At 70.6% G+C, this 56963-nt stretch carries 52 protein-coding genes (1 of these 52 only partly in view); 36 read left to right on the top strand and 16 right to left on the bottom strand.

All coding sequences use genetic code 11. The annotated features are described in order from the left end of the window. The 3 genes from ACFY0F_RS18605 to ACFY0F_RS18595 form a co-directional block, all read left to right on the top strand. On the top strand, window positions 1–71 hold the final stretch of the coding sequence (locus ACFY0F_RS18605) for an HAD family hydrolase (protein WP_388794828.1). Its footprint begins 631 nt before the window's first position; only the last 71 of its 702 coding nucleotides appear in the window; the start codon falls outside the window, past its left edge; its stop codon occupies window positions 69–71. 431 nt (window positions 72–502) lie between these two features. After that, window positions 503–2107 carry an ABC transporter substrate-binding protein gene (locus ACFY0F_RS18600; protein ID WP_388794825.1) on the top strand — a complete coding sequence of 535 codons (1605 nt, stop codon included), beginning with the start codon at window positions 503–505 and terminating at the stop codon, window positions 2105–2107. A 68-nt stretch (window positions 2108–2175) separates the two neighbouring features. Beyond that, window positions 2176–3759, top strand: coding sequence for an ABC transporter substrate-binding protein (locus ACFY0F_RS18595; protein WP_388794822.1), 1584 nt, complete (start codon window positions 2176–2178; stop codon window positions 3757–3759). Window positions 3760–3831: 72 nt separating this feature from the next. Here the strand turns inward: ACFY0F_RS18595 and ACFY0F_RS18590 are convergent, their stop codons facing one another. Next, the gene (locus ACFY0F_RS18590) at window positions 3832–4503 is read right to left on the bottom strand and encodes a response regulator (protein WP_388794819.1); all 672 of its coding nucleotides are present in this window, start codon (window positions 4501–4503) and stop codon (window positions 3832–3834) included. Between the two features lie 15 nt (window positions 4504–4518). Next, window positions 4519–5499, bottom strand: a complete 981-nt coding sequence (locus tag ACFY0F_RS18585; RefSeq protein ID WP_388794816.1) for a RecB family exonuclease — start codon at window positions 5497–5499, stop codon at window positions 4519–4521. 185 nt (window positions 5500–5684) lie between these two features. Between ACFY0F_RS18585 and ACFY0F_RS18580 the strand changes: the two genes are divergently transcribed. From ACFY0F_RS18580 to ACFY0F_RS18570, 3 genes are all read left to right on the top strand, one after another. Then, window positions 5685–7178: a site-2 protease family protein gene (locus ACFY0F_RS18580; protein ID WP_388794813.1), complete on the top strand. Its 1494-nt coding sequence runs from the start codon at window positions 5685–5687 to the stop codon at window positions 7176–7178. 50 nt (window positions 7179–7228) lie between these two features. After that, window positions 7229–8131: a tRNA (adenine-N1)-methyltransferase gene (locus ACFY0F_RS18575; RefSeq protein WP_388794810.1), complete on the top strand. Its 903-nt coding sequence runs from the start codon at window positions 7229–7231 to the stop codon at window positions 8129–8131. Window positions 8132–8378: 247 nt separating this feature from the next. After that, window positions 8379–8966: a hypothetical protein gene (locus ACFY0F_RS18570; RefSeq protein WP_388794807.1), complete on the top strand. Its 588-nt coding sequence runs from the start codon at window positions 8379–8381 to the stop codon at window positions 8964–8966. Between the two features lie 65 nt (window positions 8967–9031). On the opposite strand, the gene ACFY0F_RS18565 is transcribed toward ACFY0F_RS18570, so the two are convergent. Next, the gene (locus ACFY0F_RS18565) at window positions 9032–9337 is read right to left on the bottom strand and encodes a ferredoxin (protein WP_388794804.1); all 306 of its coding nucleotides are present in this window, start codon (window positions 9335–9337) and stop codon (window positions 9032–9034) included. 243 nt (window positions 9338–9580) lie between these two features. On the opposite strand from ACFY0F_RS18565, the gene arc reads away from it, so the two are divergent. The 6 genes from arc to prcA all read left to right on the top strand — a co-directional run bounded on the left by arc (window position 9581) and on the right by prcA (window position 15764). Continuing rightward, window positions 9581–11347 (top strand): proteasome ATPase, encoded by a 1767-nt coding sequence (arc, locus tag ACFY0F_RS18560; RefSeq protein ID WP_388794801.1) that lies wholly within the window; start codon window positions 9581–9583, stop codon window positions 11345–11347. A 234-nt stretch (window positions 11348–11581) separates the two neighbouring features. Then, window positions 11582–13093, top strand: a complete 1512-nt coding sequence (dop, locus tag ACFY0F_RS18555; RefSeq protein WP_388794798.1) for a depupylase/deamidase Dop — start codon at window positions 11582–11584, stop codon at window positions 13091–13093. Between the two features lie 190 nt (window positions 13094–13283). After that, window positions 13284–13502: a ubiquitin-like protein Pup gene (locus tag ACFY0F_RS18550; RefSeq protein WP_380884004.1), complete on the top strand. Its 219-nt coding sequence runs from the start codon at window positions 13284–13286 to the stop codon at window positions 13500–13502. A 49-nt stretch (window positions 13503–13551) separates the two neighbouring features. Beyond that, window positions 13552–14157: an endonuclease VII domain-containing protein gene (locus tag ACFY0F_RS18545; protein ID WP_388794795.1), complete on the top strand. Its 606-nt coding sequence runs from the start codon at window positions 13552–13554 to the stop codon at window positions 14155–14157. Then, window positions 14109–14954 carry a proteasome subunit beta gene (gene prcB, locus ACFY0F_RS18540; RefSeq protein ID WP_388794792.1) on the top strand — a complete coding sequence of 282 codons (846 nt, stop codon included), beginning with the start codon at window positions 14109–14111 and terminating at the stop codon, window positions 14952–14954. The genes ACFY0F_RS18545 and prcB overlap by 49 nt, the downstream gene beginning before the upstream one ends. 63 nt (window positions 14955–15017) lie before the next feature. Further along, a complete protein-coding gene (prcA, locus tag ACFY0F_RS18535) occupies window positions 15018–15764 on the top strand; it encodes a proteasome subunit alpha (RefSeq protein WP_388794789.1) in 747 nt (248 codons plus the stop codon). Between the two features lie 70 nt (window positions 15765–15834). Here the strand turns inward: prcA and ACFY0F_RS18530 are convergent, their stop codons facing one another. After that, on the bottom strand, window positions 15835–16851 hold the full coding sequence (locus ACFY0F_RS18530; protein WP_388794786.1) for a LacI family DNA-binding transcriptional regulator: 1017 nt from the start codon (window positions 16849–16851) through the stop codon (window positions 15835–15837). 112 nt (window positions 16852–16963) lie between these two features. Between ACFY0F_RS18530 and ACFY0F_RS18525 the strand changes: the two genes are divergently transcribed. The 7 genes from ACFY0F_RS18525 (at window position 16964) to ACFY0F_RS18495 (ending at window position 23666) form a co-directional block, all read left to right on the top strand. Then, complete coding sequence (locus tag ACFY0F_RS18525) at window positions 16964–18223, top strand: MFS transporter (protein ID WP_388794783.1); 1260 nt, start codon at window positions 16964–16966, stop codon at window positions 18221–18223. Window positions 18224–18232: 9 nt separating this feature from the next. After that, on the top strand, window positions 18233–19594 hold the full coding sequence (gene pafA, locus ACFY0F_RS18520; RefSeq protein ID WP_225076134.1) for a Pup--protein ligase: 1362 nt from the start codon (window positions 18233–18235) through the stop codon (window positions 19592–19594). 122 nt (window positions 19595–19716) lie between these two features. Continuing rightward, window positions 19717–20721, top strand: coding sequence for an FKBP-type peptidyl-prolyl cis-trans isomerase (locus tag ACFY0F_RS18515; protein ID WP_388794780.1), 1005 nt, complete (start codon window positions 19717–19719; stop codon window positions 20719–20721). A 93-nt stretch (window positions 20722–20814) separates the two neighbouring features. Beyond that, window positions 20815–21195, top strand: coding sequence for an FKBP-type peptidyl-prolyl cis-trans isomerase (locus tag ACFY0F_RS18510; protein ID WP_388794777.1), 381 nt, complete (start codon window positions 20815–20817; stop codon window positions 21193–21195). A gap of 118 nt (window positions 21196–21313) precedes the next feature. Then, window positions 21314–22315, top strand: a complete 1002-nt coding sequence (locus ACFY0F_RS18505) for a helix-turn-helix transcriptional regulator (protein WP_388794774.1) — start codon at window positions 21314–21316, stop codon at window positions 22313–22315. Between the two features lie 14 nt (window positions 22316–22329). Next, window positions 22330–23376, top strand: coding sequence for a helix-turn-helix transcriptional regulator (locus ACFY0F_RS18500; protein WP_388794771.1), 1047 nt, complete (start codon window positions 22330–22332; stop codon window positions 23374–23376). Window positions 23377–23405: 29 nt separating this feature from the next. Then, window positions 23406–23666, top strand: coding sequence for a hypothetical protein (locus ACFY0F_RS18495; protein ID WP_388794768.1), 261 nt, complete (start codon window positions 23406–23408; stop codon window positions 23664–23666). Between the two features lie 68 nt (window positions 23667–23734). Here the strand turns inward: ACFY0F_RS18495 and ACFY0F_RS18490 are convergent, their stop codons facing one another. Continuing rightward, complete coding sequence (locus tag ACFY0F_RS18490; RefSeq protein WP_388794765.1) at window positions 23735–24067, bottom strand: hypothetical protein; 333 nt, start codon at window positions 24065–24067, stop codon at window positions 23735–23737. 237 nt (window positions 24068–24304) lie between these two features. On the opposite strand from ACFY0F_RS18490, the gene ACFY0F_RS18485 reads away from it, so the two are divergent. From ACFY0F_RS18485 to ACFY0F_RS18470, 4 genes are all read left to right on the top strand, one after another. Next, window positions 24305–24499 (top strand): hypothetical protein, encoded by a 195-nt coding sequence (locus tag ACFY0F_RS18485; protein ID WP_388794762.1) that lies wholly within the window; start codon window positions 24305–24307, stop codon window positions 24497–24499. Window positions 24500–24756: 257 nt separating this feature from the next. Further along, window positions 24757–25041, top strand: coding sequence for a Sec-independent protein translocase subunit TatA (gene tatA / locus ACFY0F_RS18480; protein WP_388794759.1), 285 nt, complete (start codon window positions 24757–24759; stop codon window positions 25039–25041). 48 nt (window positions 25042–25089) lie between these two features. Beyond that, window positions 25090–26031, top strand: a complete 942-nt coding sequence (gene tatC / locus ACFY0F_RS18475) for a twin-arginine translocase subunit TatC (RefSeq protein WP_388794756.1) — start codon at window positions 25090–25092, stop codon at window positions 26029–26031. Between the two features lie 97 nt (window positions 26032–26128). After that, a complete protein-coding gene (locus tag ACFY0F_RS18470) occupies window positions 26129–28981 on the top strand; it encodes a DEAD/DEAH box helicase (RefSeq protein WP_388794753.1) in 2853 nt (950 codons plus the stop codon). A gap of 67 nt (window positions 28982–29048) precedes the next feature. Here ACFY0F_RS18470 and atzF read toward each other — a convergent pair whose 3' ends face one another. From atzF to ACFY0F_RS18450, 4 genes are read right to left on the bottom strand one after another with little or no spacing between them, the layout of a single operon-like run. After that, a complete protein-coding gene (atzF, locus tag ACFY0F_RS18465) occupies window positions 29049–30734 on the bottom strand; it encodes an allophanate hydrolase (RefSeq protein ID WP_388794750.1) in 1686 nt (561 codons plus the stop codon). A gap of 14 nt (window positions 30735–30748) precedes the next feature. Continuing rightward, on the bottom strand, window positions 30749–34258 hold the full coding sequence (locus ACFY0F_RS18460; protein WP_388794747.1) for a 5-oxoprolinase/urea amidolyase family protein: 3510 nt from the start codon (window positions 34256–34258) through the stop codon (window positions 30749–30751). Then, the gene (locus ACFY0F_RS18455; RefSeq protein ID WP_388794744.1) at window positions 34255–34866 is read right to left on the bottom strand and encodes an urea amidolyase associated protein UAAP2; all 612 of its coding nucleotides are present in this window, start codon (window positions 34864–34866) and stop codon (window positions 34255–34257) included. Before ACFY0F_RS18455 ends, ACFY0F_RS18460 begins: the two co-directional genes overlap by 4 nt. Continuing rightward, window positions 34863–35687 (bottom strand): urea amidolyase associated protein UAAP1, encoded by an 825-nt coding sequence (locus ACFY0F_RS18450; protein ID WP_388794741.1) that lies wholly within the window; start codon window positions 35685–35687, stop codon window positions 34863–34865. The genes ACFY0F_RS18455 and ACFY0F_RS18450 overlap by 4 nt, the downstream gene beginning before the upstream one ends. Before the next feature lie 171 nt (window positions 35688–35858). On the opposite strand from ACFY0F_RS18450, the gene ACFY0F_RS18445 reads away from it, so the two are divergent. From ACFY0F_RS18445 to ACFY0F_RS18420, 6 genes are all read left to right on the top strand, one after another. Next, on the top strand, window positions 35859–36485 hold the full coding sequence (locus ACFY0F_RS18445; protein WP_388794738.1) for a TetR/AcrR family transcriptional regulator: 627 nt from the start codon (window positions 35859–35861) through the stop codon (window positions 36483–36485). A gap of 347 nt (window positions 36486–36832) precedes the next feature. Continuing rightward, window positions 36833–38455, top strand: coding sequence for a sensor histidine kinase (locus ACFY0F_RS18440; protein WP_388794736.1), 1623 nt, complete (start codon window positions 36833–36835; stop codon window positions 38453–38455). Next, window positions 38452–38859, top strand: a complete 408-nt coding sequence (locus tag ACFY0F_RS18435; protein WP_388794733.1) for a roadblock/LC7 domain-containing protein — start codon at window positions 38452–38454, stop codon at window positions 38857–38859. The genes ACFY0F_RS18440 and ACFY0F_RS18435 overlap by 4 nt, the downstream gene beginning before the upstream one ends. Beyond that, window positions 38856–39269, top strand: a complete 414-nt coding sequence (locus ACFY0F_RS18430; RefSeq protein ID WP_388794730.1) for a DUF742 domain-containing protein — start codon at window positions 38856–38858, stop codon at window positions 39267–39269. Before ACFY0F_RS18435 ends, ACFY0F_RS18430 begins: the two co-directional genes overlap by 4 nt. Further along, window positions 39250–39870, top strand: coding sequence for an ATP/GTP-binding protein (locus ACFY0F_RS18425; RefSeq protein ID WP_388794727.1), 621 nt, complete (start codon window positions 39250–39252; stop codon window positions 39868–39870). Before ACFY0F_RS18430 ends, ACFY0F_RS18425 begins: the two co-directional genes overlap by 20 nt. Before the next feature lie 42 nt (window positions 39871–39912). Then, on the top strand, window positions 39913–41400 hold the full coding sequence (locus ACFY0F_RS18420; RefSeq protein ID WP_388794724.1) for a cytochrome P450: 1488 nt from the start codon (window positions 39913–39915) through the stop codon (window positions 41398–41400). On the opposite strand, the gene ACFY0F_RS18415 is transcribed toward ACFY0F_RS18420, so the two are convergent. From ACFY0F_RS18415 to ACFY0F_RS18400, 4 genes are all read right to left on the bottom strand, one after another. Next, entirely contained in the window at window positions 41375–42382 is a 1008-nt protein-coding gene (locus ACFY0F_RS18415; protein ID WP_388794721.1) for a pseudouridine synthase, read from the bottom strand. The genes ACFY0F_RS18420 and ACFY0F_RS18415 overlap by 26 nt on opposite strands. Window positions 42383–42445: 63 nt before the next feature. After that, a complete protein-coding gene (locus ACFY0F_RS18410; protein ID WP_388794718.1) occupies window positions 42446–43972 on the bottom strand; it encodes an amino acid permease in 1527 nt (508 codons plus the stop codon). A 195-nt stretch (window positions 43973–44167) separates the two neighbouring features. Further along, window positions 44168–45010, bottom strand: coding sequence for a siderophore-interacting protein (locus ACFY0F_RS18405; protein ID WP_388794715.1), 843 nt, complete (start codon window positions 45008–45010; stop codon window positions 44168–44170). 74 nt (window positions 45011–45084) lie between these two features. Further along, window positions 45085–46023 (bottom strand): 5'-3' exonuclease H3TH domain-containing protein, encoded by a 939-nt coding sequence (locus ACFY0F_RS18400; RefSeq protein WP_388794712.1) that lies wholly within the window; start codon window positions 46021–46023, stop codon window positions 45085–45087. A 503-nt stretch (window positions 46024–46526) separates the two neighbouring features. Here ACFY0F_RS18400 and ACFY0F_RS18395 point away from each other — a divergent pair. The 4 genes from ACFY0F_RS18395 (at window position 46527) to ACFY0F_RS18380 (ending at window position 49901) form a co-directional block, all read left to right on the top strand. Continuing rightward, on the top strand, window positions 46527–47096 hold the full coding sequence (locus tag ACFY0F_RS18395) for a helix-turn-helix domain-containing protein (protein ID WP_388794709.1): 570 nt from the start codon (window positions 46527–46529) through the stop codon (window positions 47094–47096). Between the two features lie 45 nt (window positions 47097–47141). Then, window positions 47142–47867: a helical backbone metal receptor gene (locus tag ACFY0F_RS18390; RefSeq protein WP_388795260.1), complete on the top strand. Its 726-nt coding sequence runs from the start codon at window positions 47142–47144 to the stop codon at window positions 47865–47867. Window positions 47868–47887: 20 nt separating this feature from the next. Then, complete coding sequence (locus tag ACFY0F_RS18385) at window positions 47888–48838, top strand: LysR family transcriptional regulator (protein WP_388794706.1); 951 nt, start codon at window positions 47888–47890, stop codon at window positions 48836–48838. Window positions 48839–48911: 73 nt separating this feature from the next. Next, window positions 48912–49901: an aminoglycoside phosphotransferase family protein gene (locus ACFY0F_RS18380; protein WP_388794704.1), complete on the top strand. Its 990-nt coding sequence runs from the start codon at window positions 48912–48914 to the stop codon at window positions 49899–49901. Here the strand turns inward: ACFY0F_RS18380 and ACFY0F_RS18375 are convergent. Then, entirely contained in the window at window positions 49890–50594 is a 705-nt protein-coding gene (locus ACFY0F_RS18375) for a gamma-glutamyl-gamma-aminobutyrate hydrolase family protein (protein WP_388794701.1), read from the bottom strand. The two genes, ACFY0F_RS18380 and ACFY0F_RS18375, sit on opposite strands and share 12 nt — an antisense overlap. Window positions 50595–50646: 52 nt before the next feature. Beyond that, on the bottom strand, window positions 50647–51381 hold the full coding sequence (locus ACFY0F_RS18370) for a FadR/GntR family transcriptional regulator (protein WP_388794698.1): 735 nt from the start codon (window positions 51379–51381) through the stop codon (window positions 50647–50649). A gap of 127 nt (window positions 51382–51508) precedes the next feature. Here ACFY0F_RS18370 and ACFY0F_RS18365 point away from each other — a divergent pair, with 127 nt between their 5' ends. The 3 genes from ACFY0F_RS18365 to ACFY0F_RS18355 are packed head-to-tail and all read left to right on the top strand — an operon-like array spanning window position 51509 to window position 55054. After that, window positions 51509–52882 (top strand): glutamine synthetase family protein, encoded by a 1374-nt coding sequence (locus ACFY0F_RS18365; RefSeq protein ID WP_388794695.1) that lies wholly within the window; start codon window positions 51509–51511, stop codon window positions 52880–52882. An 8-nt stretch (window positions 52883–52890) separates the two neighbouring features. After that, window positions 52891–54261, top strand: coding sequence for an aldehyde dehydrogenase family protein (locus tag ACFY0F_RS18360; protein ID WP_388794692.1), 1371 nt, complete (start codon window positions 52891–52893; stop codon window positions 54259–54261). Between the two features lie 7 nt (window positions 54262–54268). Then, entirely contained in the window at window positions 54269–55054 is a 786-nt protein-coding gene (locus ACFY0F_RS18355) for a 3-oxoacyl-ACP reductase (RefSeq protein WP_388794689.1), read from the top strand. A 24-nt stretch (window positions 55055–55078) separates the two neighbouring features. Here ACFY0F_RS18355 and ACFY0F_RS18350 read toward each other — a convergent pair whose 3' ends face one another. After that, entirely contained in the window at window positions 55079–56281 is a 1203-nt protein-coding gene (locus tag ACFY0F_RS18350; RefSeq protein ID WP_388794685.1) for an amino acid deaminase/aldolase, read from the bottom strand. Between the last annotated feature and the right edge of the window lie 682 nt (window positions 56282–56963).

Below are 56963 nucleotides of genomic sequence, written 5' to 3'. Positions count from 1 at the left end.
GGACCGTCGTGACCTCACTGGAAGAGGTCGACCTGGCATTTCTGCGCGGTCTGATGACGGAAATGCGCTAGCCGTTCACCCAGCGTGCAAAGCCCATTGGGCGAAATCCCGGTTCAGTACGCCCGGGCAGGCCGGGCGGAATTCGTAGCGGACCGACCGGCCGAATTCCACCACCGAACAAGCGAGTTGGAAGTGTGACGTTCGACACCTCTTCGAGGGTCGACAGGCGAGTTCAGCTGTGCTGCTCATCTTTGTTCTGTGGGATTCTGTGCGACCTTGTGTCCCGATTCATGGAACGCTGCACTAATCCTGCCACTGTCGGGTTTTCGGTGTGTCCGCACCCGGTTTCACTGCGTGATGGGAACTCAACTCCGTCGGTTGCGAACCCTCGTGCGGGCGCGGACTAATCTCGACGCGAGAACATCGCACTTACCCCGTGACCCGCCGCGACACCCATGCATGCCGGGTACACGGACTCGAACAGCTCTGGAGAAACTCGAGCATGAACCGCAAGACTTTGGTGCTGCCGGCCGTAGCCGGCCTGCTCGCGCCGGTTCTCGCCGCGTGCGGCGGGGAGAACAGCGGGAGCAAGAGCGACGACGCGATCGTCGTCGGCACCACCGACCGGTTCACGGCCACGAAGAACGCCCCGGCCCCGCTCGACCCGGCCTACGCCTACGACGTCGGCACCTGGAACATCCTGCGCCAGACCGTGCAGACCCTCATGATCCAGCCCAAGGGTGAGGGAGACCCCGTACCCGAGGCCGCCGAGAGCTGCGGGTTCACCGACAGCGGCAACGAGCGCTACGCCTGCAAGCTCCGCGACGGGCTGAAGTTCGCCAACGGCGACGCCGTCACCGCCCAGGACGTGAAGTACTCGATCGAGCGCGCCCTGCATATCAAGGCCGACAGCGGTGTGTTCGCCCTGCTGTCGACCATCGACACCATCGAGACGCAGGGCGACCGCGAGGTGATCTTCCACCTCAAGACCGCCGACGCCACCTTCCCGTACAAGCTGTCCACCCCGGTCGCGGGCATCGTGAACCCCAAGGACTACGCGAAGGACAAGCTGCGCGACGGCTTCTCGATCGACGGCTCCGGCCCCTACACCTTCCAGGCCGACACCAAGAACGACGAGATCACCACCGCCACCTTCACCAAGAACCCCGATTACAAGGGCAGTCTGAAGGTCAGCAACGACCAGGTGCAGATGCGCTCCTTCGCCGACGCCGACGCCATGGGCGCCGCCATCGACAAGGGTGACATCGACGTCATGACCCGCACCATGTCGCCCGCCCAGATCAACAAGCTCGACGCCGGCTCAGACGAGAACGTCGACCTCGTCGACATGCCCGGTCTGGAAATCCGCTACCTGGCCTTCAACACCGACTCGCCCACCGTGAAGAACACCGCGGTCCGCCAGGCGATGGCCCAGCTCATCAACCGCGGCGAGCTCGTCTCCAAGGTGTACGGCTCGCAGGCCGAACCGCTGTACTCGCTGGTCCCGGCCAACGTGACGGGCCACTCCAACTCGTTCTTCAACACGTACGGCGAGCCGAGCGTCACCAAGGCCAAGTCGCTGCTGACCAGGGCCGGCATCAACACCCCGGTGAAGCTGACGATGCACTACACCACCGACCACTACGGTGCCGCGACCAAGCAGGAGTTCCAGATCCTGCAGAAGCAACTCAACGCCAGCGGCCTGTTCGACGTCAGCATCCAGGGCTCCCCCTGGTCCACCTTCCGCCAGGCCGAGCAGAAGGGGAAGTACGACGTCTACGGCATGGGCTGGTTCCCCGACTTCCCGGACGCCGACAACTTCCTCGCGCCGTTCCTCGACAAGAACAACTTCCTCGGCTCGCCGTACGACAACACCGAGATCCGCAACTCACTGATCCCGGCGTCCCGTCGCGAGGCCGACCGGCTCACCGCCGCCAAGAACCTGACGAAGATCCAGGACATCGTGGCCGACGAGGTCCCCATCCTGCCGCTGTGGCAGGGCAAGCAGTACGTCGGCGCACGCACCGACATCACGGGTACCTCCTACGCGCTCAACTCCACCTCCACGCTCCAGCTGTGGGAGCTCGGCCGCGGTGTGAGCGGCTGACGCTCCCTCCTCACACCCGGGGCCGGTGACCGCGGCCCCGGGTTTCGACGACGACAAAGGCACCTCCAGTGAACATGCGCACTCACTGGCCGGTCCTGCCCATCGTGGCGGGACTGGCCTCCGGCCTGTTGACCGGCTGCGGCTCGGGGACCGGCGATTCCGGTGGCACCGGCTCCTCCGTGGTGATGGGGATGTCCGACGACGTCCTCGCCACCGACCCCGCCTCCGGCTACGACCCCGGCTCCTGGCTGCTGTTCAACAACGTCTTCCAGTCGCTGCTGAGCTTCCCCAAGGGCGAGACGGAACCCGAGCCGGAGGCGGCCAAGGAGTGCTCCTTCACGGACACCCAGGCCAAGGTGTACAAGTGCACCCTCAAGGACGGCCTGCAGTTCAGCAACGGTGACGCCCTCACCTCCGAGGACGTCAAGTTCTCCTTCGACCGCATGCTGAAGATCAACGACGCGGCCGGTCCCGCGATCATGTTCCCGATGCTCGACAAGGTCGAGACCCCCGACGCCAAGACGGTGGTGTTCCGGCTGAACGCCCCGGACGCCACCTTCCCCAGCAAGATCGCCTCCGGCGCCGGCTCCATCGTCGACCACAGCCAGTACGACGGCGACCAACTGCGGGGGGACCACAAGGCCGTCGGCTCCGGTCCCTACCAACTGGACTCCTTCGACGACGAGCAGGCCGTCTTCTCCGTCAACCCGCACTACAAGGGCACCGCCAAGGTGAAGAACTCCGGCGTGACCCTCAAGTTCTTCCACGGCAAGCAGGCCGACCTGGAGAAGGCCCTCGTCAAGGGCGACGTCGACATCGCCTACCGCGGCCTGACCGCCGGCGCCGTCGCCGGCATCGAGAAGCAGGACGCGAAAAGCGGCATCGAGGTCATCGACGGCACCAGCGCCGAAGTCCAGCACCTCGTCTTCAACATGCACGACCCCGTCGCCGGAAAACTCGGCGTCCGCAAGGCCATCGCCTACCTGATCGACCGCGACGCCCTGATCCGCAACGTCTACCAGGACACCGCGACCCCGCTGTACTCGATCATCCCGGCCGGCATCAACGGCCACAACACGGCGTTCTTCGACACCTACGGCGCCCGCCCCTCCAGGACCAAGGCCGCCGCCGCCCTCCACAGCGACGGCGTCAACGGCAAGGTCAAGCTCACCCTCTGGTCCACCCCCTCCCGCTACGGCCCCGCCACCGACCAGGAACTCAAGGCGATCGCCGCCCAGCTCAACGCCAGCGGCCTGTTCGACGCCGACGTCAAGTCCGTCGCGTACACCCAGTACGAGAAGGACATCGCGGCAGGCAAGTACGGCGTGTACGTCAAGGGCTGGGTGCCCGACTACCCCGACGCCGACAACTTCACGTCCCCCTTCTTCGGCAAGGGCAACGTGCTGAGCAACAACTACAACAACAGCACGATCACCTCCTCCCTCATCCCCAGCACGGCCGCCCAGAGCGACCGCTCCGCCACCACCAAGGACTTCGCCCGCCTCCAGAAGATCGTCGCCGACGAACTGCCCGTCCTGCCCATCTGGCAGGCCAAGCAGTACGCGGTCGTCCGGGACGGCGTCTACGGCCTGGAATACTGCCTCGACGCCTCGACCGTCTTCCGGTTCTGGGAACTCAGCAAGGACGACTGACGGCCCGCCACACACCGAAGGGCGCCCCTTCTCCTCCGGGAAAGGGGCGCCCTTCGCAGTCACACGGCCGCGCTACTGCCCCCCGGGCCGCACCAGCCCGCTCTCGTACGCGTACACCGCCGCCTGCACCCGGTCCCGCAGCCCCAGCTTCGTCAGCACATGCCCCACATGCGTCTTCACCGTCGTCTCGCTCACGAACAGATCAGCGGCGATCTCCGCGTTCGACAGCCCCCGCGCCACCAGCTTCAGCACCTCCACCTCCCGGTCGGTCAGAGTGTGCAGCGTGTCCGGCACCGGCTCGTCCCCCGAAGGCAGATGCGTGGCGTACTTGTCCAGCAGCCGGCGCGTGATGCTCGGCGCGAGCATCGCCTCCCCGGCCGCCACCACCCGAATGGCCTGCACCAGCTCATCGGCCGGCGCGTCCTTGAGCAGAAAGCCGCTCGCCCCGGCGCGCAGCGCCTCCACCACGTACTCGTCCAGGTCGAACGTGGTCAGCACCAGCACCTTCGCCGGGCCGTCCCGACCGGGACCGGTGATCTGCCGGGTCGCCTCCACCCCGTCCATCCGCGGCATGCGAATGTCCATCAGCACCACATCCGGCTGCAGGGCACGCACCTGGTCGAGAGCCTGCAGGCCGTCTCCGGCCTCGCCCACGACCGCGATGTCCTGCTCCGCCTCCAGGATCATCCGGAACCCGGTACGCAGCAGAGGCTGGTCGTCGACCAGTAGGACGCGGATGGCCACGTAAGTCTCCTTCGGCTAGTCCGGCCCCATTCTGCCCTGCGGCACGACAGCGGACTCGGCCACCCTCACCGGCAGCGGATAGGGCGGGGGAGTGCCACCGAACTCCGGACAGTGCGCCTGGTGGTCGCACCAGCCGCACAGCTTCGTAGGACGCGGCCGCCACTCCCCGCTCTCCGTCGCCCGCCGGATCGCCTCCCACAACGCCAGCAGCTTGCGCTCGACCCGCTCCAGATCGGCCAGGACCGGGTCGTACGTCAACACGTCACCACTGCCCAGATACACCAGCTGCAGCCGACGCGGAACCACGTTCTTCAGCCGCCACACGACCAGCGCGTAGAACTTCATCTGGAACAGCGCGCCCTCGGCGTACTCCGGTCTCGGCGCCTTGCCGGTCTTGTAGTCGACGATCCGCACCTCGCCGGTCGGCGCCACGTCCACCCGGTCGATGATCCCCCGCAACCGCAGCCCCGACTCCAGCTCCGCCTCCACGAACAGCTCACGCTCGGCCGGCTCCAGCCGCGTCGGGTCCTCCAGCGTGAACCAACGCTCGACCAGCCGCTCGGCCTCACCCAGCCAGCGGGACAGCCGCTCACCCTCCGGATCGTCCGCGAACAGCTCCACCACCTCGGGCCGGCTCTCCCGCAGCCGGTCCCACTGGCCCGGAACCAGCGCCCTGGCGCGCGGCGCGGTCCGCTCGGCCGCCGGCGCGTCGAAGAGCCGCTCCAGCACCGCGTGCACCAGCGTGCCCCTGGTCGCCGCCTCGCTGGGCCGCTCCGGCAGCCGGTCGATCACCCGGAACCGGTACAGCAGCGGGCACTGCATGAAGTCACCGGCCCGAGAGGGCGACAGCGACGTCGGCGGCACGGCCACCCGCTCATCCCCGGTACCCGCCGCGGTCACCGTGCCCGCCGAAGCCTCCTCCGGCGCGCCCCCCGGCAGCGGATCCGCCTCCGCGTCCACGCCGCCCCCTGCCGTGCCCTCCATGCTGCTGTCCATGACCACAGACCATACGGCCCGGCACTGACAGTCACCCAGCCACCGGCCACGCCTGTGGACAACCGGCGGCCCAACACAGGGGGTGCCGGGGCGGAACGGAGGACGACGGCCGCATACCATCGACCCCGAGACCCTTCCGCCCGGCACCCGGCAGGCGCGGAGGACGCTTCGAACGAGGGGACACCGTGGACGTGAGCGGCGCGAGCGGGCAGCCGCGGTCCGGCGACGACGAGCCGACCCAGCACCCCGCGAGTCCAACGGCCCCGGCCACCGGACACTCCGGGCCCGAGCCCCACGACACCCCCACACCACCGCCCCCCGCCGACGAACCCCACGACACCCCCGGACCGGCACCCGCCGACACACACCCCGAGAACCGCCCCGGCAGCGACGAGGACAGCCCCGCCGACACCCCCGACACCCCGGCCGCCCCGCCGCACCCCGCCCCCCGGCCCACCGGCACCGCCCCCGCCGCCCCCGGACCGGCGAAGAACCGCCCGCCCCGCCGCCGCCGCGAATCCGGCGGCGGCATGCTCATGGGCCGCCCCTTCGGCGTACCCGTGTACGTCGCACCCAGCTGGTTCCTGGTCGCCGCACTGATCACCTGGGTGTTCGGCGGACAACTCGACCGTGTCCTGCCCGAACTCGGCGCCGCCCGCTACCTCGTCGCCCTCTTCTTCGCCGTCGCCTTCTACGCCTCCGTCCTCATCCACGAACTCGCCCACACCGTCGCCGCGCTCCGCTTCGAACTCCCCGTCCGCCGCATCCAGCTCCAGTTCTTCGGCGGCGTCTCCGAGATCGAGAAAGAAGCCGAAACCCCCGGACGGGAATTCGTCCTCGCGTTCGTCGGCCCCCTGCTCTCCCTGGTCCTCGCCGGCCTCTTCTACCTCGCCATGCTGCCCGTCGCACCCGGCACCGTCCCCGGCGTCCTCCTCGCCGGCCTGATGATCTCCAACCTCATCGTCGCCGCCTTCAACCTCCTGCCCGGCCTCCCCCTCGACGGCGGCCGCATGCTCCGCGCCGTCGTCTGGAAAATCAGCGGCAAACCCATGACCGGCACCATCGCCGCCGCCTGGGTCGGCCGCGCCCTCGCCGTCACCGTCCTCATCGGCCTCCCCCTCCTCACCCAGTCCGGCGCACTCGGCACCACCGCCGAGGACAACGTCGGCATGGACACCGTCACCGACGCCCTGCTCGCCGCCATCCTCGCCGCCATCATCTGGACCGGCGCCGGCAACAGCCTCCGCATGGCCCGCCTGCGCGAACACCTCCCCGAACTCCGCGCCCGCACCCTCACCCGCCGCGCCGTCCCCGTCGAGACCCACACCCCCCTCTCCGAAGCCCTGCGCCGCGCCAACGCCGCCGGCGCCCGCGCCCTCGTCGTCGTCGACGCCGACGGCAACCCCCTCTCCCTCGTCCGCGAAGCCGCCATCGTCGGCGTACCCGAACACCGCCGCCCCTGGGTCACCGTCAGCGGCCTCGCCCAGGACCTCACCGACGGCATGCGCGTCTCCGCGGAACTCGCCGGCGAAGACCTCCTCGACGCCCTGCGCGCCACCCCCGCCACCGAATACCTCGTCGTCGAGGACACCGGCGAGATCTACGGCGTCCTGTCCGCCGCCGACGTGGAACGCGCCTTCGTCAAAGCCATGGCCCGCCCCACCCCCTCGTCCCCCTGACCCCCACCCGGATGGTCGGCGACCCCCGCAAACGCCGGTAGGCTGGTCACATGTCCGAACCGACCGGTGCCGCCCGCAGGCGCGGGCCCTTCAAGGTCGGGGACCAGGTACAGCTGACCGACCCCAAGGGCCGCCACTACACGTTCACACTCGAGGCCGGGAAGAACTTCCACACCCACAAGGGCTCCTTCCCGCACGACGAACTGATCGGCGCACCCGAGGGCAGCGTTGTCCGCACCACCGGAAACGTCGCCTACCTCGCGCTGCGCCCCCTGCTCCCCGACTACGTCCTGTCCATGCCCCGCGGGGCAGCCGTCGTCTATCCCAAGGACGCCGGACAGATCCTCGCCTTCGCCGACATCTTCCCCGGCGCCCGCGTCGTCGAAGCCGGCGTCGGCTCCGGCTCGCTCAGCAGCTTCCTGCTGCGCGCCATCGGCGACCACGGCATGCTGCACAGCTACGAACGCCGCGAGGACTTCGCAGAGATCGCCAAGCAGAACGTCGAACGCTACTTCGGCGGCCCCCACCCCGCCTGGCAGCTCACCGTCGGCGACCTCCAGGACAACCTGTCCGACACCGACGTCGACCGCGTCATCCTCGACATGCTCGCCCCCTGGGAATGCCTCGAGGCCGTCTCCAAGGCACTCGTACCCGGCGGCATCCTCTGCTGCTACGTCGCCACCACCACCCAGCTCGCCCGGACCGTGGAATCCATCCGCGAGATCGGCTGCTTCAACGAGCCGACCGCCTGGGAGACCATGATCCGCAACTGGCACATCGAGGGCCTCGCCGTCCGCCCCGACCACCGCATGATCGGGCACACCGGCTTCCTCCTCACCGCCCGCCGCCTCGCCGACGGCGTCGAACCCCCCATGCGCCGCCGCCGCCCCGCCAAGGGCGCCTACGGCGAGGACTACGCCGGCCCCAACGCCGACGGAGGCGCCGGCCGCTGAGCCGACCGCAACGCCGCACGGCCGCCCCCGCGGGGGCACTTGCCGCACTCACCGCACCAACGCACGGGCGCCACCGCGAAGTTCCCCCGAACCACCCGGAACCAAGCCACCGCGCCCGTGCGTTGACGGAGCACCAGGACCCACGCCCACCCGGCCAAGGAACCCTGACCCCGCCGTTCCCCCCGACTGTGACCTGTGGCACCATGCTGGCCACCCACCGGCACAGCCCTCCCAGGAGACGCTCCTAGTGCAGCAATCCGCCGTCCCGGAACTCGCTCACGCCCAGCCCCGCCCCATCCACTGGCTCGCCACCGCCACCGCCACAGCCGTCGCCGCAGTAGTGGCCCTCTCCTCCGCCCTCCAGCCCGGAGCCGCCACCGCCGCCCAGCCGGCCACCGGCGCCACAGTGAAATCCGCCCCGGCCGCCGCCGCACCACCCACCACCACCGGCGTCGCCTTCCCCCTCCACTGCGGACGCGCAAAAGCAGTCGTCGCCGGAAAAGCGACCGGAGACCTCGACGGCGACGGCAAACCCGAAACGGTCGCCGTCGTCCACTGCGACACCGCCATGGGCACCCCGCCCGACGCCGTCTACGTCCTCACCCGCGCCACCGACACCGGCAGACCACGCGTCGTCGCCACCCTCGTCGACCCCAAGGACCGGCTCAACGTCACCGACTTCACCGTCCGCGCCGAAGCCGTCACCGCAACCCTGCTCGGTTACTCCTCGTCCGACGTACCCAGTTGCTGCCCCGACCTCAAGACCCCCGCCAAGTGGCAATGGAAGAACAACGCCTTCATCCGCTCCACCCCCGCCGACGCCCACAGCGTCTGAAACCACCCCACCCCGCCCCGCACATGTGAGAAATCAGACAATGTTCACAGTGCGTGCCCGGGGTATCACTCAGCGTCCGGACCGTAAATCTCCACCTTGTCCAAAACGCGACGCACATGAATGCACTCACCCGGGCACTCCCGCGCCGAGTCCACCACATCCGTCACAAGCGGCAACGGGACAGGCGCCGTAGCCCCCTTGGCCTGCAGCAACTCCTCGTCCGCGCCCTTCACGTAGGCCAGGCCGTCGATGTCCAGCTCGAACACCTCCGGCGCGTACTGGGCACAGATCCCGTCGCCCGTACACAAATCCTGGTCGATCCAGACCTCCAGCGCCTCACTGCCGCTTCGGGCCTCCTGCTGCACGGTCATCCCTCCTGCCGTTTGAACGCGAAGCCGGCGGGAATCCGGCCAGCTCTGACGGGTGTTGAACGCCCCGACCCTACCTCCGTCCGCTTCCCCGACACGTTCGGTGGGTATCCCCCTGATGCGAGGGAGAGCGCAAGGGTGAAGATCGGACACTCCTCGACAGTCTTTGTGATCTAGGGGTTTCAATCGGCACCCACCCAGGTAGGGTCTGGAAGCGTCCAGCTCCCCTTGGAGGAGGTGAGGACCGTGGCAGCCCACGACGACGACATGAACCGCGGCATCCGCCCGGGACGGGGGTCCGACGACCCGGCCGGGCAGATCGCCTATCTTGAGCAGGAGATCGCCGTCCTGCGACGCAAGCTCGCCGACTCTCCGCGACACACGAGAATTCTCGAAGAGCGGATCGTCGAGCTGCAGACCAACCTGGCCGGCGTGTCCGCCCAGAACGAGCGACTCGCCAACACACTCCGCGAGGCCCGCGACCAGATCGTGGCCCTCAAGGAAGAAGTCGACCGGCTCGCCCAGCCGCCGGCCGGCTTCGGTGTCTTCCTGCAGGCCAACGAGGACGGCACCGCCGACATCTTCACCGGAGGCCGCAAACTCCGCGTGAACGTCAGCCCGAGCGTCGAAGTCGACGACCTCAGGCGCGGCCAGGAAGTCATGCTCAACGAAGCGCTCAACGTGGTCGAAGCCATGGAGTTCGAGCGCGTCGGGGACATCGTCACCCTCAAGGAGATCCTCGAGGACGGCGAGCGCGCCCTGGTGCTCGGGCACACCGACGAGGAACGGGTGGTACGGCTCGCCGAGCCGCTGCTGGACGTCACCATCCGCCCCGGCGACGCCCTGCTGCTCGAACCCCGCTCCGGCTACGTGTACGAGATCGTTCCGAAGAGCGAGGTCGAAGAACTCGTCCTCGAAGAGGTCCCCGACATCGGCTACGAGCAGATCGGCGGACTCGGCGGACAGATCGAAGCCATCCGCGACGCCGTAGAGCTCCCGTATCTCTACCCGGACCTGTTCAAGGAGCACGAACTGCGCCCACCCAAGGGCGTCCTCCTCTACGGACCCCCCGGATGCGGCAAGACGCTCATCGCCAAGGCCGTCGCCAATTCGCTGGCCAAGAAGGTCGCCGAAGTCACCGGCCAAGCCGCAGGCAAGAGCTTCTTCCTCAACATCAAGGGCCCCGAGCTCCTGAACAAGTACGTCGGCGAAACCGAACGGCAGATCCGCCTCGTCTTCCAGCGCGCACGGGAAAAGGCCAGCGAAGGCACCCCCGTGATCGTCTTCTTCGACGAGATGGAATCCCTCTTCCGCACCCGGGGCTCCGGCGTCAGCTCGGACGTGGAGAACACCATCGTCCCCCAGCTGCTCGCCGAGATCGACGGCGTGGAAGGCCTGCAGAACGTGGTCGTCATCGGCGCCTCCAACCGCGAGGACATGATCGACCCCGCCATCCTGCGCCCCGGCCGACTCGACGTGAAGATCAAGATCGAGCGCCCGGACGCCGAAGCGGCCAAGGACATCTTCGGGAAGTACCTCACCGAACGCCTCCCGCTCCACGCCGACGACCTCGGCGAACACGGCGGCGACAAGGGCCTCACGGTCCAGAGCATGATCCAGACGGCGGTCGAGCACATGTACGCCGAATCCGAGGAGAACCGCTTCCTGGAAGTCACCTACGCCAACGGTGACAAGGAAGTCCTCTACTTCAAGGACTTCAACTCCGGCGCCATGATCGAAAACATTGTCGGACGCGCCAAGAAAATGGCGATCAAGGAATTTCTCGACAACAACCAGAAGGGACTCCGCGTCTCCCACCTCCTCCAGGCATGCGTGGACGAGTTCAAGGAGAACGAAGACCTCCCGAACACCACCAACCCGGACGACTGGGCCCGAATCTCCGGAAAGAAGGGCGAGCGGATCGTCTACATCCGCACCCTCATCACCGGAAAGCAGGGCGCGGACACCGGACGCTCCATCGACACGGTGGCGAACACCGGTCAGTACCTGTAAAAGCAGGGCGGCTGCGGGTGCCCACCACGGGTACCCGCAGCCGAGTGCTTTCCAGGCACGGCTGGAGCACGCAAATGACGCAAATGATCTCCCCACCAGCGCAAAGGCGTTCTAGGCTCTTTCCTACCGCCGAGTTTCGCGCGATGCGGGGACGGGCACCGCACACGCACCGGAGCGCCAGCGGTATCTGAGCGACGCCCACGACCGAGGGCACCGCCGGGCAAGGAGGGCCGCATGACCGTACGGCGAGTAATGGGCATCGAGACGGAGTACGGGATCTCCGTTCCCGGCCACCCCAACGCCAATGCCATGCTCACCTCATCCCAGATCGTCAACGCCTACGCAGCGGCGATGCACCGGGCCCGCCGGGCCCGCTGGGACTTCGAGGAGGAGAACCCGCTGCGCGACGCACGAGGCTTCGACCTCGCCCGCGAGGCCGCCGACTCCAGCCAGCTCACCGACGAGGACATCGGCCTCGCCAACGTCATCCTCACCAACGGCGCACGCCTCTACGTCGACCACGCACACCCCGAATACAGCGCCCCCGAGGTCACCAACCCCCGCGACGCCGTCCTCTGGGACAAAGCCGGCGAACGCATCATGGCCGAAGCCGCCGAACGCGCCGCCCAGCTCCCCGGAGCCCAGCCCATCCACCTCTACAAGAACAACACCGACAACAAGGGCGCCTCCTACGGCACGCACGAGAACTACCTGATGAAGCGGGAAACCGCCTTCTCCGACATCGTGCGCCACCTCACGCCCTTCTTCGTCTCCCGCCAGGTCTTCGCCGGCGCCGGCCGCGTCGGCATCGGCCAGGACGGCCACGAACACGGCTTCCAGCTCAGCCAGCGGGCCGACTACTTCGAGGTTGAGGTAGGGCTCGAAACCACCCTGAAACGCCCCATCATCAACACCCGGGACGAACCCCACGCGGACGCGGAGAAATACCGCCGCCTCCACGTGATCATCGGCGACGCCAACCTCTCAGAGATCTCCACCTACCTCAAACTGGGCACGACCTCCCTGGTCCTGTCCATGATCGAGGACGGCTTCATCGCCGTGGACCTGGCCGTGGACCAGCCCGTACGCACACTCCACCAGGTCTCCCACGACCCGTCGCTCAAGCGCCTCGTCACCCTCCGCAGCGGCCGCACACTCACCGCCGTCCAACTCCAGATGGAGTACTACGAGCTCTCCCGCAAATACGTCGAGGAACGCTACGGCGCCGACGCCGACGAACAGACCAAGGACATCCTGTCCCGCTGGGAGGACACCCTCAGTCGGCTCGAGAACGACCCCATGAGCCTGGCTGGAGAACTCGACTGGGTCGCCAAGCGGGAACTCATGGAGGGCTACCGCCGCCGCGACAACCTCGACTGGGACGCCGCCCGGCTCCACCTCGTCGACCTCCAGTACGCCGACGTACGCCCCGAGAAGGGCCTGTACAACCGTCTGGCGGCCCGCGGGCGCATGAAGCGCCTCCTGGACGAGGCCGAGGTCGAACGGGCCCGTACGAAGCCACCGGAGGACACCCGCGCCTACTTCCGCGGACGATGCCTGGAGCAGTACGCCGACGACGTCGCCGCGGCCTCCTGGGACTCGGTGATCTTCGACCTCCCGGGCCGGGACTCCCTCCAGCGCGTCCCAACCCTGGAACCACTTCGCGGAACGCGAAATCACGTCAAGGAACTCCTGGACCGCTGCCGCACGGCCGAGGACCTGGTCAGGGTCCTCTCCGGCGGCTGAGCGGGTATTCGAACCGCCTCGGGCGCACGGGGTGCAAACCCCCGGCGCCCGGGAATCATCGAGGTGGCCCCCGCACGTTGTACCAACTGCGGGGCCGATGTCGGACCCGGCTTGTAGGGTCTGATCATCACCGATCGGCAGGAATGCCGACCTGTCGACCATGTCGGGCGAACTGAGCGGGGTGAGGGTTATGGCAACCAAGGACACCGGCGGCGGCCAGCAGAAGGCGACGCGCTCCACGGAAGAGGTCGAGGAGCAGGCGCAGGAGGCGCAGGGCTCGGAGGACCTCAAGGAGCGGCACGAGAAGCTGAGCGACGACGTGGACTCGGTGCTGGACGAGATCGATGACGTACTCGAGGAAAATGCCGAGGATTTCGTTCGCAGCTTCGTGCAGAAAGGTGGCGAGTAAAGGCTCGCGGTCTGCTTTGCCTTCGAAATGAAGGTTGCGGGGGATCTCGGTGGCTGAGGAACCGAACGCCAGGCAGTGCAGGAGTTGCGAGCGGGACTTGCCTCTCGCTGCATTCGCGAGGAACAAGGATCGGCCCGACGGCCTCCAGGTGTGGTGCCGGGAGTGCGTGGCGCAGTACAGCGCTGCGCGCTACCGGCGCCGACGGGAGGCCGAGGGGAAGACAGTCCGCGAGAAGGTGGACGTTCCGGAGGGGCACAAGCTCTGCCGGGCATGCGGCGAGGTCAAGCCGCACAGGGAATGGCATCGCAAGCGCAGTGCACCGGACGGCCTGGCGTCCCGTTGCAAGGCGTGCCGTGCGGTGCTACTGCGGCAGGATCATCTGAAGCGCACGTACGGTCTCACCGAAGCTCAGCGTGACGAGTTGATCGCCGCTCAAGGCGGAGTCTGTTGTATCTGCCTGTCTGCCCCTGCAACGCATGTGGATCACTGCCACAACACGGGTAGGGTCCGTGGCGTACTGTGCTTCAACTGCAACTCCGGCCTCGGGCTGTTGAGGGATGACCCCGACGCCATGTACCGAGCTGCCGATTACCTGGAAGGAAACGCGTGGAAGCCAACACTCGTAGCACCGGGCGTCTACCAGCTGCCTTCCTGACGCCAGGGTCCTCCTCCTTCATGGACTTCCTCTCCGAGCACCAGCCGGAGATGCTCCCGGGCAACCGGCAGCTGCCCCCGACCCAAGGTGTCATCGAGGCCCCGCACGGGACGACCATCGTCGCCGTGACCTTCCCCGGCGGCGTGGTCCTCGCCGGTGACCGCCGGGCCACGATGGGCAATGTCATCGCCCAGCGGGACATCGAGAAGGTGTTCCCGGCGGACGAGTACTCCGCGGTCGGCATCGCCGGCACGGCCGGTCTCGCCGTGGAGATGGTCAAGCTGTTCCAGCTCGAGCTGGAGCACTTCGAGAAGGTCGAGGGCGCGCAGCTGTCCCTGGAGGGCAAGGCGAACCGCCTGTCGACCATGATCCGCTCCAACCTGGGCATGGCCATGCAGGGCCTGGCCGTGGTGCCGCTCTTCGCGGGCTACGACGTGGATCGCGAGAAGGGCCGCATCTTCTCCTACGACGTCACGGGCGGGCGTTCCGAGGAGCACAACTTCGCCGCCACCGGTTCCGGCTCGATCTTCGCGCGCGGTGCGATGAAGAAGCTGTTCCGCGACGATCTGTCCGAGGAGCAGGCCACGACGTTGGTGGTGCAGGCTCTGTACGACGCGGCCGACGACGACTCGGCGACCGGTGGTCCCGATGTCGCCCGCCGGATCTACCCCATCGTCACCGTGATCACCGAGGACGGTTTCCGTCGGCTGACCGACGAGGAGTCCTCCGAGATCGCTCGTTCGGTGCTCCAGCGTCGTCTGGAGGAGCCGGACGGGCCGAAGGCCGCCCTGCTCTGAGGGCGGGCCGGGTTCTTGGTGAAGGTGATCGCAGTGACTTCCACAGAAAGGGACGGATAACCGGTGTCGACGCCGTTCTATGTATCGCCTCAGCAGGCGATGGCCGACCGGGCGGAGTACGCCCGGAAGGGCATCGCCCGTGGTCGCAGCCTTGTGGTGCTTCAGTACGCCGACGGCATCGTGTTCGTCGGTGAGAATCCGTCCCGTGCGCTGCACAAGTTCAGTGAGATCTACGACCGGATCGGTTTCGCGGCCGCCGGTAAGTACAACGAGTACGAGAACCTGCGGATCGGCGGGGTGCGGTATGCCGATCTGCGGGGTTACACCTATGACCGGGACGATGTGACCGCCCGTGGTCTCGCGAACGTCTACGCGCAGACCCTGGGCACGATCTTCTCGAGTGCGGCGGAGAAGCCGTACGAGGTGGAGCTGGTGGTCGCCGAGGTGGGGGAGACCCCGGAGGGTGACCAGATCTACCGGCTGCCGCACGACGGTTCGATCGTGGACGAGCACGGTTCGGTGGCGGTGGGCGGCAACGCCGAGCAGATCAGCAGTTTCCTGGACCAGCGTCACCGGGACGGGATGTCGCTGGCGGAGGCGTTGAAGCTGGCGGTGCAGGCCCTGTCCCGTGACACCAACGGCAGTGAGCGGGAGATTCCCGCGGAGCGGCTGGAGGTGGCGGTGCTGGACCGTACGCGTCCGCAGCAGCGTAAGTTCAAGCGCATCGTGGGTCGTCAGCTGGCGCGTCTGCTGGAGGCGAACGGGGCGAGCACGGAGGCGGAGAGCGCGGAGGAGCCCGACGAGAAGTAGTCCGCCTCGTTCCTGACGTCCTTGCGTTCCTGGTGTGCCCCGGCCGTGCGACGGCCGGGGCACAGGCGTGTCAGGGGGTGCTGGGCGGGGCCGTGGAGCCTCTTACGACCAGGTGGACGGGGATGTCGCCGTGGTCGGGTTCGCGGCCCTCCAGTACGGCGAGGAGGGCTTGCATCCCGCGTTCGCCGAACTGTTCGGCGTCGAGGCGGACGGTGGTGAGTTCGGGGTCGAGGGCGGTGGCGAGGGCGAGGTCGTCGAGGCCGGTGACGGAGATGTCGTCCGGTACGCGCAGGCCGAGGCGGCGCAGGGCCTTGTAGGCGCCGGCGGCGAGTTTGTCGTCGTCGCAGACGAGGGCGGTGGGGTGGGGGCCCGGGCCGGCCAGTGCGGCTTCGGTGGCGGTGAGGGCGCCTTCGATGGAGATGGGGGCGTGGACGGTGCGGATCGAGGTGCCCGGGACGGTGCCGAGGCGTGCCGTCAGTTCATGTGCGCGTATCTCGAAGGTCCAGGAGGCGACGTCGGCGGCGAGGTGGAGGAAGTGCCGGTGGCCCAGGCCGAGCAGGTGTTCGGCCACTTGGCGTACGCCGTCGGCGATGTCGAGGTTGACGGTGGCGGAGCCGGGGCTGCCTTGGGGGTCGCTGTCGAGCATGACGAGGGGGAGTTGGTCGCCGCGGAGGGCGGTGAGTGCGTCGGCGGCCATGGAGGAGGCGATGATGCCGTCGAGGGCGGCCTGGGCGGAGGCGAAGGGGTCGCGGGCGGGGCCGATGCCTTCGGGGGAGGGGTAGAGGACGACGCCGAAGCCGTGCTGGGCGGCGATGCGGGCGGCGCCGGTGTAGACGCCGGCGAAGAATTCGGTGGTGAGGGCGGGGACGACGAGGAGGACGGTGCGGGTGTGGCCGAGGCGGAGGTTGCGGGCGGCGAGGTTGGGGCGGTAGCCGAGGTCGCGTGCGGCTTGTCGTACGCGTTCGGCGGTGGCGGCGGAGACGCGGCCGCGCCATTTGTCGCCGAGGACGAGTGAGACGGCCGCTTGGGAGACTCCGGCGGCTTGGGCGACGTCCCTGCTCGTCGGGCGCGTGCTGCTGCCTGCCACCGTGGGTTGCTCCTTTGTCGCCCGGGTGCGCGCCTGTTTCCGCCTGGACGCGTCACAGCGCACATGGTACGTATGGCAGGTCGGCGTTATACGTAAAACTTGGGAGGCAGCGGTGGCCGCGGGATACCTGGAGATCCTCAGGGCGAGGCATGCGGTCCGGCTGCTGACCGGCACTCTGGTGGGCCGTCTGCCGAACGCCACGGCCGCCATCGCGCTGGTGCTCTTCGTCCGTGCCGAGGGGGGCACGTACAGCCTCGCCGGGGCGCTGGCGGCGGTCTACGGTGTCGCGACCGCCGTGGGGCAGCCGGTGCTGGGGCGGCTGGTGGACCTGTACGGGCAGCCGCGCGTGCAGCTGCCCGCGGCTGTCGCCTCCGCCCTGGCGATGGTGGTGTTCGCGTTCACGGGTATCGATCCGTTGCCGCTCGCCTGTGCGGCCGTCGCGGCGGCCGGGTTGTTCACCCCGCCGCTGGAGGGCGGTCTGCGTGCGCTGTGGCCGTCCGTGCTGCGGCGTGAGGACCAGGTGCACACGGCGTACGCGATGGACGCCGTGGCGCAGGAGGTGATGTTCACGGTCGGCCCGCTGCTGGTGACGCTGTGCGTGTCGCTGTGGTCGGAGCGGGCCGCGCTGCTCGTGCTGAACGCGGTGGGGGTGCTGGGTGCGCTCTCGGTGGTGGTCTCGCCGCCCTCGCGCGCGTGGCGTTCGGCGCCCCGTGAGGCGCACTGGCTGGGGGCTCTGCGTTCGCCCGGTCTGCTGGTGCTGCTGGGGGCCTTCCTGTTCGTGGGGATCGCGCTCGGTTCCATCACGGTGGCCTCGGTGCCGTACGCCGACGGGCACGGCGGGGACGCGGTGTACGGCTGGCTGATGGCGGCGCTGGGGCTGGGTGCGCTGGTGGGGGGTCTGGTGTACGGGGCGCGGCAGTGGGGTGGTGTGCCGGAGCGGCGACTGAGGGTGCTGGTGGGGCTTCTGGCGGTGTGTTACCTGCCGTTGACGCTGATGCCGGGTGCGGTGGCGATGGTGCTGTTGACGGCGGTGTCGGGGGTGTTTCTGGCGCCGTGCATCGCGTGTGCGTTCGTCATCGTGGACCGGCATGCGCCGGGTGGGACGGTCACGGAGGCGTTCTCGTGGCTGGTGACGACGTTCACGGTGGGTGCGTCGGTGGGAACGGGCCTGGCGGGTCCGGTGGTCGAGGCGGGTGGCGCGGTGTGGGGTTTCGCCGTGCCGGGGGCGGCGGGGGCGGTGTCGTTGCTGGTCCTGCTGGGGACCGGAGGGGTCCTTGCAGCTCCCGCTGGGGGTGGGATGGTTGCGGCTTCATCGGAAAATGATCCAGATCGTGCTGCCGAACCCCGTTTCAGCTCGGGGGATCGGGCGTAATGTTCAGTCATGGACCGCCGCATTTTCGGGCTGGAGAACGAGTACGGTGTCACGTGCACGTTCAGGGGACAGCGCCGTCTGTCGCCTGACGAGGTGGCGCGGTACCTCTTCCGCCGTGTCGTGTCATGGGGCCGCAGCAGTAATGTCTTTCTGCGAAACGGCGCCCGGCTCTATCTCGACGTGGGCTCACATCCGGAATACGCGACACCCGAATGTGACAATGTGATCGAACTGGTCACCCACGACAAGGCCGGCGAGCGCATTCTGGAAGGACTCCTGGTAGACGCCGAACGACGCCTGCATGAGGAAGGAATCGCGGGCGACGTCTACCTCTTCAAGAACAACACCGACTCGGCGGGCAACTCCTACGGTTGCCACGAGAACTATCTCGTCGCGCGGCACGGTGAGTTCTCCCGTCTCGCGGACATTCTCATCCCGTTCCTGGTCACGCGCCAGTTGCTGTGCGGGGCGGGCAAGGTGCTGCAGACGCCGCGCGGTGCGGTGTACTGCGTGAGCCAGCGGGCCGAGCACATCTGGGAGGGCGTCTCCTCGGCGACGACCCGTTCGAGGCCCATCATCAACACGCGTGACGAACCGCACGCGGATGCCGAGCGGTACCGCCGTCTGCATGTCATCGTGGGCGACTCGAACATGTCGGAGACGACGATGCTGCTGAAGGTCGGTGCGACCGACCTGGTGCTGCGCATGATCGAGGCGGGCACGGTGATGCGGGATCTCACCCTGGAGAACCCGATCCGGGCGATCCGCGAGGTCAGCCATGACATCACCGGCCGGCGCAAGGTGCGTCTGGCCAGTGGGCGGGAGGCCTCGGCGCTGGAGGTGCAGCGGGAGTACTACGAGAAGGCGGTGGACTTCTGCGAGCGCCGCGGTATCCGTACGGGCACGGTCGAGCAGGTGCTGGAGCTGTGGGGCCGTACGCTGGACGCGATCGAGACGGAGGATCTCGACCGTATCGGCACCGAGATCGACTGGGTGATGAAGTACAAGCTCATCGAGCGGTACCGGGCCAAGCACAACATGACGATGTCGCATCCGCGGGTCGCCCAGATAGACCTCGCCTACCACGACATCCACCGTCGTCGTGGTCTGTACTACCTGCTGGAGAAGAAGGGCCAAGCCACCCGGATCTGCAACGACTTGAAGATCTTCGAGGGCAAGTCGGTTCCTCCGCAGACCACTCGGGCGCGGCTGCGTGGTGACTTCATCCGCCGGGCGCAGGAGCAGCGCCGGGACTTCACGGTGGACTGGGTGCATCTGAAGCTCAATGACCAGGCGCAGCGCACGGTGTTGTGCAAGGACCCGTTCCGTTCGGTGGACGACCGGGTGGAGAAGCTGATCGCCGGTATGTGAGTTTCGGCTGTGGAATGTCGAACGTGACACGGGCGCCGTACGTATTCCGTACGGCGCCCTGCTCACGTCGTAGAGTGGCGCGCACGCCATCCGCAAGATCGACCGATTACGAGGCTCCTCACGTGCGCCGACGCTCTCTCCTCTTCGCCGCGGTACCCGCAGGTCTGGTCACGCTCGCCGGTTGCAACGACGACACGTCGGGCTCGGGCAAGGCCGGTGCGTCGCCGTCGGCGTCCGCCTCGTCGGTGCCGCCGCCGAAGATCGTGGACGGGCCGCTGCCCGCGATCACGGCGGGTACGAAGTTCGGTGAGAAGCCGACGGTCGCCAAGGGGTCGGGTGATCCGTCGAAGAACCTGGCGGTCAGGACGGTGATCGCGGGCAGTGGTCGCACGGTCGCGGAGAACGACTTCATCCAGGCGAACTACCTGGGGCAGATCTGGGCCACGGGGAAGGTCTTCGACAACTCCTACGACCGTAAGACGCCCCTGGTCATGCAGCTCGCCCAGGGCAGTCTCATCGACGGCTGGCGGTACGGGCTGGCGGGCCGGAAGACCGGCAGCAGGGTCGAGATGGCCGTCCCGCCGGCCCTGGGCTACGGCACGTCGGGCAACCCGCAGGGGGGCATCAAGGGCACCGACACGCTGGTGTTCGTGGTCGATCTGATCGACTCGTTCAACTCCAAGAGCTCCAGCAAGGGCAAGGTGGTCGTGCAGAGCGACGCCACCGTGCCGAAGGTCGGCACCAACACCGACGGCAAGGCTCCCTCGATCAAGATTCCGAAGGCGGATCCGCCGAAGAAGCTCGTGTCCGCCTACGTCCTGGAGGGCGACGGGCCCGAGGTCAAGGCGAACCAGGCGATCCTGTGCCAGTTCCAGGGTCTGGTCTGGGACAGCGGGAAGACGTTCGAGGCGACGTACGGCTCGGGGCGGCTGAGTCAGATCTCCCTGGAGCAGATGCAGCAGGTCGTCAAGGGGCTGGCCGAGGGTGTCACGGGCAAGAAGGTGGGCAGCCGGGTGCTGGTCGTGGTGCCGCCGGACCTGGCGTACGGCGACAACCCGCCGAGCGGGGGCCCCGTGAAGAAGGGCTCGACGCTGGTGTTCTCCGTGGACATCCTGGCGGCGATGTAGGCGGTCGGTGCGGGCCGCCCGCGGCGGGCGCCAGTGGTCGGGAGATGAAAGACTGTCCGCGTTCCGAGTCGTACACGAGCAGGAGCTTTAGACGTGAGCATCGAGAAGCCCGAGATCGACTTCCCGGGTGGCGAGCCCCCGGCCGACCTCGAGATCAAGGACATCTGGGAGGGGGACGGCGAGGTCGCCGCGGCCGGCGACTTCGTGAAGGTCCACTACGTGGGCGTGGCGTTCTCCACCGGTGAGGAGTTCGACGCCTCCTGGAACCGGGGCGCCCCGCTGGACTTCCAGCTCGGTGTCGGCCAGGTCATCCAGGGCTGGGACAAGGGGGTGCAGGGCATGAAGGTCGGCGGTCGCCGCCAGCTCGTCATCCCCGCGCACCTCGCGTACGGCGACCGCGGCGCCGGTGGGCGGATCGCGCCGGGCGAGACGCTGATCTTCGTCTGCGACCTGGTGGGCGTTGCCAAGCGCTGACCGTTCCTGGTCGGACGAGGGCCCGTGCTGTCCGCATGGGCCTTCGGCTTTTGCCGTGACGCTGCCGAGCGGTACGGTCATCGGTCGGGAAGCACCATAGGGAAGGCGAAGGGCGTCGATGGCCATTGCCAAGGCCGAGCGGCTGATGAACCTGGCGTTGTGTCTGCTGGGGACACGGCGGCCGCTCAGCAAGCGTGAGCTGCGCGATTCCATCGAGGCTTACGTCGAGGCCTCCAGGCCGGGTAGAGGCGAGGCCTCCAGCTCGGGTAGAGGCGAGGCGGGCGGCGACGACTCCTTCAACCGGATGTTCGAGCGCGACAAGGACGATCTGCGTGAGCTCGGCCTCGTCATCGAGACCGTGGAGAACCTGGACGGCGAGGTCGGCTATCTGGCCCGCCGTGACAGCAACCGGCTGCCGCCGATCACTCTGGACGCCGAGGAGGCCGCGGCCCTGGGGCTGGCCGCCAAGGTGTGGCAGCAGGCCCGGCTGGCCGGAGCGGCGAGCGGTGCCCTGCAGAAGCTGCGTGCGGCCGGCCTGCCCGAGGACGTCGACCCGTACGAAGCGCACGGCGCGCTGGAGCCCCGTATCCCGGTGCACGAGGCCGCGTTCGAGCCGTTGATGCTGGCGTGCCGTGACCGCCGCCCGGTCGTCTTCGACTACCGCAAGGCTTCCGCGGCCCGTCCGGAGCCCCGGCATGTGGAGCCGTGGGCGCTGGAGTGCTGGCGCGGCCACTGGTATCTGGCGGGCTGGGACCGCGACCGGGGCGCCGAGCGGGTGTTCCGTCTGTCGCGGATCACGGGGAAGGTGCGTTCCCGTGGCAGCGGCTTCACCGCGCCGGTCCCCGATGTGGTGACCGTCCGTGAGACCGTGGCGAGCTGGGCGGGTGAGATCGCCGACCGTACCGCTGTGATCCGGCTGCGTTCGGGTGCGGGGTACCCCCTTCGGGCGAAAGCCACGTCGGTGCGGGAACCCGGTGACGGCTGGGACGAGTTGGAGATTCCGTACGGGCACGGCCTGGACGCGTGGCTGGTGGAGTTCGGTCCGGACGTGGTGGTCGTGGAGCCGGCGGAGCTGCGGGCCGACGTGGTGGACCGCCTGCGTGCCGTGGCCAAGGGTTGAGGGGGAGCAGGACAGTGGCAGGCAGACCGGTCAGGTCCGTGAACGCCATCGATCAGACCCGGCGGATGCTCTCCCTGGTGACGTATCTGCGGGAGCGCCCCGGTGCCCGGGTGGCGGACGTGGCGCGCGCGTTCGGGATCACGGAGGACGAGCTGGTCTCCGACCTGGACGTGCTGCCGATGTGCGGCACCAGTTTCCGGGGCGGTGACCTGCTCGACATCGACACCGACGGTGAGCGCATCTGGTGGCACAACCCGGCCGCGCTCGGCGCGGAGGCCGCCGAGCCGCTGCGGCTCGCCGCCGACGAGGCGACCGCGCTGCTGGTGGCCGCCCGGGCCGTCGCGACCCTGCCCGGTCTGCGGGAGGGGGACCGGCAGGCGCTGCTGCGGGCGACGGCCAAGGTGGAGACCGCGGCCGGGGAGGCGGCCGGGGCCAGTTCCCGGCTTTCGGTGACCTTCGAGTCCGAGGGTGGTGTCTTCGCCGACGTCGACCGGGCGATCTCCGAGCGCCGCCGGTTGTGGATCCGCTACTACTCGCCGGCCCGGGACGAGGTCACCGAGCGTGAGATCGACCCCATCCGGCTGGTCAGTGTCGGGCACACCTATGTCGAGGCCTGGTGCCGCCGCTCCGAGGCGCGCCGTACGTTCCGGCTGGACCGGGTCGCCGAGATCAAGATCCTCGACGAGCCGTCCGTGCCGCCGGAGATCGAGCTGCGGGATCTTTCCCAGGCTCTGGTGCAGCCCGCAGCCGAGGACCCGGAGGTCGTCGTCGAGGTCGGCCCCGGCGGACGCTGGGTGGCCGAGTACTACCCGCATGACAGCGCGGATGAGCTTCCCGACGGCGGACTGCGTATTACGCTGCGCACCCCCGATCCGGCTTCGCTCAGGCGCCTGGCGTTGCGGCTGGGCCCCGACGGCCGGATCGTCTCGCCGCCCGAGCTGGCCGCCAGCGCCCGCCGGGCGGCGACCGAGGCGCTCGCGGCGTACGACGCGCCGGCGGGTGACGGTGCTGCGCACGGCGTGGAGGACGGGCGGTACGACAGGCAGGAGCTGGGGCTTTGAGCGAGTCTGCGGGGTCCGGGGTGAGGGACATGACGGTCGCGGCGGCGTTCGCCGGGATGAGGAGAGTGGCACCCGTGGTGTTCAAGGCGGGCTGTCCGGACTGCCGGGGCCGTTTCGAGCTCTCCGCGAGTGCCCTGCGGCTGGCGATCGGCGCCACCAGCCGTACGACGTTCTACTCCTTCACCTGCCCCGAGTGCGGGGTGGCCGTCCGCAAGCCGGCCGGGGAGCGCATCGTGGAACTGCTGACCGGCGGCGGGGTCAGGACGCTGCGACTGCACTCCACCGTCTAGTGGTGCGAGAGACAACAGCCGGGTCACGTCACCATGACCCGGCTGCCTTCATCGCGTCGCCGGAATGCTCAGCAACGGCCACCCTTGGCGGACTTGAAGGTCATCGGCTTGGCGTACACCACGGTGTGGCCCTTACCGTCCGCATCCACGTTCGCGCACCACTTGTTGTCGACCAGCGCGTTGGTGGTGCCGGCGATGGCCGATTTCACGGAACAGGTGTTGTGGTAGTAGATCGTGTAGGTGACGCTCCCGTCCCCCCAGGAGTAGTTGAAGCAACCCACGCTGCCGCGGTGAACGTCGTCGGCGCCAAGGGTGGCTGCGCCGGCCGGAGCGGCGGACCCCATGACCAGAAGCGCTGCCGAGCCGACGGCCATGACGCCGAAACGCTGCCTGAGATTCATATTTCCCCCTTGGAAATTTGAAACAGATGGGGGACGAGGGGAAGAGCGACCGCCTGGTCTCCGCTCAACGCGTGGATGGTTGCTCTCTGTAATCCCTCGGCCCCAGGTCGGTCAGGAGAATACCCGGATGTGATCTTCGCTTGTCAATATCATTTGCAGGCGTGGAGCCGTCGCACATGGACGCACCCTCCGCTCCCGGGGCCCCGTCCTTCCCCCGGACCGTCTAGGCTCGGCGTCATGTTCTGGCCGATGTTCGCGGTGGTTGTGGGTTTCCTGGGACTTGCCGTCCTCGGTGTGCTGGCCGTCCGGGTCTACCTGGAGGCGCAGCGCCTCGGTAGGCAGGTCACGGACTCCGCGCGCCGTATCAGCAGGGCGGCCGAGGACCTGGAGCGGGCGTCCGCGAGTGCGGCCCGGGCTGTCGACTCGCTGTGAGGGCTGCTGTGGGGGTTCTGTGACTCTCGAGGCACGAGCGTTTTGGGTCACTTCGCCCTGTCATCAGGGCCCCTGCGGCAGGTACGCTGCTGGGCGCGGTGCGAAGAACGAGGCGCGTACCGCAGACCGGGAGTACGCACGGGGATTGCATCACGTTCACCCCCGGGCGTTACGATCGCTGCACGCATGATGTTCGGACATGTGTCCGACTGGTCGGACAGGCCCGTCGCCCCGCCTCGGTGAGAAGGTGAAGATTTATGTTCCGCAACGGACTCGAGCCGTGGCACCTGCTGATCCTCGTTGTGGTCATCCTCCTCGTGTTCGGCTCCAAGAAGCTGCCGGACATGGCCCGCTCGCTCGGCAAGTCCGCCCGCATTCTGAAGAGCGAGGCGAAGGCGATGAAGGAGGACGGCAAGCAGTCCGGCACCGCCGAGTCCGCCTCGGAGGAGCCCGCTCCCGCTCAGCGCACGATCCAGGCCGCGCCCGGCGACGTGACCAGCTCTCGCCCGGTCAACGAGCCGACGGACACGACCCAGCGCTGACGCGAGGACCGGGGACATCCGGTCCGCTGCACGAGATGAGGATGTGGGTTGCCCAAGTCTGCCCGCAAAAAGGAGAGGGATCCCGAGGGCCGGATGCCGCTCGCGGACCACTTGCGCGAGCTGCGCAACCGGCTTGCCAAGGGTGTCCTGGCGATCCTCGTTGTCACGATCGTCGCGGCCTTCTTCTACCGGGACATCACCAACTTCGTCACCCAGCCGATGCTCGACGAGATCGGCTGCAACCAGACCTTCGGGGAGCTGGCCAAGGCCAAGAACGTCCACTGCGCGCACCTCATCGTCAGCGGCCTGCTGGCGCCGTTCACTCTGGCCCTGAAGGTCGCCCTGATGACCGGTGTCGTGCTCGCGTCGCCGATCTGGCTCTACCAGCTGTGGGCGTTCGTCGCGCCGGGTCTGCACCGCAACGAGAAGAAGTACGCCTACGCCTTCGTCGGCTTCGGCTTCCCGCTCTTCCTCGCCGGTGGCTACCTCGCGTTCCACATGCTGCCCACCACGGCCAAGCTGATGATCGACCTCACACCCAGCGGCGCCGAGAACCTGTTGCCGCTGGACGATCTGCTGGACCTGGTCACCCGCATGATCGTCGTCTTCGGTCTCGCCTTCGAGATGCCCTTGCTGCTGGTCATGCTCAACCTCACCGGCGTGCTGTCCGGGCGGCGCATGCTGGGCTGGTGGCGCGGCATGGTCATCGGCATCACCGTCTTCGCGGCCGTGGCCACACCCACCCCCGACCCGATGACGATGCTGGCGCTGGCGGCGCCGATCTGGGGGCTCTACTTCATCGCCGTGGCCGTCGCGCTGCTCAACGACCGGCGCCGGGCTCGACGCGAGGCCCAGGGACCGGGCGACGACGAGGCCTCCGAGCTGGACCTGACCCCGGAGGACATCGGCGAGATCGAGCCCGTCTCCGCCGGCCGGCTGCCCGAGCAGACGACCGCCGACCGGATCAACGGGTACGACGACGTGACCTGACCGATCGACTCCACCGGCCTGTGACAGGTGCCCGCGTTCCCGGGGATTCCCCAGGGACGCGGGCACCTGTCGTTGTCGTCTTCACACGTTCCGGATAATGATCGTCCTGTTGTCAGTGGGGCCCGGTAACCTCGAAAGCACGATGACAGAGGACCTCTCCCCGGCCGAGCGGTATGCGGCAGCCCGAAGGCGGGCAGCCGAGCAGGCCACCGCGCTCGCCTCCTTCCGCGAGCTGTACGAATTCGGCCTCGACCCCTTCCAGATCGAGGCCTGCCAGGCGCTCGAAGCGGGGAAGGGCGTGCTGGTGGCCGCCCCCACCGGCTCCGGCAAGACGATCGTGGGCGAGTTCGCCGTCCACCTCGCCCTGAAGCAGGGCAAGAAGTGCTTCTACACGACCCCCATCAAGGCGCTGTCGAACCAGAAGTACTCCGACCTGTGCCGTCGCTACGGCACGCAGCAGGTCGGCCTGCTCACCGGCGACAACAGCGTGAACTCCGACGCGCCGGTGGTCGTGATGACCACCGAGGTGCTGCGCAACATGCTGTACGCGGGCTCGCAGACGCTGCTCGGCCTCGGATACGTGGTCATGGACGAGGTGCACTACCTCTCCGACCGGTTCCGCGGCGCCGTCTGGGAGGAGGTGATCATCCACCTGCCCGAGTCGGTGACCCTGGTGTCGCTGTCGGCGACCGTGTCGAACGCCGAGGAGTTCGGCGACTGGCTGGACACCGTCCGCGGCGACACCGAGGTGATCGTCTCCGAGCACCGGCCCGTGCCGCTGTTCCAGCACGTGCTCGCCGGGCGGCGGATGTACGACCTGTTCGAGGAGGGTGAGGGCCACAAGAAAGCCGTCAACCCCGACCTCACGCGGCTGGCCCGGATGGAGGCCAGCCGCCCGTCGTACCAGGACCGCAGGCGCGGCCGTGCCATGCGTGAGGCCGACCGGGAGCGGGAGCGCAGGCAGCGCTCCCGGGTGTGGACGCCGAGCCGGCCCGAGGTCATCGAGCGACTCGACTCCGAGGGCCTGCTGCCCGCGATCACCTTCATCTTCAGCCGCGCCGCCTGCGAGTCCGCCGTCCAGCAGTGCCTGTACGCGGGCCTGCGCCTCAACGACGACGAGGCGCGGGAAAAGGTGCGCGCCCTCGTCGAGGAGCGCACGGCGTCGATCCCCACGGAGGACCTGCACGTCCTCGGCTACTACGAGTGGCTCGAGGGCCTGGAGCGCGGCATCGCCGCCCACCACGCCGGCATGCTGCCGACCTTCAAGGAGGTCGTGGAGGAACTGTTCGTCCGCGGCCTGGTCAAGGCCGTCTTCGCCACGGAGACCCTCGCCCTCGGCATCAACATGCCCGCCCGCTCCGTGGTGCTGGAAAAGCTCGTCAAGTGGAACGGCGAGCAGCACGCCGACATCACCCCGGGCGAGTACACCCAGCTCACCGGCCGGGCCGGCCGCCGCGGCATCGACGTCGAGGGCCACGCGGTGGTGCTGTGGCAGCGCGGTATGAGTCCCGAGCACCTCGCGGGCCTCGCGGGCACACGCACGTACCCGCTGCGCTCCAGCTTCAAGCCGTCGTACAACATGGCGGTCAACCTCGTCGAGCAGTTCGGCCGGCACCGTTCGCGTGAGCTCCTGGAGACCTCCTTCGCGCAGTTCCAGGCGGACAGGTCGGTCGTCGGCATCTCCCGGCAGGTCCAGCGCAACGAGGAGGGGCTGGAGGGCTACAAGGCCTCCATGACCTGCCACCTGGGCGACTTCGATGAGTACGCGCGGCTGCGCCGCGAACTCAAGGACCGCGAGAACGAACTGGCCCGGCAGGGCGCCGCCGAGCGGCGCGCGGAGGCCTCCGTCGCGCTGGAGAAGCTCAAGCCGGGTGACGTGATCCACGTGCCGACGGGCAAGTACGCGGGCCTGGCGCTGGTGCTCGACCCGGGCCTGCCCGCCGGCCGTTCCAACGGGCACCGCGGCTTCGACCACCACGACGGCCCGCGCCCGCTGGTGCTGACCGCCGAGCGGCAGGTCAAGCGGCTGGCGTCCATTGACTTCCCGGTGCCGGTCGAGCCGCTGGAGCGGATGCGGATCCCCAAGTCCTTCAACCCGCGCTCGCCGCAGTCCCGCCGGGACCTCGCCTCCGCGCTGCGCACCAAGGCCGGGCACATCCCGCCGGAGCGGGCCCGCAAGAAGCGTTCGCAGGCCGCCGACGACCGCGAGATCGCCCGACTGCGCACCGCGATCCGCGCCCATCCCTGCCACGGCTGCAACGACCGCGAGGACCACGCCCGCTGGGCCGAGCGCTACCACCGGCTGCTGAAGGACACCTCGCAGCTGGAACGCCGGATCGAGGGCCGTACGAACACCATCGCGCGGACCTTCGACCGGATCGTGGCCCTGCTGACCGAACTGGACTACCTGCGCGGCGACGAGGTCACCGAGCACGGCAAGCGGCTCGCGCGGCTCTACGGCGAACTCGACCTGCTGGCCAGCGAATGCGTGCGCGCCGGCGTCTGGGAGGGCCTCGCTCCGGCCGAACTGGCCGCCTGCGTCTCGGCGCTGGTGTACGAGGCCCGGGTCGGTGACGACGCGATGGCGCCCAAGCTGCCGTCCGGCAAGGCCCAGGCCGCGCTGGGCGAGATGGTCCGGATCTGGGGTCGGCTGGACGGTCTGGAGGAGGAGTTCCGGATCACCCAGAGCGAGGGCGTCGGCCAGCGCGAGCCCGACCTCGGCTTCGCCTGGGCCGTGTACATGTGGGCCTCCGGCAAGGGCCTCGACGAGGTGCTGCGCGAGGCGGAGATGCCGGCCGGTGACTTCGTACGGTGGTGCAAGCAGGTGATCGATGTGCTCGGGCAGATAGCGGCGGCTTCTCCTGCGGAGGGCTCGACCGTGGGGAAGGCTGCGCGTAAGGCGGTTGATCTGGTGCTGAGGGGTGTTGTCGCCTACTCGTCGGTGGGGTGACCTTGCGTTGGCGGGTGCGGGTGCTTCGTGGCTGGTCGCGCCCACGCGGCGGAGCGGCATGTCGGACTCAGTCCCGCGCCCCTTGAGGTCGGCTGCTCCCGGCCCGGTTCAGATATGACCGCCAGCCGCCGTACCCCGTGATGTCCTCGGCCTCCTCCAGTGCGCTCGGTTCGCACAGGAAGCCGGGGACGTTGCTGCCGTCGGCGAGTTCCACTGAGCCCAGGGTCATGGGGCGCGGGAGTGTGGCCAGCAGGCGGCCCAGGCCCTCTGCCGGGAGGCGCCAGACCTCCGTCTCGATGGCCGTGCCGCCCTCGCCCACGTGGACCAGGCCCGGTTTGGGCGGGGCGGTGTGCAGGGCGTGCAGACGGTAGACCGGGGCGGTGGTGGTCGTGCGGTCCAGGCGGGCCCCCAACGCCAGGAGTTGGGGGTTGAGGGGCTGGCCGGTCAGGTGGGCGCCGACCACCGCGAGGCTTGTCTCCGGCTGCAGGGCGCGGGCGATGCGGGCCAGCCGTTCGTCGGTGAACGCCGGGCCGATCAGCATCACGCCGAAGGGCAGGCCGTTCACCTCGCCCGCCGGGACGGCGACCGCGGCCAGGTCGAAGAGGTTCGTGGAGTTGGTGAACCGGCCCAGGCGGGCGTTGGTGCCGAGCGGGTCGGCGGCGACCTCGGCGAGGGTGGGGTGGCCGGGTGCCGTGGGCAGCAGCAGGGCGTCGGCGTCGGCCAGTTCGGCGAGGGCGCGGGCGCGCAGGGCGGCCAGCCGGTCCTGGTCGGCGAAGAGCCGGTGGGCGGGGATGTCGCGTGCGCCGGTGATGATGCCGGCGACCGTGGGGTCGAGACCGTCGCCACCCTCTCGGATCAACTTGTCGACAAAGCTCCCCACGGCCGTGTACCGCTCGGCGACGAACGCGCCCTCGTACAGCATGGCGGCCGCCTCGGTGAACGGGGTGAGGTCGAGCGTGCGCACCGACGCCCCCGAGGCCACGAGCCGCCCGGCCGCCGCCTCGTACGCCTCGGCCCAGCCGTCGTCCAGTTCACCGAGCTGTCCGAGCGCAGGCACGGCGATCCGCCAGGGGCCGGGGGCCCGCCGGGGGAGGGGCGGCAGCTCGCGGCCGGGCGGGGAGGCCATGAACGCGAGGGCCTGTTCGGCTTCCGGCAGGGTGCGGGCGAACACCGTCACGCAGTCGATCGAGGCGCACGCCGGGACCACGCCCGTCGTCGGGACCAGACCACGGGTGGGTTTCAGACCGACGATGCCGTTGAACGCCGCGGGAACCCGGCCCGAGCCCGCCGTGTCCGTGCCCAGCGCGAAGTCCACGAGGCCCAGGGCCACCGCGACGGCCGAGCCGGAACTCGAACCGCCGCTGATCCGGGCCGGGTCGAGGGCGCCCCGTACCGCACCGTGGGGTGAGCGGGTGCCGACCAGGCCGGTGGCGAACTGGTCGAGGTTGGTGGTGCCGAGGACCACGGCGCCCGCGGCACGCAGCCGGGCGACGACGGGCGCGTCGGCGGCCGGCTGGTACGCGTACGCCGGGCAGGCCGCCGTCGTGGGCAGGCCGGCCACGTCGATGTTGCCCTTGACGGCGAACAGGCGGCCGGCCAAGGGGAGGTGGGCTCCGGCGGCGACGCGCTCGTCGATCGCCCGGGCCTCGGCCTCCACCTCGGCCCGCGGGCGCAGGTCGATCCAGATCTCGGGGCGGTCGACGGCGTCGACGCGGGCGTAGGCCGCGCGGACGCGGGAGACGGTGGTGGACATTCCCGGTTCCTCCCTCAGTTCGCGGCCGGGGCCAGGACGACCAGTGCCGTTCCCGCCTCCACCTGGTCGCCCGTCCCGGCCAGGACCTCCGCGACCACGCCGGTGATCGGCGCGTGCACCCTGGACTCCATCTTCATCGCCTCCAGCGCGAGCAGCGGCTGACCGGCCGTCACCGTGTCGCCCGGGGACACGTGCACCTGCCACACGGACGCCGCGAACTCGGCCTCCACGAGGTGTCCGCCCGGCGGAACGCTCACCGCGGCCGGGGGAGCGGGCGGTGCCGCCGCGGCCTGGGCCCGCGTGAACTCGCCCGCCGCCTCCCAGGCGTCCCGCTCCGCCGCGAACGCGCACTGCTGGCGCCGTCTGAACTGCGCTATGGAGTCAGCGTGTTCGGCCAGGAAGGCCTGGTGGTCGGCCAGCGAGAAGGTGCCCTCCTCGATGCGCGGCACGAAGCGGCCGGAGACGATGTCGGCACGCAGGTCGAGCAGTTCCTCCGCACCGACCGGGTACCAGCGGATCCGGTCGAAGAAGCGCAGCAGCCAGGGTGAGCCCGGCTCGAACGCGCCGCGCTGCTGCCACGGGGACCACACCTGCGTGGTCCGGCCCACGAACTGGTAGCCGCCCGGGCCCTCCATGCCGTAGACGCAGAGATAGGCCCCGCCGATGCCGACCGAGTTCTCCGCCGTCCAGGTGCGCGCCGGGTTGTACTTCGTCGTCACCAGGCGGTGGCGGGGGTCGAGCGGAGTGGCCACCGGGGCGCCCAGGTAGACGTCGCCGAGGCCCAGTACCAGATACTCCGCGGCGAACACCGTGTCGTAGACGTCCGCGGCCGTGTCCAGGCCGTTGACGCGGCGGATGAACTCGATGTTCCACGGGCACCAGGGTGCGTCGTCGCGGACCCCGGCCATGTAGCGGGCGATCGCCTCCCGCGTGGCCGGGTCGTCCCACGACAGGGGGAGGTGGACGGTGCGGGAGGGGACGGTCAGCTCGTCCGTGGGCGGGAGGAAGGACACCATCCGCCGTACCGCCGCGAGGAGATCGCTCTGGGGCAGGCGTGCCGGGTCCGTCCGGATCTGGAGGGAGCGGATGCCGGGGGTGAGGTCGGTGACGCCCGCGAGGCCCGCCTCGGCCACCGTCTCCATCAGGGCGTGGACCCGCATCCGCAGGGCCAGGTCGAGCTGCATCGGGCCGAACTCGACCAGCAGGTTGTCGTCCCCGCTGCGGCGGAACGTCACATCACCGTCCCGTGCGAGCACACCGCCGTCGACGATCCCGGCGCGCGGTGCGCCGTCCACGTCCACGGGCCGGAAGCGGACCGTGTCGCCCGGGCGCAGCTGGCCCAGCTTCCACCGCTCGGAGCTCAGCACCGTCGCCGGGCACACGAACCCGCCGAGCGAGGGACCGTCCGGGCCGAGCAGCACCGGCATGTCCCCGGTGTAGTCGACGGCGCCGACGGAGTACGGGGTGTCGTGGATGTTGGACGGATGCAGTCCGGCCTCGCCGCCGTCCGAGCGTGCCCAGCGCGGCTTGGGGCCGACCAGGCGGACGCCGGTGCGGGCCGAGTTGAAGTGGACCTTCCAGTCGGCGGCGTAGAAGTCGCGGATGTCGTCCTCGGTGAAGAACTCCGGTGCCGCGTGCGGGCCTTCCACGGCGCCGATGTGCCACTCGGTGGTGAAGCCGGGCCGGTCGGCCACCGGGGTGCCCTCGGTGACGGCGCCGCCGTGCAGCACGTCACCGGTGCGCAGCGCCCGGCCGCCGTGCCCGCCGAACCGGCCCAGGGTGAAGGTGCTCGCGCTGCCGAGGAACGCCGGCACGTCCAGGCCGCCGCCCGCGAACAGCACGTACGTCCGCAGGCCGCGGGCGTCCGGGGCGCCGACGTCCAGGACGGCCCCCGCGGGGACCGTGACCGGCTCCCACTGGGGGACGGGCCTGCCGTCGACGGTGGCCGTGGCCGGTGCGCCGGTCACGCACACGGTCGTGGCGTGGCTGAACCGCAGTGACGGGCCCCGCAGGGTGCATTCGAGGCCGGGAGCGCCTTCCGGGTTGCCGAGCGCCCGGTTGCCGAGTCGGAAGGACAGGTCGTCCATCGGGCCGGACGGCGGCACCCCGACCTGCCAGTACCCGGTGCGGCCCGGCCAGTCCTGCACGGTGGTCAGCGTGCCGCCGGAGACCACCTCGATCCGGGGCGTCGGGTCGGTCACGGCCGCCAGGGTCGCCGTCGAGTGGTCCGCCGCACGGAAGCCGGGGTGCGCGAGCACCTCCCGGAGCAGGCCCAGGTTCGTCTCGATGCCGTCCACACGGGTGCGGGACAGGGCCTCCTCCAGCCGCCGCAGGGCGTGTGCCCGGTCGGGGCCGTGGGCGATCACCTTCGCGAGCATCGGGTCGTACGACGTGGTCACCTCGGTGCCCGTCTCCACCCAGCCGTCGACGCGCACCCCGCCCGGGAACTCCACCCGTGTGAGCAGTCCGGCACTGGGCCGGTGGTCCCGGGAGGGGTCCTCGGCGTACAGGCGGGCCTCGACGGCGTGTCCGCGGGGTGGTCCCGGGTCGTGGACGACGTCCGGCTCGTCGCGCGCCAGGCGCAGCATCCAGGCGACCAGGTCGACGCCGTAGACCTCCTCGGTGACCGGGTGCTCGACCTGCAGGCGCGTGTTGACCTCCAGGAAGTAGACCTCCTCGCGGGCGGCGTCGTACACGAACTCGACGGTGCCGGCGGAGCGGTAGCCGACGGAGGCGCACAACCGGCGGGCGGAGTCCGCGAGCCGGGCGCGGACGTGGTCGGGCAGGCCCGGCGCAGGGGCCTCCTCGACCACCTTCTGGTTGCGGCGCTGCAGGGAGCAGTCGCGGTCGCCGAAGGTCACCACCCGGCCCGCGCCGTCGCCGAAGACCTGCACCTCGACGTGGCGGGCGTGCTCGATCAGACGTTCCAGGAAGACGCCGGCGGTGGCGAAGGAGGCCGCCGCGACGCGCTGCACCCGCTCCCAGGCCTCGGTCAGTTCGTCGGCGGAGCGGCAGGCCGACATGCCGATGCCGCCGCCTCCGCCGGTCGCCTTCAGCATCACCGGGTAGCCGATCCGCCCGGCCGCCTCGAGGGCCTCGGTCACCGAGGTCAGCAGTCCGGTGCCCGGCGCCAGCGGAACCCCTGCCGCCGCGGCCGCCGCGCGTGCGGTGTGCTTGGCACCGAACAGCTCCAGCTGCTCCGGTGTGGGGCCCACGAAGACGATCCCGGCGTCCTCGCAGCGCCGGGCGAAGGCCGCGTCCTCGGAAAGGAAGCCGTAGCCGGGGTGGATCGCGCCCGCCCCGGTGTCCTTGGCGGCCTTCAGGACCAGGTCGGCGTCGAGGTACGACTCCTTGGCGGGCGCGGGCCCGAGCCGTACCGATGCGTCGGCCAGCCGGACATGCGGAGCCGACCGGTCCGGGTCGGAGTACACGGCCACGGTCCGCAGTCCCAGTTCCCGGGCCGTGCGGATGATCCGGACGGCTATCTCGCCGCGGTTGGCGACCAGCAGGGTGTCGAAGCTCATGCGCCGTCCCCTCCGGCCGCAGCCTCGATCGTCATCTCCACCGCCGTCGGCTCGAAACCGTTGCAGGGGTTGTTGATCTGCGGGCAGTTGGAGACGAGGACCAGGACGTCCCGTTCGGCGCGCAGGGTCAGTGAGAGGCCGGGGGCCGAGATGCCGTCGACGATGCCGAGGGTGCCGTCCTGCTCCACGGGCACGTTCATGTACCAGTTGACGTTGGAGACGAGGTCGCGTTTGCCGAGGCCGTACTTCGCGCCCTCGGCGAGGAAGTTGTCCACGCACGCGTGCTGCGACCAGGTGTGGTGGCCGTAGCGCAGGGTGTTGGACTCCTTGGAGCAGGCGCCGCCGACCGTGTCGTGGCGGCCCACGTCGTCGGCGGTCACGGTCATCAGCGGGGTGTGCTCGTTGGACATCAGCACACTGCCCGCGGTGAGGAAGATGCCGCCCTGGGCCTGGATGGTGTCGGGGGCGCTGTAGCGGACCGCCGTGTCGTGGGCGTCGTACACCAGGAAGTCGACGGCCTGGTTGCCGTGCAGGTCGGTGATGGTCAGCGTGTCGCCGGTGCGGACGACGGACGACCACGCGGCGCGGGCCGGAACGACGGTCTTCATACGAGCCCCCTCGCGGTGAGGAATTCGGCGGTGTTGAGAAAGGCGCGGCGGCCTTCGGGGGTGGCCTCCCACAGCGGGTCGCCCGGCGCGGTGGGCGCGGCCCGCCAGGCGAGGACCTCCAGCGGGGTGCTGACGTAGTCGGGGCGGGGGTCGGCCGGGTGCGGGACGTTGGCGATGAGCACGGTCACGTCCTGTTCGGCGCGCAGGGTGACGGCGGCGCCGGGGCCGGCCGAGCCGGTGAAGTCCAGCGCGCCGTCGCCGCGGACCCGGACGCCCTGGAAGAAGGAGAGCGACGGAGGCAGGTCTCGCGGCTCGAGGCCGTTCTTGGCCGCGGCCAGCTTGAACAGCTCACGGCCGGCGGGCGAGGGGGACTGCGGGGTGCCGTCGCCGTACCGGTCGGTGTTGCGTACGAGGGTGGAGGTGCCGCACAGCGCGTCGTGCCGCTGCGAGGTGTCGGCGACGACGGAGGCGAGGACGCGGCCCTGGTCGGACAGCAGCAGTTGCCCCGCGCCGAGGTAGGCGTTCCACTGCACCTTGACGGTGTCGGCGACGTTCAGCCGCTCCCAGGGGCGGTCGGCGGCGTACAGCAGCAGGTGGGCGCACGCGTCGCCGTGCAGGTCGGTCAGCCGCAGCTCGGTGCCGCGTGCGAGGACGCGGTGCGTGTAGTTGCCGCCCGCGACGGTCTCCGCCCACACCAGGTGGCCCGCGTCGCACGGCGGCGTGGGCCACTCCTGGGCCGGTACCACGGGCATGGCCTCGGCGCGTGTTCCTGCCTGGGCCCGTGCATGGGCCCGGGCTCCGTGAGTGGTCGCTGTCGGCATCGGGGACCTCCGGCTTCCGGCTGGCGGTGTGACTGTCACGTCCGTACGTATTTCTGTCGCGCGACAGAAATTAGGGGCGGGGCGGGTCAGGGGGATTGCTCCGGCGTTGCCGGCGGGTTACCGGGCCCTCACGGAGATCGCCCGGCGGCGCCGTGTGCGAGGATCGGACGCATGGGGACCAGCAGCGGGCGCCGGGTCGGCCGGCCGCGGGCCACGCAGCGACCGGAGAGCGGACTGCAGCCGAGGGCCGAACTGCTCCTCGCCGCAGCGGAGTTGTTCACCACCCGCGGATACGCGGCCACCACCACCCGCGCCGTGGCCGAGCGTGCGGGGATGCGGCAGGCTTCCATGTACCACTACGTCTCGGGCAAGGAGGAGCTGCTGGCCGAGCTCCTGGAGTCCACCGTGGCGCCCTCCCTGGCGTGCGCCCGCGAACTGCTGGCGGACGACGCGCGTCCGGCCGGGGACCGGCTGTGGGAGCTGTGCCGCACCGACGTGGAACTGCTGTGCGCGGGCCCGTACAACCTCGGCGGGCTCTACCTGCTGCCCGAGGTCCGCGCCGAGCGGTTCGCCGGCTTCCATGCCGTACGGGCCGAACTCAAGGACGCCTACCGTCAGTTGATCGCCGCCACGGGCGCCGGTGCGGTGCTCGCCAAGAGTGAGCTGGAACTGCGGACCGATCTGGTCTTCGGGCTGATCGAGGGAGTCATCCTGGTGCACCGCTCCGAACCGGACCGCAGCGCCTCGGAGTTCGCCCGCGCCACCGCGGACGCGGCGCTGCGTATCACCGGCATCTGAGCGGACACCTGTCACCGCTCGAGCGGCTCTTCACTCGTTACGGTGAGTTATCTTCGTACGCCTGTGCCTGGTCACGCTCGGTGTGCGAATGTTTCCCGTGTGTGCAAATAGCGCTGAGCGTACTCCTTCCTCCGGGGCGATTTCAGGCGCTCGCCGAATATGACACAGCGATGATCCGGTCGGACTAGGCTCGCCCGCGGCGCACCGGGTTGAGATGAATTCGTGCGCTTGTTCCCCAATATCACGAAGATCCAGACTGCTCCATGAATCTTCCCCGGCAAGACTCCCCCGACACCCCGCAGACAAGACTCCCCCGACACCCCGCAGATTCGTCACAGAAGGCATCCATGGTGAGTGTTCAACCGCCTCCCGGTGGCCGCGAACTGTCCTACGCCCGCGTCCTGTTGCTGCCCGTCATAGTGATGGCCGCGGCGACCGGTGCCGCCGTCGCCGTGGTCGCGGCGCCGGCCCGGACCGCGGTCGGCCTGTGCGGCGCCGTCGCCACACTGCTGGTGATCGCGGCGGCGGCCGAAGCGGTGCGCCGCGGTCGCAAACTCCGTGAGGTGCGGGCGGAACACGCCCGTCACACCGCGTATCTGGAACGGCGACTGGCCGCCCACGAAGCCGATCTCCTCCACTTCCGCACGGAGATCGTGCCGACCGCGCTGTACCGGCTGCGCGCCGGAGAGCCCCCGAGAGAGGTGGTGCACAAGGTCCTCGACGCGGACCCGGACCTGCGACACCTCCCCGACGCCCTGCGCGACCTGCTCAAGACCCTGCTGAAGGTCGTGGACGAGGAGGAGACGGCGCGCGACGCCGCGCAGCAGGCGTTCGTGAACATCGCCCGCCGCGTCCAGGCCATCGTCCACCAGCAGGCCAACGAACTGCGCGAGATGGAGGAGGACCACGGCCGCAACCCCGAGGTCTTCGACGACCTCCTGCGCATCGACCACGGCACCGCGCTGATCGGACGTCTCGCCGACTCCATCTCCGTCCTCGGCGGCGGCCGTCCCGGCCGTCAGTGGCCCAACCCCGTGGCCCTCTACAGCGTGCTGCGCGGCGCCATGTCCCGGATCCTCGAGTACCGCCGGATCGACCTGACCTCCATCGCCCACGTCAACATCAAGGGCACCTGTGTGGAACCGGTCATCCACGCCGCGGCCGAACTCCTCGACAACGCCACCCGCTACTCACCGCCGCAGACCAAGGTGCACGTCACCGCCACCGAGGTGCAGACCGGCGTCGCCATCGAGATCGAGGACGCCGGGGTCAGCCTCAACGAGGAGTCCCGCGCCCGTATCGAGAACATGCTGGAGGCGGCCAAGGCGGGCGTCGACCTGCAGACCCTCGGCACCACCCCACGTCTGGGCCTGGCCGTCGTCGGCCGGCTCTGCTCGACGTACAACATGCAGGTCTCGCTGCGGTCCTCCGCGTACGGCGGCGTCCGCGCCGTCCTCATCGTGCCCCGCAGCATGATGACCACCGAGCCCGCCCCCGGCCTCGCCCACGGCATCGGCGCCACCGCCGTGCCCAAGGCAGAGCTCGGCGCGCTGGAGGGCCCCAAGCGCGCCCCCAAGAAGCGGCGCCCCACCAGTCCGCGCATCCCCGCCGGGATCTCCATGGAGGACGACGTCCCCGAGGTCACCGAGTGGACCGCCGGCGGCCTGCCGCAGCGCCGCAGCAGGATGAAGATCCCGCTCAGTCGGCGCCTCGCCGAACAGGCCGCCATCGAGCAGGCCGAACGCGAGGGCAGGCCCACCATCTGGTCGCAAGCCAAGCCCGAACCCGAGCCGGAGAAGAAGAAGGACGACCGCGAACCCGGCCTGTGGGTGGAGGCCTTCTGGGAGGGCCTCAAGAAGGACAACCCCGGCCATCCGACGGACTTCACGCGGAACCCGACCGCGTACCTGCACCTGATCAACGATTCGGCCGACCGCACCGAGGCCGGCGACGAGGGGGAACTCAAGTGATCCAGCAGCGAGCGAACTTCGACTGGATGCTCAAGGAGCTCGCCGACGGCGTACCGGGCATCGAGATGATCGTGGTGCTCTCCGCCGACGGACTGCGCATCGCCCGCCACGGCGGCGACCCCGACGCCGCCGACCGCGTCGCGGCGGCCTGCGCCGGCGTGCAGAGTCTGGCGGGCGCCGTCGCCCAGGAGCTGCCCGGCAGCGACGGTGACATGAAACTGGTCGTCATCGAGATCGACGGCGGTTACTTCTATCTGATGGCCGCCGGCGCCAACGCCTATCTGGCGGTCCTCGCCGACGTGGTCTGCGAGCCCGGCCGTATGAGCGGCATGATGCGCGACCTCGTCGTCCGTATCGGCGCCCACCTCACCAGTCCGCCCCGGCGGAACGGGCAGACCGTATGACTCCTCCGCAACGCAAACGGCGAGCCCCGGGACAGGAACCGCTGCCGCAACCACCCGAGGCGGGCGAGGAGACGGGCACGACCAAGAAGAACCCCGAGCGGTTGTACGTCATCACCGGCGCCGCCGACGGGGGACGCGCCGAGATGGATTTGGTGACGTTGATCGTGGCGCGCGCCGACCCGCCACCGTCCGTCCCGCCGGAACAGGCGGCACTCCTCCGGCTCTGCACCTCCCCCCTCTCCGTGGCCGAACTCTCCGCCTACCTCAACCTGCCGTTCAGCGCGATGACCGTACTGATCACCGAGATGATCACGGCGGAACTGGTGCAGGCACGCGCCCCGATCGTCCGCCAGGCACTACCCGACCGTTCACTCCTCGAAGCAGTGATGCATGGACTTCAAAAGCTCTGACACCATTCCGGGCCCCCGCGCCGAGGACCATCTGCCGCACACGGCCCAGGCCGCCGTGAAGATCGTGATCGTGGGCGGCTTCGGAGTCGGCAAGACCACCATGGTCGGCTCCGTCAGCGAGATCAGACCGCTGACCACCGAAGAGACGATGACCCAGGCCGGTATCGGCATCGACGACAACTACGGCTCCGAGTCCAAGACGGCCACCACCGTGGCCATGGACTTCGGCCGCATCAGCATCACCGACAAGCTGGTGCTCTACCTCTTCGGCACCCCCGGCCAGGAACGCTTCTGGTTCCTGTGGAACGGCCTCTTCGAGGGCGCCCTCGGCGCGGTCGTCCTCGTCGACACCCGCCGTCTCGAGGTCAGCTTCGACGTCATAGGGCGGCTCGAGGACCGCGGTGTGCCCTTCGTCGTCGCCGTCAACTCCTTCCCCGACGCGCCCCGTTACCCCATGGACGAACTGCGCACCGCGCTGGACCTCCCCCCGGAGATCCCCATCGTGGAGTGCGACGCCCGCCGTCGGGCCTCCAGCCGGGACACGCTCATGACCCTCATGCGCTTCCTGCACTCGCTCGCCATGACCGGCGCCCTCACCTGACCCCACCCCACCACCCCGGATCCATCCCTCGGAGCGACCACTGTGACGCCTGAACCCCACTCCCCGGCCGGCACGGACGATCCCACGCTCGGCCCGCCCCCCGGCTGCCCCGCGCACGGGCTCGGGCCCGGGGGACTGCACCGCCTGTACGGCTCGGGCGCGGACGACCTGGGCGAGCTGTACGAGAAGCTGCGCGCGGAACACGGCCCCGTCGCGCCGGTGCTGCTGCACGACGACGTGCCGATCTGGGTGGTCCTCGGACACACCGAGAACCTGCACATGGTGCGCAGCCCCTCGCAGTTCACCCGGGACAGCCGCATCTGGACCCCGCTGCTCGAAGGCATGGTCAAACCCGACCACCCGCTGATGCCGCACATCGCCTGGCAGCCCATCTGCTCGCACGCGGAGGGCGACGAGCACCAGCGGCTGCGGGCGGCCGTCACGGGCGCCATGTCGACCATCGACCACCGCGGCATCCGGCGCCACATCGGCCGCTACACCCAGGTGCTGGTCAACGAGTTCTGCGGCGAGGGCCACGCCGACCTCGTCGGCCAGTTCGCCGAACACCTGCCGATGGCGGTGATGTGCGAGATCCTCGGCATGCCCGAGGAGTACAACGACCGCATGGTGCAGTCCGCACGCGACGCGCTCAAGGGCACCGAGACCGCCATCGCCAGCCACGGCTACGTCATGGACGCGCTCAGCCGGCTCACCAGCCGCCGCCGGGCCCGGCCGGACGAGGACTTCACCAGCCATCTCATCGCCCACCCCGCGAGGCTGACCGACGACGAGGTCAGGGAGCACCTGCGCCTGGTGCTCTTCGCGGCCTACGAGGCCACCACCAACCTCCTCGCCAACGCGCTGCGCATGGTCCTCACCGAGCCGGGCTTCCGCGCCCAGCTCAACGGCGGCCAGATGACGGTGCCCGAGGCGGTCGAGCAGTCCCTGTGGGACGAACCGCCGTTCAGCGCCGTCCTCGGCTACTTCGCCAAGCAGGACACGGAGCTCGGCGGCCAACGCATCCGCGCGGGCGACGGGCTGCTGTTCGCTCCCGCGCCGGGCAACATCGACCCACGGGTGCGCCCCGACCTGTCCGCCAACATGCAGGGCAACCGCTCCCACCTCGCCTTCGGCGGCGGCCCGCACGAGTGCCCCGGACAGGACATCGGCCGTGCCATCGCCGACGTCGGCGTGGACGCGCTGCTCACCCGGTTGCCGGACGTCCAGCTCGACTGCGCCGAGGAGGAGCTGCGCTGGCGGTCGTCGATCGCCTCACGGCACCTGGTGGAACTGCCGGTGCGCTTCGAACCCAAGCCGCAGCAGGACGTGACGCTCAAACCGAGCCCCGCGCCGATCCCGCCGCAGCGCGCCACCTGGGAGATCGGCACCACCCGCGCGGAGCCCACGCCGCACCCCGTGCCCGCTCCGGAAGGCGCGCCGGCCACACCACAGCCCGCGCCGCCCGCCGTCGAACCCGCCCGGCGGATCGGCGTGTGGCAGCGCGTCAAGCGCTGGTGGCGCGGCCACTGACCGGGCACTCAGCGGGCGTCGTTCCGGCCCACCCGGCGGCCCACTCCACAGGCGACGACCAGGCCTGCAGCATCCGACCGCTGACGAAGCGGTGCTCCACCCCCGTGACCGGATCGGTGAACTCCAGCCGCCGGGCGAGCAGTTGCAGCGGACGCCGGAAATCACCGGCCGGCACGGGGGCGGTAACCTCCGGATACAGCGGGTCCCCGAGAAGGGGCAGACCAAGGGCGCTCATGTGCACCCGCAGCTGATGGGTCTGCCCGGTGGCCGGGAGGAGCCGGTACCGGCCCAGCCCGTCCCGCTCGCGGTGCTCGACCAGTTCCACCCGGGTCACCGCGTTGGGCTCGCCCGGCACCTCGCGCGCCGCCGGTACCCCCCGCTCCTTGAGGATCCGGCTGTGCACGGTGCGGGGCAGGTCCAGGCCGGGGACGTACGGGGCCACGGCCTCGTACTCCTTGTGCACCAGCCGGTCGCGGAACAGCGACTGGTAGGCGCCGCGGTCCTCGGGCCGCACCGTGAACAGCACCAGTCCGGCCGTCAGCCGGTCCAGGCGGTGCGCCGCCGTCAGAGTCGGCAGGCCGAGCTCGCACCGCAACCGGGCCAGTGCGGTCTCGGCGACATGGCTGCCGCGGGGTGTCGTGGCGAGGAAGTGCGGCTTGTCCACGACGACGATCCGCTCGTCGCGGTGCAGTACCTCCAGCGGGAAAGGCACCGGCACCTCCTCGGGCAGTTCCCGGTGGAACCAGACGAACATCCCCGGTGCGTACGGTGCGTCCGCGGCCACCGACTGCCCGTCGGCCCCGACGACCAGTCCCGCGTCCAGCATGCCCCGTACCACCCCAGGGCCCGCCCCGCTGAGCCGCTCCACCATGTGCTCGCCCACCGTGGTCCACGCCCCGTCGAGGGGCAGCCGGACCCGCACCGGGTCGACCCCCTGGCGCTGCGGCAGGGGAGCGGGCGGGATCGGGGTCTTGCGTCTCATCAGGGCACCAGCGTAGGCGCTGGGGGAGCCGTGCCTGCCCGGCACCGGCCCCCGCCGGCACGGCTATGCGGGCACCGCCTCCGCCGTCTCCGGGTCCACCAGGGCCGTACGCGCGCGGTAGGCGCGGTAGGCCGCCCCGGCCACGAGCGTCGCGGCGAGGAACAGGACCGTGAACCACTGGAAGTACCAGTGCCCACCCGCGGGGTCGTACACCGCCGCCCGCGGCCAGGCCAGGTTGACCGTCATGAACAGGCCGTACAGCAAGGCGAGCGCGTTCACCGGGACGCCCCAGCGGCCCAGGGAGAACAGGGGTTCGCCGGCCTCGTCGGTGCCGTCGGCGATGAACCGGCCGCGCAGGCGGCGCAGCAGCAGCGGGCCGGTGACCATGGCGTAGGCGAGGTAGAGCATCACGATGCAGGTGGTGCCGATGGCCAGGAACGCATCCGGGGAGGTGAAGTTCAGCAGCAGCAGGACCGCCGCGAGCAGGCCGACGACCAGGGCCGGCGCGCTGGGCTGGCCGGTACGCGGGTTGACCCTGGCGAGCCGGTGCGAGAAGGGCAGGCGCCCGTCGCGTGCCATGGAGAACAGCATCCGGCAGGCCGCCGTCTGGATCGCCAGCGTGGCCACCGCGATCGCCACCACCACATCGGCCAGCAGCACCCGGCCGACCCCGTCGCCCAGGCTGCTCGTCAGGACGTAGCTCAGTCCGTCGACCGCGAGGTGCCCGTCGGTGAGGCTGGGCGCGGCGAGCAGCCCGCCGAGCACCACCAGTCCGCCGAGCAGTCCGGCGGCGCCGAGGGCGGTGAGGATGGTGCGCGGAGCGGTGCGGCGCGGGCGGTGCGTCTCCTCGCTCATCTCGCCCGCGCTGTCGAAACCGATCATCACGTAGGCGGCCGTGAACGAGCCCACCAGCAGGGCGCCGAACAGGCCGTTCTGTGTGGCGGCCCCGGTGTGGAAGGTGATCCCGGGGGACCGCTTCGCGTGGGTCAGCAGCAGGACGACGATCAGCGCGGCGCCGATGATCTCGGCGGTCACACCGATGCGGTTGATCGCGGACATCACGCGGTTGTCCACGATGTTGACCAGCGTCGTCAGCACCAGCAGGACCACGCCGAGCACCGCGGCGTTCGCGGCGCCGTCGGCGGAGACCGGCGAGGGATCGTGGCCGATCAGCTGGAAGCCGGACCAGAGCGCCGGCAGCACCATCTGCAGTGCCAGTGCCGCCGCCGCGACCACCACGATCTGCCCGATCACCATGATCCAGCCGGCGAACCAGCCGAAGGCGGGGGTCGACAGCCGTGAGGACCACTGGTAGATCGCGCCGGAGATCGGGTAGCGGGCGGCCAGCTCCGCGAAGCACGCGGCGACCGCGAGCTGGCCGAGCAGCACGGCCGGCCAGGCCCAGAAGAAGACCGGCCCACCGAAGGAGTATCCGAAGGCGAAGAACTGGAAGACGGTCGTCAGGACGGAGATGAAGGAGAACCCGGCGGCGAACGAGGCGTACCGGCCGAGGCTGCGGTGCAGTTCCTGGCGGTAGCCGAACTCCTGGAGGGAACGGTCGTGGAGGGAGCGGTCGTCGGTTGTCGTCACGGCGGCACCTGCCTTGGGCGCACGAGGGAGGAATCGAGTTCCTGTCGGGCGACAGAAATTAGGCAGGGGCTGTTTCCACCGCGTCACGCCGGCGTGTCCGGTGCGGGCCCAAGTCCTCACGCCGCCACGTGGCTCCCCGGACATGGCAGCGGCGGCGCCCTCCTGGGCGCCGCCGCTGCCGTGCCGTCGCGGGCGTCAGGCCGCCGCGCCGCCCTCCTGCTCCGCCTCGACCCGCGCGTTCCACTCCCGCTTGGAGGCCTGCCAGCCGTCCTCGTTGTGGCCGAGCCGCCAGTAACCGGAGATCGACAGGTCCTCGCGCGGTATGGCGAGCTCGACGCGCAGCAGCCGGCGCAGCTCCTTCACGAAGCCTGCCTCGCCGTGCACGAAGGCGTGCACGCGCCCCTCGGGGAACTCCAGCGCCCGTACCGCCTCGACCAGTGCCTCGCCGACCGGCCGGTCACCGCGGTGCAGCCAGACGACCGGCACCTCGGAGTCGATCTTCTGCTCCTCCTCGGGGCCGGTGACCTCGACGAAGGCGTGCGCCCTCGTGCCCTCGGGCAGCGCCTCCAGGGAGCGGGCGATCGCGGGCAGGGCGCTCTCGTCGCCGGCGAGCAGATGCCAGTCGGCGCTCACGTCCGGTGCATACGCCCCGCCGGGGCCCATGAAGTGCACGGTCTCACCCGGCTGGACGCGCGCCGCCCACGGCCCGGCCAGCCCCTCGGCGCCGTGAATCACGAAGTCCAGGGTCAGTTCGCGGTTCTCGGGGTTCCAGGCGCGCACCGTGTACGTCCGGGTCACCGGCCACTGCTCGCGCGGGAACTCCGCACGGATCCGCTCCACGTCGAAGGGCTCGGGATAGGTCGCGCCCTCGGCCGGGAAGAGGAGCTTCACATAGTGGTCGGTGCAGGTGTCCGCGGCGAAGTCCGCCAGCCCGGCGCCGCCGAGCACCACCCGCTGCATGTGCGGGGTCAGCCGCTCCGTGCGCACGACCTGGGCGGCATAGGGTTTCCGCGGCTTGCGTCCCGGACGTTCTGCCATGACGGCCTCCCGGCTCTGCTCCATTGGTTAGGATCACCTAAGTTATCACTCGGGGGGATGGAACACCCCTTCGCTCAAGAGCTGGACGAGAGCGTCGTCAGCAGCCGCTGCAGGGAGCCGCCCAGTCCCCAGCGCGCCGAAAGCCCCTCCAGTCCTGCCGGGTCGCGCGGGGCGCGCGGCAGCGTCGTGTCGACGTCCGGCAGCGGGAGGTCGGCGGCCACTCGGACGACCTTCGGGGCGACCGCCACGTACGGGCGGGCCTCCTCCAGCCGCTTGCGCTGCGACGGCGTGAGCCTGGCCCCCGGGTCGTCGACCGCCGCCATGATCCCGCCGAGGTCACCGAACTCGGCGAGCAGCTTGGCCGCCGTCTTCTCGCCGATGCCGGGCACTCCCGGCAGGCCGTCGCTCGGGTCGCCGCGCAGCAGCGCGAGATCCGCGTACCCCCTGCCGTCGACCCCATACTTCTCGCGCAACCAGGCCTCGTCGGTCAGCTGCAGCGTGCCCACGCCCTTGAGGGGGTACAGCACCCGCACCCCGCGGGCGTCGTCCACCAGCTGGTAGAGGTCGCGGTCGCCGGTGACGATGTCGACCGGGCCCGCGGCGCGCGCGGTGAACGTGCCGATCACGTCGTCCGCCTCGTAGCCCTCGACGCCGACCCGCGCGATGCCGATCGCGTCCAGGGCCGCTTCGATGACGGGCACCTGAGGGGAGAGCGTGTCCGGGACCTCCTCCTCGTCCGGTCCCGCCTCGCGTACCTCGGCCACCCGGTGCGCCTTGTAGGTGGGGATGAGGTCGACCCGCCACCCGGGGCGCCAGTCCGCGTCCATGCAGGCCACGAGGCGGTCCGGCCGGTGGTCCCGCACCAGTCGGTCGATGAAGTCCAGCAGCCCGCGCACGGCGTTCACCGGCGTGCCGTCCGGCGCCTTCACCGAGTCCGGCACGCCGAAGTAGGCGCGGAAGTACAGGGAGGCGGTGTCGAGGAGCATCAGTCGTCCGGTCACGTCTCGCATCATGCCGTACCGGGTGTTTCCGCGAGCCGGGGGCGGACCGGTGCACCCGGGGGCGGACGGCGTACGGGCGCACACACGCCTACCAAAAGGATCCGGCCAATCACACAGCGCTACGGCCATACCCACACCTTGTCGCCCGGCCGGTCGGTGGCTCACCAACTGTGTCCAGAGGTAGGGGAGTTCATTGTTTCCGCGCACCGTCCTGATCGAAGGTCAGCGCCCACCGCCCGACACCGCGCACGGCCGGAGAGGCGGCCGGGCCGTCGCCGGTCGGCCCGGTCGCCGTGTTCACCCCTGGGGACGAGTCCCCCGCACGGCGGGCCCGAGGGCTCCTGGACTGGCGCGATCTGTGGGGGTCGCGCCGATGCGACATGACATCGATGTGACGGCCGCGTGAAACGGTTTGCCGAACATGCGTAGGGTGCAGAGAAGTCATCAGAAGTGGCGTGCCCGATGCGGGGCACCCGGTCGGGAAAACAACGACGAGCGAAGGAGGGAGCCGAGCGATGGGCGACCACAAAGAACAGCAGCCCCTCCGGGTGGGCGCGGCCGTCCGGCGGCGCCGCCGCGCGCTGCAGCTCACCCTCGCCGTCGTGGCCGAGCGCAGCGGCCTGTCGGTCCCCTTCCTGAGCCAGATCGAGAACGACCGGGCCCGCCCGAGCACAGGCTCGCTGGAGAAGGTCGCCGACGCACTGCGCACCACCGCCGTCGAGCTCCTCGCCGCCGCCGACCCGGCATGCAGCGTGGACGTCGTCCGTGCCGAGATCACGGACAACGACTTCGATCCCCGGGTGCGCTCCCTGGTGCGCGGGCACCACCAACTGCACGCCTCCGAGATCACCGGCGACCATGACGCGGGCCGCGAATTCCAGCACCGAAACGACGAGTTGATGTACGTCGCCGACGGCGCGGTGGAGATCGAGGCCGAGGGCCGCGCCTACCGTCTCGGTCGCGGTGACACCCTCTACCTCACCGGTGGCGTCCGCCACCGCTGGCGGGCCACCGTCCCGGACACCCGGGTGATCGTCGTCGCGGTGGCGGAACACATCGAGGCGGTCAAGGACCGGTCGCGCTAGGCGCCCCACGGCATGATCCACAAGACACCCCCTCGGGTCCCCGACGTGCGGGTCGTGTCCCTCGTGCCGTCCCTGACCGAGGCGGTCGCCGTGTCCCTGCCCGGCGTGCTCGTCGGCGCCACGGACTGGTGCAGCCGTCCGGCGGACCTCGACGTCACCCGTGTCGGCGGCACCAAGAACCCCCGGCTCGACCGCATCGCCTGCCTCGCTCCCGACCTGGTGCTCGCCAACGAGGAGGAGAACCGCGCGCCCGACCTCGACGCCCTGCGCGCGGCGGGATCGACGGTCCTGGTCACGGAGGTGCGGGACGTGCCGCAGGCCTTCCGTGAGCTGTGGCGGGTGCTGACGGCGTGCGGGGTGAAGGCCCGACCCCGATGGCTGGACGAGGCGGAAGAGGCCTGGGCGGCGCCGCCCGTGCCGGACCGCCGTATGAGGGCGGTGGTGCCCATCTGGCGGCGGCCGTGGATGGTGCTGGGCCGCGACACCTTCGCGGGTGACGTGCTGGCCCGGCTGGGCGTCGACCACCTCTACGCCGACCACGTCGACCGCTACCTGCGGGTGCCCCTCGACGAGCTGCGGGCCGCCCGTCCCGACCTGGTCGTCCTGCCGGACGAGCCGTACCGCTTCACGGCGGACGACGGCCCCGAGGCCTTCCCGGGGCTGAGCTGCGCACTGGTCAGCGGACGGCACCTGACCTGGTACGGGCCCTCGCTGGCCGAGGCGCCGCGGATACTGGCCGGGGCCCTGCGGGCGCCCGGGGCCACGCGGTGACCGGCGCATAAGCTGGGTTTATGAGCGAGGCGAGGGATGCGGCCGGCAAGCGGCGGGGGGCCGGTTCGCTGGCGTACCGGGTGCCCGATCTCGGGGCCCTGGAACTGCTGCTGGCGGTCGCACGGCTGGGCAGCCTCGGGGCGGCGGCCCGGGAGGTCGGCATCACCCAGCCCGCGGCCAGCAGCCGGATCCGGTCCATGGAGCGGCAGCTGGGCGTGGCCCTCGTGGACCGGTCGCCACGCGGCTCCCGGCTCACCGACACGGGCGCGCTGGTCACCGACTGGGCACGGCGGGTCGTGGAGGCGGCGGAGGCCTTCGACGCGGGTGCCCAGGCGCTCAGGGACCGCCGGGACTCCCGGCTGCGGGTCGCGGCGAGCATGACCATCGCGGAGTACCTGCTGCCGGGCTGGCTGATCGCGCTGCGCGCCCGGCGGCCGGACACGGCGGTGTCGCTGCGCGCCGGCAACTCGGCCGCGGTGGCCGAGCGGCTGCTCGCGGACGAGGCCGACGTCGGCTTCGTGGAGGGGCTGTCGGTGCCGCCCGGCCTGGACTCCGTGGTGATCGCCCACGACCGGCTGATCGTGGTGACGGCGCCGGCGCACCCGTGGGCCCGCCGCCGACGCCCGCTCGCGGCGGGAGAACTGGCGTCGACCCCGCTGATCCTCAGGGAGAAGGGTTCCGGCACCCGCCAGGTGCTGGACGCGGCCCTGGGTGGCCTGGCCCGCCCCCTGATCGAGCTGTCCTCGACCACCGCGGTCAAGGCGTCGGCGGTCAGCGGAGCCGGCCCCGCGGTGCTGAGCGAACTCGCGGTCGGCGAGGAACTCTCCCTGCGCCGCCTGGTGAGCATCCCGGTCGACGGCGTCGCGCTCCGGCGGGACCTGCGCGCGGTCTGGCCGACGGGCCACCGCCCGGCGGGCCCCGCCCGCGACCTGCTCTCCCTGACCCGCTCCCGACCCGACCACCCGGCCTGAGCACCCGCACCGCCGGAGGCGGACGAGCGGAAATCCGCTGGCGCACTCGTCCCCGCGCTCGCCACCATGGCGCATGGCCTCCACCGCCCCGCCCGCCACCGGTGTCCGCACCTCCTGGGAGAAGCTCCCCATCACTGTCACGGACGCCGTCGCCGGCCTGCTCGGCGCCCCTGTCGTCCACGCCGTGACCCAGCCGGGCGGCTTCTCGCCCGGCGTGGCGGCGCGGGTCCGTACCGCCGCCGGCCGGCGCGCCTTCGTGAAGGCGGTCAGCGCGGACACCAACCCGCACAGCCCGTCCCTGCACCGCGCCGAGGCCCGCAACGCCGCCGCCCTCCCGGAGACCGTCCCCGCGCCCCGGCTGCTCGGCACCTACGACGACGGCACCTGGGTCGCCCTGGTCTTCGAGGACGTCGCCGGGCGCCAGCCCCACGTCCCGTGGCGGCCGGCCGAACTCCGGCTGGTCCTCGGCGCCGTCGGCGAGCTGAGCCGCGGCCTCACCCCCTCGCCCGTCGCCGCTCCGCCCGTGGCCGAGGCCCTGGCCGGAACGTTCGACGGCTGGCGGCAACTGCTCGACGGGGCGGAGGGCGACCTCACCGGACGCCTCGACCCCTGGGCCGTCGCCCATCTGCCCGAGCTCGCGGGACTCGCCGGCGCCTGGCGCCGGGCAGCCGACGGCGACACCCTCGCCCACGCCGACCTGCGCGCCGACAACATCCTCCTCACCGGTGAGGAGGACGGCCGTGGCGTCGTCTTCGTCGACTGGCCCCACGCCGTGCGCGCCGCGCCGTGGTTCGACCTGCTGGTGATGCTGCCGTGCGTACGGGCGCAGGGCGGGCCCGAGCCGGAGGAACTGTTCACCGGGCATCCGGTGGGCCGGGACGCCGACCCGGCCGCGGTCACCGCCACCCTGGCGGCCCTCACCGGCTACTTCCTGCGCCACTCGCTGCAGCCCCCGCCCCCGGGCATCCCCGAACTCCGTGCCTTCCAGCGCGCGCAGGGAGAGGCGGCCCTGACCTGGCTCAGGGAGCGGCTCGCCGCCGGCCCAGGAGCGCTACGGGGCTGACGGGCCGGGGCCGGACGCCGCCCGGACCAGTGCCCGCACGACCCGGAGGTCCTCACCCATCTCCGGGTGCCACTGGACGCCCAGTACCCAGTCGGCGGACGGCAGTTCGAGGGCCTCCACCGTGCCGTCGGGGGCGTGGGCCGAGGGGACGAGGCCCTCGCCGAGGCGGTCCACGGCCTGGTGGTGGTAGGTCGGTACGGTCGTCTCCTCCGGTACGGCCTCGGCGTACCGGGTGCCGGGGACCGGCTTGACCGGGTGGCCGCCGAACACGCCGACCGCCTCCGCGTGTCCGTCGAGGTGCTGCACGAGCGTGCCGCCGAGGGCCACGTTCAGCAGCTGCATGCCCCGGCAGATGCCGAGCAGCGGGACGCGCGCGTCCAGTGCCGCGTCGATCAGGGCGAGTTCCCAGGCGTCCCGTTCGGGCGCGGGCGGGCCCGTGCGGGGGGAGCGTTCGGCGCCGTAGCGGGCCGGGTCGACGTCCGGGCCGCCCGCGATCACCACGCCGTCCAGGCGGGCCACCGTGGCCGCCGCGTGCGCGGGATCGTCGGGGGGCAGCATGGCGGTCAGCCCCCCGGCCCGCTGGACCAGGCGGGGATAGGCGGCCGCCAGCAGGGCCGCCTCGAGCTCCCAGACACCCCAGCGCGCCCCGGCCTCCAGGTACGTGCTGATGCCGATCAGCGGTCGTCCGGTCACACGGACCTCCCAGCGCTCATATGGTTCACCCTCACACCTTTGCAGCGGCCGCTCATGCGAGGAAGCCCCGCAGCAGCGCCGCCGTACCCGCGCAGTGCTCCCGCATCATCTCCCGTGCCCCGTCCGCGTCCCCCTCCAGCACCGCCTCCACCAGCGCGGTGTGCTGCCGCTGCGAGTGCTCCAGGTTGCGGACCAGCAGCGGGATGCAGTCCAGCAGGTCGTTCACGGTCGCCCGGACGGCCGCATACTGCGCGGCGAGCGTCGGTGAACCGCACAGCTCGGCCAGCGTGAGGTGGAGCAGCGTGTCCAGACGGCGGTACTCGGCGAGCGGCGCGTCGTGCGTGCGGGCCAGTGCCTCGCGCAGCCGGGTCGCCGGACCGCCGGTCAGCCCGTGGGCCGCGCACAGGCCCGCCGCGCCCACCTCCAGCACCTCACGGAAGCGGAGCACGTCCTCGACGTCGACCTCGGCGATCCGGCGCCGCAGCTCGTCCTCGCCGCCCGCCTCCGTGCGCGGCAGCACGAACGTCCCGCCGTACCGCCCGCGCCGGGACTCCACCAGCCCCTGCTCCTGGAGCACCTTCAGCACCTCGCGCAGCGTCACCCGGCTGATCCCCAGCCGCTCCGCCAGCTCCCGCTCGGCGGGCAGCCGACCCCCGCCCGGCACCAGACCCAGCCGGACCACCTGCAGGATCTGCTGCAGCGCCTCCTCGAAGCCGTTGCCCGCCCGCACCGGCCGCAGCACCGGCGTGAGACGGTCACCGAGGCCGCCGTCGGCATCCACTGGCATCTGGCCGCGCCCCCTTCCCAAGCAATGGTTCTCGGCAATACCTTATGGCTTCCGGCCCGGCCGAAAAAGCGGCGAGGAAGCGCGAGAATGCGCGAAGGAGCACGAAGAAGCCGAAGGAGGCTCTCCCGTGGCAGACCGCACACCCCCGCTGAGCGTCGAGGAGCTGCACACCCTCGTCGCCGGCGGTGAGATCGACACTGTCGTTCTGGCCTTCCCCGACATGCAAGGGCGGCTCCAGGGCAAGCGGTTCGCCGCACGCTTCTTCCTCGACGAGGTCCTCCACCACGGCACCGAGGGCTGCAACTACCTCCTCGCCGTCGACACCGAGATGAACACCGTCGACGGCTACGCGATGTCCTCCTGGGACCGCGGCTACGGCGACTTCGCCATGCACCCCGACCTCACCACCCTGCGCCGCGTCCCCTGGAACGAGGGCACGGCCATGGTGATCGCCGACCTCGCCTGGAACGACGGCTCCCCGGTCGTCGCCGCTCCCCGCCAGATCCTGCGCCGCCAGCTGGAGCGGCTCGCCGAACTCGGCTACACCGCCCAGGTCGGCACGGAGCTGGAGTTCATCGTCTTCAAGGACACCTACGAGCAGGCCTGGGACACCGGCTACCGAGGCCTCACCCCGGCCAACCAGTACAACATCGACTACTCCGTCCTCGGCACCGGCCGCATCGAGCCCCTGCTGCGCCGCATCCGCAACGAGATGGCCGGCGCCGGGCTGACCGTCGAGTCCGCCAAGGGCGAGTGCAACCCCGGCCAGCACGAGATCGCCTTCCGCTACGACGAGGCCCTCGTCACCTGCGACCAGCACGCGATCTACAAGACCGGCGCCAAGGAGATCGCCGCCCAGGAGGGCATGTCCCTCACCTTCATGGCCAAGTACAACGAGCGCGAGGGCAACTCCTGCCACATCCACCTCTCGCTCGCCGACGCCGACGGCACCAACGCCATGGCCGCGGACGGCGCGGACGGCGAGCACGGCATGTCCGAGGTGATGCGGCACTTCCTCGCCGGCCAGCTCACCGCACTCCGTGACTTCTCCCTCCTGTACGCCCCGAACATCAACTCCTACAAGCGGTTCCAGCCGGGCTCCTTCGCCCCGACCGCCGTCGCCTGGGGCCACGACAACCGCACCTGCGCCCTGCGGGTCGTCGGCCACGGCCGCTCCCTGCGCTTCGAGAACCGCCTGCCCGGCGGCGACGTCAACCCGCACCTCGCCGTCGCCGGACTGGTGGCGGCCGGGCTGTACGGCATCGAACAGAAGCTGGAGCTGCCCGAGCCCTGCCCGGGCAACGCCTACACCGCCCACTACGCGCACGTGCCCACCACACTGCGCGAAGCCGCCGAGCTCTGGGAAACCAGCGCGATCGCCGAGGCCGCCTTCGGTGGCGAGGTCGTCGCGCACTACCGCAACATGGCGCGCGTCGAACTCGACGCCTTCGACGCCGCGGTCACCGACTGGGAGCTGCGCCGCTCCTTCGAACGCATGTGAGGCACCACGTGTCGCAACCGTACGAACTCGACGTCCTCAACCCCGCGACGGAAGAGGTGATCGCGACCGTTCCCGGCGCCGTCGAACCGGACGTCGACGCCGCCGTCCACCGGGCCGCCCGGGCACAGCGCGCATGGGCCGCCGCCGCGCCCGCCGACCGGGCCCGGCTGCTGCGCCGCTTCGCCGTCGTCGTCGACGAACACCTCGAGGAACTCGCGCTCCTGGAGGTCCGCGAAGCCGGACACACCATCGGCAACGCCCGCTGGGAGGCGGGCAACGTGCGCGACCTCCTCGACTACGCGGCCGGCGGCGTGGAGCGGCTGGCGGGCCGGCAGATCCCGGTTCCCGGCGGCCTGGACGTCACGATCCTCGAACCGCTCGGTGTCGTCGGCGTCATCGCGCCGTGGAACTTCCCCATGCCGATCGCCGCGTGGGGCACGGCCCCGGCCCTCGCCGCGGGCAACGCCGTCGTCCTCAAACCCGCCGAGACCACCCCGCTCACCGCGCTGCGGCTCGCCGAACTCGCCCTGGAGGCCGGACTCCCGGAGCACCTCTTCCAGGTACTGCCGGGGCGCGGCGACATCGCGGGCGACTCGCTCGTACGGCACCCCGGCGTCGCCAAGATCGTCTTCACCGGGTCCACCCGGGTCGGCAAGCGCGTCATGGCGCTGTGCGCCGAACAGGTCAAGCGCGTCACCCTGGAACTCGGCGGCAAGAGCCCCAACATCGTCTTCGCCGACGCCGACCTGGAGGCGGCGGCCGCCGCGGCCCCCATGTCCTTCCTCGACAACGCCGGGCAGGACTGCTGCGCCCGGACCCGCATCCTCGTCCAGCGCGACGTCCACGACCGGTTCCTCGGCCTCCTCGCCCCCGCGATCGAGTCCGTCGTCGTCGGCGACCCGGCCGACGAGAGCACACAGATGGGTCCGCTGATCTCCAAGGCCCAGCTGGAGAGGGTGCGTTCGTACGTGCCACCGGAGACCGAAGGCATCCGCGGCAAGGTCCCGGAGGGCGCCGGCTTCTGGTTCCCGCCCACCGTCCTCACCGGCGTGGACCCGCACGCGCGCGTGGCGGCGGAGGAGGTCTTCGGGCCCGTCGCCGTCGTCCTGCCCTTCGAGGACGAGGCGGAGGCCGTGGCGCTCGCCAACGCCACCGACTACGGCCTCTCCGGTTCCGTCTGGACCCGCGACGTCGGCCGCGCCCTGCGCGTGTCCCAGGCCGTCCGGGCCGGCAACCTGTCCGTCAACTCCCACTCCAGCGTCCGCTACTGGACCCCCTTCGGCGGCTTCAAGCAGTCCGGCATCGGCCGCGAACTCGGCCCCGAGGCCCTGACCGCCTTCACCGAAACCAAGAACGTCTTCATCAGCACGGAGGCATGAGTCGCACATGACCGAGGAAACCACCATCTGCCGCCGTCTGGTCGGCCGTACCGCAGTCGTCACCGGAGCCGGCAGCGGCATCGGCCTCGCCACCGCCCGCCGGCTCGCCTCCGAGGGGGCGCACGTCGTCTGCGGCGACGTCGACGAAGCCCGCGGCAAGGCCGCCGCCGAGGAGGTCGGCGGGCTCTACGTGAAGGTCGACGTCACCGACCCCGAGCAGGTCGAGGCGCTCTTCAAGGCCGCCTTCGACACCTACGGCAGCGTGGACGTCGCCTTCAACAACGCCGGCATCTCCCCGCCCGACGACGACTCCATCCTGGAGACCGGCCTGGAGGCCTGGAAGCGCGTCCAGGAGGTCAACCTCACCTCCGTCTACCTGTGCTGCAAGGCCGCGATCCCCTACATGCGCCGCCAGGGCAAGGGCTCCATCATCAACACCGCGTCCTTCGTGGCGAGGATGGGCGCCGCCACCTCCCAGATCTCGTACACGGCGTCCAAGGGCGGCGTGCTCGCCATGTCCCGCGAACTGGGCGTGCAGTTCGCGCGGGAGGGCATCCGCGTCAACGCGCTCTGCCCGGGCCCGGTCAACACCCCTCTCCTGCAGGAGCTGTTCGCCAAGGACCCCGAGCGGGCCGCGCGCCGCCTGGTGCACATCCCGGTCGGCCGGTTCGCCGAGGCGGAGGAGATCGCCGCCGCCGTCGCCTTCCTGGCCAGCGACGACTCCTCCTTCGTCAACGCCACCGACTTCCTGGTGGACGGCGGGATCTCCGGCGCGTACGTCACGCCCCTGTAGGGCCGGGCGTCCGGGGGAGGTGCGTCACAGGAAGGTGTGTCCCTCACCCCGGTACGTCGGCACCGTCGCCGTCACCGCGTCCCCCTCGACCAGGTGCAGCACGTCGAACCGCTCGCACAGCTCACCGGCCTTGGCGTGCCGGAACCACACCCTGTCGCCGATCAGCAGATCGTCGGCGGGCGAGCCGAGCAGCGGCGTCTGCACCTCGCCGGGCCCCTCCTGGGGGTCGTACCGCAGCCCCTCGGGCAGGTACGGCACCGGCAGCCGGTCGGGGCCGGGGGCGCCGGAGGCGGGATAGCCGCCGCCGAGCACCGTGACGACCCCCACGCCCGGCCGCCGTACGACGGGCATGGCGAACAGGGCCGCCGGGCGGCCGGTGAACGACGTGTAGTTGTCGAACAGCCGCGGCACGTACAGTCCCGAACCGGCCCCGATCTCGGTGACGGCCGCCTCGGCTGCGGTGTGCTGCACACTGCCCGTGCCGCCGCCGTTGACGAACTCCAGGTCCGGCGCCACCGCCCGGACGGCCCGCACCACCGCGGCCCGCCGCTCGGCCAGTTCCCGCCGGGCGGTGGCCTGCATCAGCCGGACCGCGCGGGAGCGGAAGGGACGGCCGGCGACCGAGTCACCGACCCCGGCGATATGCCCCTCGTACGCCATGATCCCCACCAGCCGGAAGCCCGGTCGCCGGACCACGGCCCGCGCCAGGTCGGCCACCTGGGCGGGGGAGTGCAGCGGCGAGCGGCGCGCACCCACCCGCACCCGCCCGCCGAGCAGCCTCAGCGAGGTGTCCAACTCCAGGCAGACCCGCACCACTTCGCGGCCACCGGCCCGGGCGGCGTCGATCAGGTCCAGCTGGGCCAGGTCGTCGACCATCACGGTGACGGCGGCGGCGAGCTTGGGGTCCCCGGCGAGTTCGGCGTACCCGGCCCGGTCGACGGACGGATAGGCGAGCAGGACGTCGTCGAACCCGGAGCGGGCGAGCCACAGCGACTCGGCCAGCGTGAACGACATGATGCCGGCGAACCCGTCCTTCGCCAGCACCCGCTCCAGCAGGGCCCGGCAGCGCACGGACTTGCTGGCGAGGCGGATCGGTTTTCCGCCCGCTCGCCGCACGAGATCGTCGGCGTTGGCGTCGAAGGCGTCCAGGTCCACGATCGCGAGAGGGGCTTCGAGATGGGCGGTGGCCTTGTCGTAACGGGCCCGGTCGGAGGCGCGCGCAGTCATGCACGAAGCCTGCCAGACAGGATTACCGCAGGGTAGAGGGACGTTCCGGGCAGATGCCCCCGGGCTCGTGGACTGGTTCCCGTTCGACCAGGACCAAGCCGTAGAGTGACGCGCACACGCACGGTGGAAACCGTCCCGGCCGCTGTCCCTGCGCCCGGATGCCGGTCCGCGCGTGCGGGTATGCATGACGGCACGAGGAAGCGGGGGGTGCATGAGCACGGAAGCGCGGCACGCCCCGATCCCCCCACGCCCCTCCGACGACTCCACCCCGGCGGGCGACGCCGCCCCGGAAGCGGAGCCGAAACCGAAGGCCACACGGGACCCCCGTACCGCCGCGGCAACCGGCCGCACGGAGCGCGGCGAAGCCCCCTCGGTCCCGCGCGCGACGACCCGCGATCTCCGGTTCGACCCACGCACCGCGGGCGGTGGCGCCGCTTCGGGTGCGCGACCGACAAGTGGGAGCGCGCCCTCGGGCTCCCGTCCGGCGGGCGGTGGCGCGAGCTCGGGTGCTCGGCCGGTGGGCGGTGGCGCCGCTTCGGGTGCGCGACCGACAAGTGGGAGCGCGCCCTCGGGCTCCCGTCCGGTGGGCGGTGGCGCGAGCTCGGGTGCTCGGCCGGTGGGCGGTGGCGCCCCTTCGGGTGCGCGACCGACAAGTGGGAGCGCGCCCTCGGGCTCCCGTCCG

Source organism: Streptomyces sp. NPDC001544 (assembly GCF_042894285.1).
In the GTDB taxonomy this organism is placed as follows: Bacteria; Actinomycetota; Actinomycetes; order Streptomycetales; family Streptomycetaceae; genus Streptomyces.
Note: the sequence above shows the minus strand (reverse complement) of the source record. Positions and strands in the feature narration are given on the sequence as shown.

What these genes read in the sequence shown, in the direction of transcription:
- ACFY0F_RS18430 (WP_388794730.1), top strand. Translation starts at nt 38,856, where the DNA reads ATGACTCCTCCGCAACGCAAACGGCGAGCCCCGGGACAGGAACCGCTG.
- ACFY0F_RS18425 (WP_388794727.1), top strand. Translation starts at nt 39,250, where the DNA reads ATGGACTTCAAAAGCTCTGACACCATTCCGGGCCCCCGCGCCGAGGAC.
- ACFY0F_RS18450 (WP_388794741.1), bottom strand. Translation starts at nt 35,687, where the DNA reads ATGCCGACAGCGACCACTCACGGAGCCCGGGCCCATGCACGGGCCCAG.
- dop (WP_388794798.1), top strand. Translation starts at nt 11,582, where the DNA reads ATGACCGTACGGCGAGTAATGGGCATCGAGACGGAGTACGGGATCTCC.
- ACFY0F_RS18355 (WP_388794689.1), top strand. Translation starts at nt 54,269, where the DNA reads ATGACCGAGGAAACCACCATCTGCCGCCGTCTGGTCGGCCGTACCGCA.
- ACFY0F_RS18380 (WP_388794704.1), top strand. Translation starts at nt 48,912, where the DNA reads ATGGCCTCCACCGCCCCGCCCGCCACCGGTGTCCGCACCTCCTGGGAG.
- pafA (WP_225076134.1), top strand. Translation starts at nt 18,233, where the DNA reads ATGGACCGCCGCATTTTCGGGCTGGAGAACGAGTACGGTGTCACGTGC.
- ACFY0F_RS18415 (WP_388794721.1), bottom strand. Translation starts at nt 42,382, where the DNA reads ATGAGACGCAAGACCCCGATCCCGCCCGCTCCCCTGCCGCAGCGCCAG.
- ACFY0F_RS18585 (WP_388794816.1), bottom strand. Translation starts at nt 5,499, where the DNA reads ATGGACAGCAGCATGGAGGGCACGGCAGGGGGCGGCGTGGACGCGGAG.
- ACFY0F_RS18490 (WP_388794765.1), bottom strand. Translation starts at nt 24,067, where the DNA reads ATGAATCTCAGGCAGCGTTTCGGCGTCATGGCCGTCGGCTCGGCAGCG.
- ACFY0F_RS18400 (WP_388794712.1), bottom strand. Translation starts at nt 46,023, where the DNA reads ATGATGCGAGACGTGACCGGACGACTGATGCTCCTCGACACCGCCTCC.
- ACFY0F_RS18350 (WP_388794685.1), bottom strand. Translation starts at nt 56,281, where the DNA reads ATGACTGCGCGCGCCTCCGACCGGGCCCGTTACGACAAGGCCACCGCC.
- ACFY0F_RS18395 (WP_388794709.1), top strand. Translation starts at nt 46,527, where the DNA reads ATGGGCGACCACAAAGAACAGCAGCCCCTCCGGGTGGGCGCGGCCGTC.
- ACFY0F_RS18470 (WP_388794753.1), top strand. Translation starts at nt 26,129, where the DNA reads ATGATCGTCCTGTTGTCAGTGGGGCCCGGTAACCTCGAAAGCACGATG.
- ACFY0F_RS18565 (WP_388794804.1), bottom strand. Translation starts at nt 9,337, where the DNA reads ATGACCGTGCAGCAGGAGGCCCGAAGCGGCAGTGAGGCGCTGGAGGTC.
- ACFY0F_RS18600 (WP_388794825.1), top strand. Translation starts at nt 503, where the DNA reads ATGAACCGCAAGACTTTGGTGCTGCCGGCCGTAGCCGGCCTGCTCGCG.
- ACFY0F_RS18370 (WP_388794698.1), bottom strand. Translation starts at nt 51,381, where the DNA reads ATGCCAGTGGATGCCGACGGCGGCCTCGGTGACCGTCTCACGCCGGTG.
- ACFY0F_RS18445 (WP_388794738.1), top strand. Translation starts at nt 35,859, where the DNA reads ATGGGGACCAGCAGCGGGCGCCGGGTCGGCCGGCCGCGGGCCACGCAG.
- ACFY0F_RS18455 (WP_388794744.1), bottom strand. Translation starts at nt 34,866, where the DNA reads ATGAAGACCGTCGTTCCGGCCCGCGCCGCGTGGTCGTCCGTCGTCCGC.
- ACFY0F_RS18485 (WP_388794762.1), top strand. Translation starts at nt 24,305, where the DNA reads ATGTTCTGGCCGATGTTCGCGGTGGTTGTGGGTTTCCTGGGACTTGCC.
- atzF (WP_388794750.1), bottom strand. Translation starts at nt 30,734, where the DNA reads ATGTCCACCACCGTCTCCCGCGTCCGCGCGGCCTACGCCCGCGTCGAC.
- ACFY0F_RS18505 (WP_388794774.1), top strand. Translation starts at nt 21,314, where the DNA reads ATGGCCATTGCCAAGGCCGAGCGGCTGATGAACCTGGCGTTGTGTCTG.
- ACFY0F_RS18440 (WP_388794736.1), top strand. Translation starts at nt 36,833, where the DNA reads ATGGTGAGTGTTCAACCGCCTCCCGGTGGCCGCGAACTGTCCTACGCC.
- ACFY0F_RS18575 (WP_388794810.1), top strand. Translation starts at nt 7,229, where the DNA reads ATGTCCGAACCGACCGGTGCCGCCCGCAGGCGCGGGCCCTTCAAGGTC.
- ACFY0F_RS18550 (WP_380884004.1), top strand. Translation starts at nt 13,284, where the DNA reads ATGGCAACCAAGGACACCGGCGGCGGCCAGCAGAAGGCGACGCGCTCC.
- ACFY0F_RS18460 (WP_388794747.1), bottom strand. Translation starts at nt 34,258, where the DNA reads ATGAGCTTCGACACCCTGCTGGTCGCCAACCGCGGCGAGATAGCCGTC.
- ACFY0F_RS18405 (WP_388794715.1), bottom strand. Translation starts at nt 45,010, where the DNA reads ATGGCAGAACGTCCGGGACGCAAGCCGCGGAAACCCTATGCCGCCCAG.
- ACFY0F_RS18495 (WP_388794768.1), top strand. Translation starts at nt 23,406, where the DNA reads ATGACGGTCGCGGCGGCGTTCGCCGGGATGAGGAGAGTGGCACCCGTG.
- tatA (WP_388794759.1), top strand. Translation starts at nt 24,757, where the DNA reads ATGTTCCGCAACGGACTCGAGCCGTGGCACCTGCTGATCCTCGTTGTG.
- ACFY0F_RS18385 (WP_388794706.1), top strand. Translation starts at nt 47,888, where the DNA reads ATGAGCGAGGCGAGGGATGCGGCCGGCAAGCGGCGGGGGGCCGGTTCG.